The sequence below is a fragment of the Bacillus sp. EKM202B genome (assembly GCF_011066025.1).
Taxonomy (GTDB): domain Bacteria; phylum Bacillota; class Bacilli; order Bacillales; family Bacillaceae_G; genus Bacillus_A; species Bacillus_A toyonensis.
The window spans coordinates 1-57009 of sequence record NZ_JAAMNK010000005.1; the positions used below are offsets into that span (position 1 = coordinate 1).

Here is a 57009-nt window from a genome sequence, read left to right on the forward strand (position 1 = left end):
GGATCAAACTCTCCAATAAAGTTAGTTTGTCTAGCATCTAAAAATAAAAATTGACGTTTCACGTTGTTTGTTTCGTTCAGTTTTCAAAGAACTACTTGGTCGCTCATTTGCGACTTCCTTATGTTAACATCTTCGTTTTTCGATGTCAACTAAGTTTTTAAATTTCTTTTTTGTCGTTTTCTGCGTTTCCGCATCAGCGACGGTTATTAATATATCATGGTGAAAATTGAAATGCAACACCTTTTATAAACTTTTTTTAAAACCACCCACATTTCTTTTTTAATATCATATACTTAAACGAAATATCTCTTTCATGTATAAGCAATTCCTACATATATTCTATATAAAGTTACTCTATCAAAAACCGTTTCTTTCTATAATAAACGTTTTATTCCTATAAAATATCATACAAGGAGGAATACATATGGACTATACCGATTTATTACTCAAACTAGGTCTCTCGGCTATTTTAGGATTCGCCATCGGTTTAGAACGTGAATTAAAACGTAAACCACTTGGTTTAAAGACTTGTTTAGTTATCTCTATTATTAGTTGCCTCCTCACTATTGTTTCTATTAAAGCAGCTTACAATTTACCACATACCGACCATATGAATATGGACCCCCTTCGACTTGCTGCTCAAATTGTATCAGGAATTGGTTTTTTAGGTGCAGGTGTTATTTTACGAAGAGGAAACGATAGTATTGCTGGGCTAACGACCGCCGCCATGATTTGGGGTGCTTCTGGTATTGGCATTGCCGTTGGAGCTGGTTTCTATATTGAAGCGATTTTCGGAATGTGCTTCCTTATGATTAGTGTAGAACTTATACCATTAACGATGAAATTTATAGGACCTAGGTCATTTCGTCAACGTGATATCGCAGTGAAACTTGTTGTACGAAATATGGACAATATCCCGATCGTAATTGAAGAAATAAAAGAAATGGATATAAAAGTTAAGAACATGAAGCTCAAAACATTGGAAAATGGTTCGCACTATTTACATTTAAAATTGTCTATCGATCAAAAAAGACATACTGCTGATGTTTATTATGCTCTTCAACACCTTGAAAGTGTTCAACAAACTGAAGTTGAAAGTATGTAATAGAAAACAAACTCTCTTTTAAATTAGAGAGTTTTTCTTTTTTCTATAATGGTAACAATGAATGTAGTCCTGCAAAGCAAGGAGGAATTGGCAATTGAAATCCCGTCCAAATTTAGTAGATACATTTCGTGATTCCATTATTTTTCGTTTAATTTGCTTTATTGTTGTACTTACTGCTTTTTCCGGCTTTCTTATACATAGATTAGAACCATCGCACTTCACCACATGGTTTGATGGAATTTGGTGGTCAATCGTTACAATTTTCACTGTTGGCTATGGTGACTTTGCCCCACATACACTAATAGGCAAACTCATCGGTATGAGTATTATTTTATTTGGAACCGGTTTTTGTTCTTATTATATGGTTCTATTCGCCACTGATATGATTAATAAACAATATATGAAAGTTAAAGGAGAAGAAGCTGCGACTGCTAGCGGTCATATGATTATTGTCGGCTGGAACGAACGGGCAAAACATGTTGTAAAACAAATGCACATCTTACAACCAAACCTTGATATCGTTTTAATTGATGAAACACTTTCTTTACTTCCAAAACCATTTCATCATTTAGAGTTTATAAAAGGTTGTCCACATCACGATCAAACGTTATTAAAAGCTAACATTACAACGGCACACACCATATTAATAACGGCTGATAAAGAAAAAAATGAAAGCTTAGCTGATACACAGTCCATCTTAAATATTTTAACTGCAAAAGGACTTAATCCAAACATTCATTGCATCGCTGAACTTCTTACTTCGGATCAAATTCAAAATGCAACGAGAGCTGGTGTATCAGAAATTATAGAAGGAAATAAATTAACGAGCTATGTATTTACCGCTTCTCTTTTATTTCCTTCTATTTCAGGTGTACTATTCTCACTTTACGATGAAATCTCTGATAACAAATTACAACTGATGGAGCTTTCTCCGCCTTGCACCGGACAAACTTTTGCAAATTGTAGCTATACTCTTTTAAAACAAAACATTCTCTTACTAGGTATAAAGCGTGACGACCAATATATGATTAACCCAGTCCATACCTTCATTCTTATCGAAAGCGACATACTCATTGTTATTCACCATTAAAAAAGTGACGCTCTAGTTCCTGTACTAATACTTTCCCAATATTAATATACTTACTTTTCACATCTCCATCTGGATCTTTCGGCTCAGCAAATTGATCAAATCCGCTCGTTCCAGCTGTTAACGCATTCACATTATCATCTAGTTCGTCTTGATACACATGCGAAAGAATATACGGCGTTTCAAGACGGACTATTACACCAGGCACATCTAATTCCCCATCCACAGCTGTAAATGGCACTCGTAAAAATTGATAGCCATCTTCTTCATCGATTTTGTAATCAAAGCACCCTTTATCGTAATCCCAATTGCCACCAATACTATATCCAAGTGGTTTCATAACCTCTTCTAACTTATATAACGCATATGTATGTCCTTTTAACTTTGATTGAATCGGAATCAAGCCCATCCCTCCAAGACTTTTCCTTTAGCATACCCATTCTAGTTTGAATATACCGATGGACATTTCAGTAAAATAATAAAAAGCGACCGGATCTTCGGTCGCTTTTTATTATTTTAAACGCTCTTCTAATTCTGCTTTTAATTCTTCAAATCCTGGTTTACCAAGTAAAGCAAACATGTTTTTCTTGTATGCTTCTACTCCTGGTTGGTCAAATGGATTTACGCCTAATAAGTAGCCGCTCATCGCACATGCTTTTTCGAAGAAGTATACAAGGTAACCGAATGTGTACTCATTTAATTCAGGAATATTTACGATTAAGTTTGGTACTCCACCATCGCTATGTGCAAGTAATGTACCTTCGTATGCTTTTGTGTTTACGAAGTCTACAGTTTCACCAGCAAGGTAGTTTAATCCATCTAAATCGTTTTCTTCTGATTCGATTGTCAGTTCATGTGTAGATTTACCCACTTTAAGAACTGTTTCAAATAAGTCACGACGACCTTCTTGAACGTATTGACCTAATGAGTGTAAGTCAGTTGAGAAATTTGCTGAAGATGGGAAAATACCTTTTTGATCTTTTCCTTCACTTTCACCAAATAACTGTTTCCACCACTCAGCGAAGTATTGAAGTGCTGGCTCATAGTTAACAAGCATTTCAATTGTTTTTCCTTTATTGTATAAAGCGTTACGAACTACTGCGTATTGATAAGCTGGGTTTTCTTCTAGTTCTGATGCCCCGAAGTCGTCATGGCCAGCAGCTGCACCTTTCATCATCTCTTCAATATTTAAGCCACTTACTGCGATTGGTAATAAACCAACTGGCGTTAATACAGAGAAACGTCCTCCAACATCATCTGGAATTACGAATGTTTCGTAACCTTCGTTATCAGCTAATGTTTTTAATGCACCACGCGCTTTATCTGTAGTTGCATAAATACGTTTGCGAGCTTCTTCTTTTCCATACTTCTCTTCTAATAACTTACGGAAAATACGGAATGCAAGTGCAGGCTCTGTTGTTGTACCTGATTTGGAAATAACGTTAATAGAGAAGTCTTTACCTTCTAATACATCCATTAAATCTTTCATGTAAGTGGAGCTAATGTTTTGTCCAACAAATAGCACTTGTGGAGTTTTACGTTGTTCTTTAGAAAGCGTATTGTAGAATGAATGGTTTAACATTTCAATTGCTGCACGTGCTCCTAGGTAAGAACCACCGATACCTACAACAAGTAAAATGTCAGAGTCATTTTTAATTTTTTCTGCGCATTTTTGAATGCGAGCAAATTCTTCTTTGTCATATTGAAGCGGAAGCTCTACCCACCCAAGGAAATCGTTCCCAGCTCCAGTTTTTTCGTGGATTGCATGATGTGTTACTTTCACTGCATCACGTAAATAAGTGATTTCATGTTCACCGATGAAGGATAACGCTTTAGAATAGTCGAACGTTACATGTGTACTCATCTTTTTCCCTCCAATTATGGATATGTATTTCTGTATTCACTTTAGCGAAACTGAAGTTGTAAATCAAGCGATTCAACCAGTGTAAACGTAACCAATATATATTTTTTAGAAAAAGTTCATTTTTTGCATAAAAATTCGCATTTTTCGGTATAGATGTATATACATCTTTTTTTCACACATTTTTTATGTATAAAAACAACATAACTGCACCATTCTATAAAAGAGTTGATTAACTCAGCGCTTGCTCATGCTTCACAATTAAGGGGGGCTTTTTCATGAGTACATTGCAACGTATCGCATTAGTCTTTACTGTAATTGGTGCAGTAAACTGGGGACTAATCGGGTTCTTCCAGTTTGACTTAGTAGCAGCCATTTTCGGCGGACAAAACTCAGCTCTTGCACGTATTATTTACGGCATCGTTGGTATATCTGGGCTTATCAATCTTGGTTTACTGTTTAAACCATCTGAAAATCTTGGTACACACCCAGAAACAAACGAAATTCGATAATCAGTATGTCCTTTCACCTCCGACATACGAATATGATTGCATGCAATCATATTTGCAAATATATATCATAAGATAAAGTAAAAGAGGAACGCTCATATGCGCTCCTCTTTTACTTTGTTAACTCGGACTCTTCAATCCATTCTGTCAGCTTTTCTCGCAACGTATTAAATCCGTCCTTAGATGGATTCGGTATAAGAATCCTTCCTTGTTTTCTTTTCGCAGCTTTTAACGATAAACTCATTTTTCTGTGCTCTTCATCAATTGAAAGTACTTTTACTTCTACTGTATCGCCGACTTTCAAAAAGTCATGAATATCCTTTACATATCCATTTGTAATTTCAGATATATGCACAAGTCCTTGTGTTTCTGCATCTAACGCTACAAATGCACCGTAATCTTGAATTCCAGTCACTTTCCCTGTTACAACCACTCCTGTTGTATATTGTTCTGACATATGAAACACTCCCATACGTTTACCATTTTCTCTACAAATGTAGATTGCAAAACAGATGTACTTATTTTAAATATCCGATTAATTAGTACGCCTGTTACGTATCGCTACCTAACAGGCGCATACCTTATATTAGTAAATTATACCACTATGACAGAACTCATTCAAAATTCACGAAAAAATTTCCTGTAGCACGTATAATTCTCCAATATTGGGATAGAATACTAACACATGGCTTTCTAGTATTCCCCCCCTTTTATGGACAAAACGTATTATGTTTTGTCCTTTTTTTATTCTCGACGAACCGTTCCATTCTCTTCATTGCTTCCATAAGTTGTTCAAGCGATGTTGCATACGAACAACGAATAAATCCTTCACCACTTTCTCCAAATACACTTCCAGGTACAACAGCCACTTTTTCTTCTAGTAATAACTGTTCTGCAAATTCCACTGAAGTTAGTCCAGTTGAGGCAACAGAAGGAAAGACATAAAACGCTCCGCCCGGCACATGACACGTTAATCCCATCTCATTGAAAGATGTCGCCATAAAATTACGGCGTTTCTTATAGCTATCTCTCATTCGAATGACTTCATCATTCCCTCCGCGTAATGCTTCAAGAGCTGCGAACTGGGACATCGTCGGTGCACACATCATAGAATATTGATGAATTTTAAGCATCAACTCTGAAAATTGAACGGGAGCTGCGATCATACCGAGACGCCATCCTGTCATCGCAAATCCTTTTGAAAATCCCGAAATTAAAATCGTATGTTCGCGCATGTTTTGAATGCTCGCGAAACTCGTATACACTTCGTCATATACAAGCTCTGCATAAATTTCATCAGATAATACGATTAAATTGTACTTCTCAACCATTACTGCTAACTTTTCTAGTTCGGATTTGTTTAACATTGCACCTGTTGGATTATTTGGGGAACAAAGTAAAATTGCCTTTGTTTTCGCTGTAATAGCTGCTTCAATTTGTTCGGGTTGTAATTTAAACTCTTTTTCTAAAGTAGTCGCTATAGGAACTGGAACTCCTCCAGCTAATGTTACAAGCGGTGCATAAGAAACGAAGCTCGGTTCAATAATGAGTACTTCATCATCAGGATTTATAATGGCACGCATCGCTACATCTAACGCTTGGCTCGCTCCAACTGTAACAATGATTTCATCGTTTGGATCATAAGATACTGCAAATTGTTTTTTTAGATACTTTGCTATTTCTTGACGGAGCTCCAATAATCCTGCATTTGCTGTATACGCTGTATATCCTTGCTCTAAAGAACGGATACATGCTTGCCTTACATTCCAAGGTGTAACAAAGTCAGGCTCTCCCACTCCAAGTGAAATAACACCTTTCATACTTGCGGCTAAATCGAAAAACTTTCGAATACCAGACGGTTGTAAAGATTCTGCTACTCTAGACAGTTCAAACTGCTTCATGGTGTCACCACAATTCGCTTATCATCATCGTTTTTTTCATAAATAATTCCCTCATGTTTATACTTCTTCAAAATGAAATGAGTTGTTGTAGAAACGACAGATTCAATCGTTGCTAATTTCTCAGAAACAAACATCGCTACTTCTCCCATCGTCTTTCCTTCTAATGTAATAGAAAGATCATATGTCCCTGACATTAAATACACGGATTTCACTTCTGAATAGCGATAAATTTGTTCAGCAACTGCATCAAACCCAACACCGTGCTTCGGCGTAACTTTCACATCAATCATCGCTGTTAAACCCGTATGTTCTTTTACTTTTGTCCAATCAATATGTGTTACATAATCCACAATAATCTTTTCACTTTCTAATTTCGCAACCATCTTCTTCACTTCTTCTACTTCTATATTTAATAGCTTCGCCAATGTATCTACAGACAAACGACTACTTTTTTCAAGACAAGCCAATAATTCTAATTCCTTTTCAGTCACCATATAAATCATCCTTCCTTTTCGTTTCTGTCTAAATTATACAAATACCCTTTCCAGTTTGAAAAGAAGATTTTTTTAGAGAATTATGTCAAAATAAAGTGAAACTTTAATCAGTGGAAAGGTTCATCCCGCTGATTATTAGCCCACACCAATCGGGCTTTTACGGACAGTTGCTTTCCAACTTATATTCTTTACCTTAGCTGTTCTTCAAGGTGGAAAGCTTACTGTCCGTTAATGCGGGGTAAAGTGAAACTTTAATCAGCGAAAAGGTTCATCACGCTGATTATTAGCCCACACCAATCGGGCTTTTACGGGCAGTTAGTCTCCCCCTATCTTCTTTGCTTCAGGCATTTTTAGGGGCAGGAGGCTTATTGTCCGTTAACAAGGGAGAAAAGTGAGAGGGGATGGAACCGTGCAACCAAAAGTATATATCGCTGAACCAGTTCCAACATTTGTAGAAAACTATTTATCAGAACACTGTGATTATGAAAAATGGAATCAAAATGAGAAAGTACCTCGTGATGTTCTATTAGAGAAGATACAAGATAAAGATGGGTTATTAAATTTCGGATCTGCCATAAATGAAGAATTGTTAAATGTAGCACCGAAATTAAAAGTAGTGAGTAACATTTCTGTTGGCTATGATAATTTTGATTTACTAGCGATGGAAAAGCGAAATGTCATCGGAACGAATACACCATACGTATTGGATGATACAGTAGCTGACCTCGTTTTCGCTCTTATGTTATCTGCTGGTCGTCGTGTTTGCGAACTCGATTCCTATGTAAAAAATGGTGAGTGGAACGCTGAAATCGGAAAAGAACATTTCGGACTAGATGTGCACCATAGTACAATCGGTATTATCGGAATGGGACGAATTGGAGAAGCTGTTGCAAAGCGAGCGAAATTCGGATTTGATATGAACGTCCTGTATTATAACCGTCGTCGTAAAGAAGAAGCAGAACAAAAATTTGATGCTACATATTGTGATTTACAGACAGTAATAAAACAGTCTGACTTTATCGTCCTTCTTACTCCTTTAACAGATGAAACATATCATCTTATCGGAGAAAAGGAATTTTCATTAATGAAAGAAACAGCAATCTTTATTAATGCATCTCGCGGGAAAACAGTAGATGAAGCAGCATTAATTCATGCATTAAAAGAAAAGAAAATCTTTGCAGCAGGCATTGATACTTTTACACAAGAGCCGATTCAAAAAGATAATCCGCTCTTATCATTACAAAATGTTGTGACTTTACCACACATCGGATCTGCGACATTAAAAACTCGGCAGCAAATGGCCATGACAGCCGCTGAAAATTTAGTTGCAGGGTTACAAGGAAAAACACCGCCTAATATTGTTCGCGGGTAATGATGAATAAGCGAAAGGCAAGATGACATCGTCATCTTGCCTTTTTTTGTTAACATATTTTTTTCTACCTTGGAGATGATATGAACAAAAATCAATGGAGTGACAAAAAATGAATCATGAATATACTTGTCCTTATTTCACTTTTTCCACTCGCGGCACTACTATTCATTACGAATTGTATGAACATAAAAATAAAACAAAACGTCCTACTTTCGTACTCGTTCACGGCTTTTTATCTTCCTCATTCAGTTACCGCCGTCTCATTCCTTTACTATCGAAAGCAGGAACAGTACTGGCTCTTGATTTGCCACCATTCGGAAAAAGTGATAAGTCTCATCTCTTTAAGTATTCTTATCACAATTTAGCAACCATTATTATCGATTTAATTGAACATTTATCTCTCTCAAATATTGTGTTAATTGGGCATTCTATGGGCGGGCAAATTTCTCTCTATGTAAACCGGATACGTCCTGAACTAATCTCAAAGACGATTTTACTATGTAGCTCTAGCTATTTAGCACGCGCAACCTTACCTTTACTGTATTCTTCTTATTTACCGTTCTTTCATTTATACGTAAAGAACTGGATTATACGGCGCGGAATTGTTCATAACTTAATGAATGTCGTTCATGATCACTCATTAATTGATGATGAAATGAAGGAAGGTTACTCCGCTCCTTTTTATGACAACCGTATATTCCCCGCCCTAACTCGCATGATACGAGACCGTGAAGGTGACTTATCTTCAACTGAATTACAAAAAATCGAAACGCCTATACTACTCATTTGGGGTGAAAAAGATCGTGTCGTCCCTGTACATGTAGGACACCGTCTCCATAAAGATTTACCGAATTCAACATTCATCTCTTACGAAAATACAGGGCATTTACTACCTGAGGAAAAGCCTGAACATGTTTATGAAGAAATTATCGCTTTTTCCGCGCAATAAAGTGAAACTTTAATCAGCGGAATGTTTCACCCCGCTGATTATTAGCCCGCACCAATTGGGCTTTTACGAGCAGTGGATCTCCCACCTCACTTCTTTGCCTCAACCGTCTTTTTAGGTGGGGGTCTTACTGCCCGGCAAATAGCGGGATAATATTAAAAAGGCTGTCGGAAATTCCGACAGCCTATAATGAGCAACTTCCGCCTTCTTTTAATACAAGTAACTCTTCAGCTAATTTCTCACATTTTTCAAGCGCAGGTACTTCCTCAAAAGACATAAAGTATATATGTTGAATCTTCTTTGCAATATATTTCGAATCGTCAAACACAGTTACGACGTTCACTACATCACTCGCTTCTGTTTCATAAAACTCCGGTCCCATTCGAAACGGATCCCAATTCTTCACAACCTCTATCATCTTTTCATATGTACCCATCTACTTCCCGCCTTTTCACTTTTTAATACTTTTCTTTATCCTATCACATCAGCTATTCTATAAGAAGAGAGAGAACTTTCATAACTTAGCAGTTTCACAGAAGAAAGGGGCAAACATATGCAGCTATTTCATAAAACGGTAAATCGGCGCGGAACACATAGTACAAAATGGGATACTTATAAAAACAAAGAACTCATTCATGCCTGGATTGCCGATATGGATTTTGAAGTACCAAAACCAATTCAAACTGCATTACAAAAACGTATCGAACACCCTATTTTTGGCTATACACTTCCACCTGAACATATTGGAGACATTATTTGTAACTGGACAAAAAAACAGTACGACTGGGATATTCAAAAAGAATGGATCGTATTTAGTGCGGGGATTGTTCCAGCTCTTAGTACGAGCGTACAAGCTTTCACAAAGGAAAACGAATCCGTTCTTGTACAACCACCTATTTATCCCCCATTTTTCGAAATGGTTACAACAAACAACAGACAATTATGCGTGAGCCCATTATATAAACAAGATGGCACATATATGATAGACTTCGATCATTTAGAAAAACAATTTCAACAAGGGATTAAACTAATGCTTCTTTGTAGTCCTCACAATCCTATTGGACGCGTTTGGACGAAAGACGAGCTAATGAAGCTCGGAGCGTTATGTACAAAATATAATGTAATTGTTGTCTCAGATGAAATTCATGCCGATATTATTTACGGAGATCGTACTCATACACCATGCGCTTCTTTATCTGAAGAATTAGCAGCACGTACCATTACTTGTATGGCTCCAAGTAAAACATTTAATATAGCTGGATTACAAGCATCTATCATTATTATTCCAAATGAAAAACTACGTAATACCTTTACGTCTATTCAATATAGACAAGGGTTCCATGGGCTAAATACATTTGCTTATACCGCGATGCAAAGCGCCTATACAGAATGTAATGATTGGCTAAGTGAAATCCGTTTATATATAGAAGATAACGCTCAATTCGCTTGTGAATATATCAAAACTCACATACCTACTCTTTCCGTAACGAAGCCAGAAGGTAGCTTTTTATTATGGATTGATTGTTCTCACCTAAAACTTTCTCAAAACGAGCGCACCACGTTACTTGAGGAAAAAGGAAAACTTATCGTCGAACCTGGTGAAAAGTACGGATTAGGCGGCGAAGAACATATTCGAATTAACATTGGCTGCCCACGATCTGTTTTAGAAGAAATTTTAAACAGACTGCGCCATACGTTTTCATAATAAGAAAGGAGCCTGCCCACGAATCAATTTTGGGCAGGCTTCTTTCTCAATTTTTGTCGGTAAATCAATATATTTTAAAAATCGCTGATATATTTTGAGTTACGGTCGATATATTTCAATAATCGCCGATATATTTTGAGTTGCGGTCAATATATTCCAATAATCGCTGATATATTTCCAATTACGTTTCACAAAGAAAGCTACCATCCACGGTAGCTTTTACTTTTTCTTCATATCCGACGCTTTTTTTACAATCACACCGCAAGCAATTCGATCACCAGATTTACCCGTTGGTTGTGTCATGCCATCATCAGGGTTTTCAGTAATAATAATAGACGCTCCATCTTTTCTATGAATCGTCGTTTTCCCTTCTTCAAGCGTTATGTGCGGTGCATCGATATCCGCTTTAATCTTTCCAGAACCATCTGCAATTACATTCGGTAAATCACCATTTTCCGCACCCTTCGGATTGAGTAAGCCATGCTTTTTATTATCTGGATTAAAATGATTACCAGACGATTCAAAACGAGGCGCTTTACACTCTCCAATTTCATGTACATGTATGCCGTGCGGACCAGGCGCGAAACCTTCCCCTTTAATCGTAATTTTCACTCCACTTGTTTGCTGAACTACTTTCGCAGTCCCTACTTCATCTCCTGAAGCATTATGTAATTTCACTTCAATTTCTTTCGGCTTTCCTTGGTCACAACCTGCCATCAGAAATAATAAACAACAACTGAAAAAAAGCCGTTTTTTCATTCTATTCCCTCCAAAATACATTCTGCCCTTAGATTGTCCGAGCATAGAGGGAAACATACAAAAATGAATTACCGTTTCTTTTCAGCTAAAAGCTTTTCTTCTACTTTCTGTAATCGCTCTGCTTCTCGTTTGGATACACGAATGAACATACGCCACGTAGCAACGGCACCAATGATAAATAGAACGCAAACAATCCCTGGAATAATATATTCTGTTTTATCTTCCGGAAAATATAAAGGCATCATATGAAACACTCCTTATTGTAGGATTCAAAAACCATCAGAATTTTCTGTTATATTATTTTAAATTATAGTTGAACCAATTCATATTCTCAAGGGGGCGTTCCGAAAGCGAATGATTTCTTTGACTCCTTCTCCTACTTTCCTTACTATAAACTTGAGGTGAAAAATATGAGAGAAACATTTGAAATTGGTGAAATCGTTACTGGTATTTATAAAACGGGAAAATACATCGGCGAAGTTACAAATAGCCGCCCGGGCAGTTACGTCGTAAAAGTATTAGCTGTTTTAAAACATCCGGTGCAAGGTGACTTACATAACGTAAAACAAGCTGACGTACCATTTTTCCATGAAAGACGTGCTTTAGCTTTCCGTGAACAGACGAACATTCCACAACAAATGGTGAAGAAATATGAAGGAGAGATTCTAGATTATACAGATTCACTCAAATTAGCATTAGAAACTCAAATGAATTCATTTTCTGAAGATGATTCACCTTTTGCGGTTCGTAGTCTAGAAACATTAGAGCAGTTAAAAAAAGACTACAAACTTTAAAAAAACAAAACGACCAAATTACATACTGTGCAATTTGGTCGTTACTGTGTACTCACTTTCTTTAACACTTTTGAAAAGTCCACGAGTTCCCCTAATGTTGGAGGTGCTGGTTTCACTAAATACTCTTTATCTTTTTCTACTAATTTAAAAATATTGTACGTCGTCATCGCATCATCTAGCGCACAATGATGCTTACCCGTTCCTACTTTTCCATACGCCTCAATCGCTTTCCATAATCCTGTTTGATTTCTTTCTCCAAAAAACTTCTTATACTCAAGCGATAAATCACGACACTGTCCGAAAAACGGAAAAGCTACTCCCGACATTTCACAATTATGCTTCAGCACTTTCATATCCATATTTCCCCACGTTACAATGGTCGGTTTACATCTTTTTTCGTATTCTGCAAGTTTATCAATGAGTTCAGGAAATGAAATTCCTTTATCCACGATTTCTTGTTTAATTCCTAAAAATTTCTTGCATCGATCCGTTAAAGAAGGAAATGTTTTCGGCCTGACATGTGATGAATACGTATCTTCTACCTTACAACCTACAACCGAGACGAGTCCTACCTCAATAATTTCCGGGAAAAACCCTTTTGGTTTCTTTCGATGCTGGGGCATCGTAAACTCAAAATCTAAAAATAAAAATCGTTGTTCATCCATACGATCCCTTCCTTATCATCTTTGTCATTCCTTTCTATTTGACACTCCTACACGAACAAGCTCGAATGCTAATTCCATTTTAAATATTCAGATTGGATGTATCTTATATATATGTCAAATGCCCACAAATATTTTTAAAAATGAGAAAAAATGACCTATGCAGAAAATATGACAAAATCCCTCCTTTCATTTACATCCGCAGTTTTTCTACTTTATAATGACGTTATGTGTGTTTCATCTAGTTAATATTTGACACACTAAGAAAAATGAATGAAAGGAGATGAGATTTTTGCACGAAACAACGCAAGAACTCGCTAACTGGCAGTATTATTTTGCTATCGCAGTCTTTTTAATTACATATGCCATTATTATTTCTGAAAAAATTAATCGCGCTGTCATCGCACTTCTTGGTGCAGCACTCATGGTAATTGTGGGGGTCGTCGATTTACATAACGCCTTTACGAAACATATTGAATGGGGAACGATTACGCTACTCATCGGTATGATGATTTTGGTGAACATTACGAGTAAATCAGGTGTTTTCCAATACGTTGCCATTAAAGCAGCAAAAGGGGCACAAGGAAATCCAATTAAAATTTTAATTTCCCTTTCCCTACTTACCGCGCTTGGCTCCGCATTTTTAGATAACGTTACAACTGTACTTCTTGTTGTTCCAGTTACTTTATCTATTACGCGCATCTTGCAAGTAAATCCTGTTCCTTATTTACTTTCTGAAATTATTTTTTCAAACATTGGGGGAACAGCAACATTAATTGGTGATCCGCCAAATATTATGATTGGTTCTGCAAATAAGCACCTAGACTTCAATGCTTTCTTACTGAATCTAGCACCAATCGTAATTATTATTATTGCAGTTACAGCAACAATACTTTACTTCATGTACCGTAAACAATTAATTGCTGATCCTGTACAAGTTAAAAAATTAATGAGCTTAGATGAAAAACAATACATTAAAGATCCAGTATTAATGAAAAAATCTTTAACAGTACTTGGACTTACAATTGTAGGTTTCATGACTCATTCCATTTTCCATGTTGATGCAGCTATTATCGCCTTGACTGGTGCTACTGTACTTATGCTAATCGGTGTGAAAGAACATGAAATTGAAGAAGTATTCGCAAGCGTAGAATGGGTGACGATTTTCTTCTTCGCGGGACTATTCGTACTCGTTGGAGGACTTATCGATATCGGTCTTATCAAAATGTTAGCTCAAAAGGTAGTCGGAATAACAGGCGGAGATATTTCTCATGCATCTATCCTTATTCTATGGGTATCTGGTATCGCCTCTGCAACAATCGATAACATTCCATTCGTTGCAACAATGATTCCACTTATTAACGATATGGCAGTTGGGCTAGGTTTATCACCTTCTGACGCACAAATCGACGTATTATGGTGGGCATTAGCATTAGGTGCTTGCCTAGGTGGAAACGGAACTTTAATCGGGGCTTCTGCTAACGTAATCGTAGCCGGAATCGCAAGTCGTGAAGGACATAAATTTAGCTACATGGAATTCCTTAAAGTCGGCTTCCCAATTATGATTGTTTCATTAATCATTTCTCATATTTACATTTATTTACGCTATCTTATGTAGTAGAAAAAGGGCTGTCCTATGTGGCAGCCCTTTTTTCTTAGTCAACGAAATATCAATTAACCAACAAAGAGCTGTTCCAAAATAGCTTCGAAACAGCTCCCCGCATATATCTACTCGTTATATCTTACCGGCTCATTTCGGATAATGAATAAATGAATCGGCAAGAAAACCGAAAATGTGATTACATGAATAATCGTAAATAGTATAGAGTTCGTTCCGTATCTGTCTAAAATAGCGTAGATGAGATAAATGGACAGCACAATCGATACGGCTGTTGCTAGTAAACTTATAATTGGTACGAAGTTAAAGATGAAACATGCGACATATATACCGAATATTTTCCACCCTGCCTCTTCTTTCAAGAAATCTGGTAATTTATCCTTCGCCAAGTCACCCCACGTCTTACTATTCAAAAATGGAATAAACGCAAGAACCCCATCAGTTGCACCATCATTTTTTGCCATCGTATAAAGTGCAAAAGCCGTTAACAAATACGAAATAATTGCCCAAATTATTATAACAAGAATAAACGCAAAACTAAGAGCAAAGAAACCTGCTAGTACGCTCTGATCTTCCATCTTATCCTCTCCCCTCTCTTTTCAACATATTTCATTACATTGCAAGTTATGTTTTAAAATTTAACCAAACTCTTTGTATAATGAGAGAAGAAAGGTAATAAGAGAGGAGAAACACTTATGCATCCATTTGTACAAGCATTACAAGAGCATTTTACAGCTCATCAAAATCCTGAAAAAGCAGAACCAATGGCTCGTTATATGAAAAATCACTTCCCATTTCTAGGTATTCAAACACCGGAAAGACGCCAATTATTAAAAGACGTCATTCAAATACATACTCTCCCAGATAAAAAAGACTTCCAAATTATCGTACGTGAACTTTGGAACTTACCAGAACGTGAATATCAAGCTGCCGCACTTGATATTATGCAAAAATATAAAAAGCATATAAACGAAACTCATATCCCATTTTTAGAAGAACTTATTGTTACGAAATCTTGGTGGGATTCTGTTGATAGCATCGTCCCTACATTTTTAGGTACTATCTTTTTACAACATCCCGAATTAATTTCTGCATATATTCCAAAATGGATTGCATCAGATAACATATGGTTACAACGTGCCGCTATTTTATTCCAACTAAAATATAAACAAAAGATGGATGAAGAACTTCTTTTCTGGATTATTGGACAACTACATTCTTCAAAAGAATTTTTCATTCAAAAAGCGATCGGCTGGGTTCTTCGCGAGTATGCAAAAACAAAGCCTGATATCGTTTGGGAATACGTGCAAAATAACGAGCTTGCCCCGCTCAGTAAACGTGAAGCAATTAAGCATATTAAACAAAATTACGGAATAAATAACGAAAAAATAGGCGAGACTCTATCATAGATAGACGCGTTCCTCTATTGAGATTTAAAAAAGAACGTGTTAGAATATGTTCATTATTATTAATATAAGTAGCGATGACGGACTTATAAGTACTTGCACAAAAAGCGATTCAGGGATAGTGAAAGCCTGAAGACGCAAGGAAACGGCAGTCTCGAGCATTACATGATAAAGTGGATGCACCTTTTGTGTATCAACTAGGGTGGAACCGCGGGCAAACGCTCGTCCCTAGGCAAATATGCCTTGGGATGAGCGTTTTTTTATGTTTTTCAAAGCATATACTGCTCATTTCACAAGTACCAGAGCACGTCATCGCCAATACGTTAACTTTCAAAAGGAGGATTTTATTATGTATTCAATGGAACAAGTTGTAAACTTAGCGAAACATCGCGGTTTTGTTTTCCCTGGTTCTGAAATTTACGGTGGTCTTGCAAACACTTGGGATTACGGTCCACTTGGAATCGAATTAAAAAATAACGTTAAAAAAGCTTGGTGGAAAAAATTCATTCAAGAATCTCCACACAACGTTGGTTTAGATGCAGCTATTTTAATGAACCCAAAAACTTGGATCGCTTCTGGTCACGTTGGTAACTTCAACGATCCAATGATCGACTGTAAAAAATGTAAAGCGCGTCACCGTGCTGACAAATTAATTGAAGATGCATTAGATGCAAAAGGCATTGAAATGGTTGTTGACGGTCTTACTTTCGACCAAATGGCTGACTTAATGAAAGAACATGAAGTAAAATGTCCTGATTGTAGTAGTGAAGAGTTCACTGAAATTCGTCAGTTCAACTTAATGTTCAAAACATTCCAAGGTGTTACAGAGTCTAGCACAAACGAAATCTTCCTTCGTCCTGAAACAGCACAAGGTATTTTCGTAAACTTCAAAAACGTACAACGCTCTATGCGTAAAAAACTTCCATTTGGTATTGGCCAAATTGGTAAGAGTTTCCGTAACGAAATCACGCCTGGTAACTTCACATTCCGTACACGTGAATTCGAACAAATGGAACTTGAATTCTTCTGTAAGCCTGGTGAAGATTTAGAGTGGTTCGCATTCTGGCGTGAAACTTGTAAAAACTGGTTACTTTCACTTGGTATGCATGAAGAGAGCATGCGTCTTCGTGACCACGGTGAGGAAGAGCTATCTCACTACAGTAACGCAACAACTGACATTGAATTCAAATTCCCATTCGGTTGGGGCGAACTATGGGGCGTTGCATCTCGTACAGACTTCGATTTAAAACGTCACATGGAACACTCTAACGAAGACTTTAACTATATCGATCCACAAACGAACGAGCGTTACGTACCATACTGCATCGAGCCATCTTTAGGCGCAGACCGTGTAACATTAGCGTTCTTATGTGATGCATATGAAGAAGAGCAATTAGAAAACGATTCTCGTACAGTTCTTCGTTTCCACCCTGCTTTAGCACCATACAAAGCAGCAATCTTACCATTATCTAAAAAGCTATCTGAAGGTGCTACTGAAGTATTCGCAGAACTAGCTAAAGACTTCATGGTAGACTTTGATGAAACTGGTTCTATCGGTAAACGTTACCGTCGTCAAGACGAAATCGGTACACCATTCTGTATCACATACGACTTCGACTCTGTTGAAGACAAAGCTGTTACAGTACGTGACCGTGACACAATGGAACAAGTTCGTATGCCAATTAGCGAACTAAAAGGTTTCTTAGAAAAGAAAATCCAGTTCTAATTATAAAAAAAGAGGCTGCTCATGAGAGCTGCCTCTTTTTTATTTTTCACGTTTTTCTTTAATTGCTACTGTACATCTTGAAATACATATTAAATCATCATTTTCATCAATGATACGAATATCCCAAACCATCGTTGAATGTCCTCTATGTATCGGTGTCCCGATTGCTGTTACGATTCCATCTTTCTTTGAGCGAATATGATTTGCATTAATTTCTAGACCGAAACAAATACATTTCTCTTGATCAATTAAATTATATGATCCAACACTTGCTACTGTTTCCGCTAACGCTATAGAAGCACCACCATGTAAAAATCCAAACGGCTGATGCGTACGCTCGTCAACAGGCATCGTAGCAACTACTTTATCTTCTGTCATTTCTAACAACTCAATTCCAAGTGAGTCCATTAAAGTTTTTGCCATATCGTTTTCGCCTTCTCTCTTTAATTAAATGTATAATTTTACCTATTTATTTTCAAACTACCTATAACACTTATATAAGGAGGTTTCACCACAATGAAACAGAAACTTTGTATACTATTGCTCATGTTCTCCTTGCTGACTATTGTACCAAATTGTGCAATGGCAGCCAAAGCATCTAACCTGACAATCGATGTTCAGACTATAACGCAAAAAGGTAAGAAACCTTATATAGAATATCAAATTAGTAGGCCTTCTTTTCACAATTTTTCCGATTCTAAATTTCAAAATAAGCTCAATTTCTATTACAAAAAATCTACTGACAAATTTAAAAACAAATTAGAAAAAGAAGCAAAAAAATATTATAAAGAAACAGAAGGGTCTAGTACACCCTTCCATCCGTACGTGGCGAATGTTGATTATAAAATCTCCTTAAATAAACCACCTTTTCTCAGCCTATATGTGAATTACTATCAATATACGGGCGGGGCACACGGCCTTTATACGTGGAAAGCAAACACATTTGATTTAAATGAAAAAAAATTACTACGCTTAGACGATTTATTTCAACAAGAAGATAAATATAAAGAAGTAATCCGTGCAGAAATTGTAAGGCAAATTAAACAAAATGAAAGTATTTATTTTCCTGATGCAACGGAAAAAGTAATGAGTGCTAAAAAGTTTCACTTCTTTTTAGAACCAAACAATCTCGTTATTTATTTCCCTTTATATGAGATCGCTCCTTATTCAAGCGGCATTCCACAATTTCGTATTCCGTATACGTTGCTAAGAGACTATTTGAAGCCTTCTTATCAAAATAATTTGATTGACAACAAGTAAATATTTTCGCTACGATAATGTTAACCTAAAAACAACAGGAGGTTAACATTATGAGAAGATTTCATGTTTTAGATTTAGCATTAGCTGCCATGTTTGTTGCTCTTATGGCCATTGGTGCAAATATTGTATCTTGGGCGCCATTCCTGCAAATAGCGGGCGTTCCGTTATCTATGCAACCATTTTTCGCAATTTTAGCAGGCCTTCTTCTTGGAAGTAGACTTGGTGCATTATCAATGACTGTGTATATGCTAGTTGGCGTAGCCGGCGCACCAATCTTCGCTAACTTCAAAGCTGGATTCGGAGCACTTTTAGATCCTACTGGTGGTTTTATTATCGCATTTATTATCGTTGCTTACGTATCAGGAAAAATAGTAGAACAAAAAGAAAGACCAACATTCAGTACATTTGCTATCGCTTCTTTCACAGGAATCATTTTAACTTATATTATCGGTACTACTTACATGTACGGGGCGGTCAATCTCTTCATGGGCGGTAATATGAGTTATAAAGCTGCCTGGATGATTATGATGTGGTTTGCAGTAAAAGATATTGCATTTACAATTATCGGTGCTATTATCGCACCTCGCATATACTATGCTGTACGCCGTTCTGCTTATCAACGTTCTCATTCGACGATTTCTTAATAAAAAAGAGTTATTTCAGTACACTGAAATAACTCTTTTTTTATATTAAGACTCTTGTTTCGTTTGTTCTTCTAAAATTCTCTTCATCATTGTAACCATGTCACCACGTAATTCTGGGTGTTGCAGGGCCATTTCAATTGTCGTTTGAACGAATCCTAACTTTTCACCAACATCGTAGCGTTTTCCTTCGAAGTCGTAAGCAAATACTCGTTGAATTTCATTTAAGTTTTGAATTGCATCTGTTAACTGAATTTCACCGCCAGCACCGACATTTTGCTGTTCTAAGAACATGAAAATTTCAGGCGTTAAGACGTAACGTCCCATAATTGCTAAGTTTGATGGTGCTGTACCTGCTGCTGGTTTCTCAACGAAATTACGAACTTGGTAACGACGTCCTTCCTGCTCTAATGGGTCGATAATTCCATAGCGATGTGTTTCATCTTCTGGAACCGTTTGTACACCAATAACAGAAGAAAGTGTTTTATCATATTCGTCCATTAACTGACGTAAACATGGTTTTTCAGCTTGAACGATATCATCACCTAATAAAACAGCAAATGGCTCATCACCGATGAATTTACGTGCACACCAAACTGCGTGTCCTAATCCTCTTGGTTCTTTTTGACGGATATAATGAATGTCTACCATTTTTGAAGAAGCCTGTACTTTTTCAAGTAACTCATACTTTTTCTTTTCTAATAAATTTTGCTCTAATTCAAATGCATTATCAAAATGATCTTCAATAGATCGCTTTGTTTTACCAGTAACGATAATAATATCTTCGATTCCTGATTGTATTGCTTCTTCGACAATATATTGAATAGTTGGTTTATCTACTATCGGTAACATTTCTTTTGGCATTGCTTTTGTAGCTGGTAAAAAACGTGTTCCTAATCCAGCTGCTGGGATTATCGCTTTTCTTACTTTTTTCATAACAAAATACCCTCTCTTCTGTCAGGATCAATAACGATTATTTCCTTACATAGAACAAAAGGGAAGTTTTGCTTCCCTTTTGTTCTGACTACCTAAAATTAATTTATATTATAAACGATTCATAATATCTTCTTTAATAGTAAGTAACTTTTGTTCACTATTTTGTAAAGAATTATCTTTTACACCAAAGTAAAACTTGATTTTCGGCTCTGTTCCAGATGGACGTAAGCAGAACCAAGAACCATCTTCTAACTGATATTTTAACACATTTGATTTCGGTAAGTGAATCTCTTCTTTATGTCCATCTTGTAAAGATGTAACGATGCTTGCTTTATAGTCTTCAACCGCTACGACTGTTAAGCCCGCTACTTCTTTCGGAGGATTTTCACGGAATGTCGCCATCATCTCTTGAATTTGTTCCGCTCCATCTTTCCCTTTTAACGTTAATGACACAAGATCTTCACGGAAGAAACCGTACTTCTCAAATACTTCTAATAAACCATCATATAACGTTTTACCTTGTGATTTGTAGTATGCAGCTACTTCACATGCAAATAAAACAGACTGTACCGCATCTTTATCACGGCAGAATGGACGGATTAAATAACCATAGCTTTCCTCATAACCGAATTGGAATTCATATTGTCCGCTTTCTTCATACTGTTTAATTTTCTCACCAATAAATTTAAATCCAGTTAACGTATCAACTGTATCTAAACCGTATGCTTTTGCAATTGTACGACCAATTTCAGACGTTACGATTGTTTTTAATACAACACCGTTCTCTGGAAGCGTTCCGTTTTCTTTCTTTTGAGATAGTAAGTAATCAAGCATTAATGCACCTGTTTGGTTACCAGTTAATACTTGGAACTCACCATCATGATTACGAACTGCTACACCTAGACGGTCTGCATCAGGGTCTGTTGCGATTAGCACATCTGCACCAATTTTTTCACCGTCACGAATTGCATATTCAAACGCTGCATGCTCTTCTGGGTTCGGTGATTTTACTGTAGAGAAGTTTGGATCTGGTAACTCTTGCTCTTTTACAACCGTTACATCTGTAAATCCAACTTCCTCTAAACCACGGCGTACAGAAAGATTTGATGTTCCGTGTAATGGTGTAAAGACGATTTTTAAGTCTTTCCCTACCTTTTGTACCATTTCTTTATTAATAATGACATCGTTCAATTCTGCAGCATATGCATCATCTACTTCTTGTCCAATAATATGTAATAAACCGTCAGCTTTTAATTGCTCTACATCAGCTACTTCAACTGTTAATTCATCTTCTACTGCATTTACGTAACTAATTAACTCATCAGCTTCTTTTGGAGGCAACTGTCCACCATCGTCACCATATACTTTATAACCATTATATTCAGGCGGATTATGGCTTGCCGTAAGAACGATTCCACTTACTGTATGTAAATGACGAACTGCGAAAGAAAGCACCGGCGTTGGGCGTAAGCTTTCAAATACATATGTTTTAATACCATGTGCACCAAGTGTTGCAGCTACTTCCATTGCAAATTCAGGTGATTTATGACGAGAATCATATGCTACAACAACACCACGTTCCTTTGCTTCTTCACCTAATTTTTCAATAAATTTCGCTAATCCTTGTGTCGCTTTACGAACTGTATATACATTTAATCGGTTCGTACCAGCACCAAGTTCACCACGCATACCACCTGTACCGAACTCTAAATTTTTATAAAAGCTATCCTCAATTTTCTTCTCATCTTGCTTCATGTTTTCTAGCTGTTCTTTTAATTCTACGTCTAATTCTGCATATGAAAGCCAGCGACTAAATTCTTGTTTCCAATTCATATCTCTATCTCCTCCCGCTTGTCATACCTTTATTATATGAAAAAAACAACCTGTATCTCAATATTTTATAAAATATAGCAGGATTTTACTAGGAATATTTGTATACACTATGGTTAAATACTCCACCAAAGGGAATGAGGATTATGCAAGAATGGGGCTTGTCCGAAGAGCTCAAAATACAAACAAAGCAAATGATTGAAAGCGCTGAAAAAGAATTATCTATTATGAGGCAAGCGATTGATAAAGAAGATGAATGTATTTTATGTAAAATGGAAGAGATTCATCATATGTTGGCAAATGTACAAACATTGGCAGCTACATACTATATTCAGGCGTATTTATCACCTTATACAGAAAGCTCACATTTTATCACAACTGCTGTCCAACATTTAAGTGCCCGCAAACACGGTGCTCTTATCGTTGTGGAACGAAACGAGACGCTTGAATCTTGTATTCAAACTGGCACAACATTAAACGCTCATTTAACTGCACCGTTACTCGAATCAATTTTTTATCCAGGTAATCCTCTTCATGACGGAGCCGTTCTCGTTAAAAATAATCATATTGTTTCAGCAGCTAATATTCTTCCGTTAACGAAAAGTATGGAAGTTGATCCTGAACTAGGAACACGTCACAGAGCTGCAATTGGCTTATCAGAAAAAAGTGACGCACTTATTTTAGTTGTCTCTGAAGAAACAGGACGTACTTCCTTTGCTTTAAGCGGGACGTTATATACGATTTCTTTATAAGACGAGCCTTTCACTATGCCACACGTTTTTAAACAGCATAATAGTAAATGAAGTTGTATCGACTTACCGACCAAAACTGATCACACTCGTACCATATCAATAAGAAAAGACTGCCTCAAATGTTTGAGACAGTCTTTTCTTCAAAAATTATTCTTCCCCGAAACGCTCAACAAGTGTTGCAAGTGTACGTACCATTGCACCTGTTGCCCCGGCCGGCCCTAAATCATTTGCTCCTGATGTTTCAGATGTTCCAGCGATATCTAAGTGTACCCACGGTGTATCTTCAGCAAATTCACCTAGGAATGTACCTGCCATAACCGCATGCCCTTCACGGCCTGGTGAGTTATTTAAATCAGCAAACTTACTGTTTCGAACGCGTTCTTTATCACGATCAAAAATCGGTAATTGCCAAATTGATTCATCCGTTTCCATAGAAGCTTCTAGTACTTGCTCAAACAACTCTTCATTGTTTGTCATTGCGCCTGTCGTATGATTTCCAAGTGCAACAATTACACCGCCTGTTAATGTCGCAACATCAATAAGGTAGTTTGCACCTAGTTTTTTCGCATACGTAATACCGTCCGCTAACGCAAGGCGACCTTCTGCATCTGTATTTAATACTTCAATTGTTTTTCCGCTCATAGATGTAATTACATCGTCTGGCTTAAATGCTGTACCACTTACAACGTTATCAGTTGATGGAATAACAGCGATCACATTTTGCTCTGGGCGAAGTTCACCGATAATTTCCATCGCACCTAATACAGCAGCAGCACCGCCCATATCACCTTTCATACCGACCATGCCTTCACGTGGTTTTAAAGAATAACCACCTGTATCGTATGTGATTCCTTTTCCAACAAATCCAATGACATCTGTCCACTCTTCTTTTCCTTTATAAATAAGAGCAATCATTTTTGGCGGCTCTGTACTACCTTGGTTTACTGCAAGTAACGCACCCATACCAAGATCTTCCATCTCTTCTTTCTCAAGAACTTTATAATCCATATCATACTTTTCCGCTAACTCAACAGCATACTCAGCAAGCTTCGTCGCTGTTAATACGTTTGGCGGCATATTTACAAGTGTACGAGCCGAATTTGTTGCGCGTCCATGCACGTAGCCAACTGTTAATGCAGCTTCAATTTCCTGTGCATCTTCCGCTGTAATAGCCGTGAACTTCTCTAACTCTACACGATCCTTTTTATCTGATTTATACGTTTGTAATTCATATGTACCAAGACCTTGTACTTCTGCCGCTATATGAGCTACATCAATCACATCTAATTTCTCTGTTACGAAAGAATCAAGTAAGATTGCTGCATCTTGTACTTTTGCTGCCTGTAACGTTTTAAACGCCTTACCAAGAGCCGCACGTAACGTTTCTGTCGTATAAGATTCTTTCTTTCCTAAACCGACGAAGTAATAGCGTTTTACATTTGTTTTTCCTAAACTATGTACTTTTGAAATAGCTTTCTTCTTAGTAGAAAGTTCTTTCTCTTCTAATAAAACTTGTAATTGCCCTTCAAACGCTTTGTCCAGTTCTTGTACAAAACTACTCGTTTTCTCTTCTTCAAATAAGGCAACAATTACCGCTTCATGACCTGCTAATTCTTTTTGTACTTGAAACATGTTCAGACCCCCTAAATTTCTCTACTCTGCCTTTATTATAACTTTATTTTCGATAAAATGCGACAATTCTAACTTCTGTTACATCCTATATAAAGTGAACCTTTAATCAGTGGTGTTTTTCTTCATCCCCCACTGATCATTAGCCTTCACCAATCGGGCTTTTATGGGCAGCCCGCCCCCCGCCTAATTTCTTTGCTTTCGCTGAATTTTGAGGTGGGGGTTTTACTGCCCACAAATAGCGGGGTGATCCATCTTTCTTCTATTATCAAATAAAAAAGTCTAGCGTAATTACCACTAGACTATCTTTGTTTTAAATATTGGCCACGAAACACTTGCATCGTTTCGTCTTCATTTAACATCGTTAACTCTTCTTCTGTAAACTTACCATTTCCTACCTTAACTACATATACATTTACTTTTTTCTTACCCCATTGGCTATAAACATCTTTCACCGTATCATAATATAAATCGAGACGGTTTCCTTTTATAGCACCGCCCTTATCAGCGACAACCCCATATCCGTAATCTGGCACGAATAAAATCGTTCCAATCGGGAATACACGTAAATCCGCAGCGATTGTAGAATATAAATCCCTTTTCGCTTTAACACCTGAATATGTAATACCATACTCTGGATGTCCTGGACTCTTACCAGTTGACTCCACTCCTGACGTATAACCAGTTGCAGTCATTTCAATTGAACGATATTTAGACCAGTCGTTTGCCTGCTCTAAAGCATTTATCACTTCTTTACTCGGAGCAACATTTCTCTTAACTTCTGCTGCATGTACTTCTTTTGCACTCGTTCCCTCATATTTCTTTACAATCTCTAATAAAGAAACTCCTGTGAAAGCCTTCCATGTTACGCATAATGCGGATACAAGTAAACAAGTCATCATAATGCGAATACAATATCGTTTTAACATTTTTATATTCCACACTCCTTCATCGTTAATCATTCCCTATACGATGAAGGAATATGCAAAAAAATAATCTCCAAATTGATTGGAGATTAAAACATTTGATATCCACTCTTTCGAAGTTTCTTAATTACGATTCCTGCCAAAGCAGCACCTACTAATCCAGTAGATAAAATAAACATATCGGCTTGTCCTAAATGCGATACACTTGTCCCAAATGAAGAAAATGTTTCTTTCGGCTTTGAAAAATAATCCCACACACTCGCTTTATTAATAATAAGCATACAAACAATCGGATACACAATAACCATTACCCATGTAGCTCGCAAAATCATGTTGAGTAAAAATCCAATTCCAAAAAACAAAATAAAGAATAACATCATTGAAATAAGTAGTACCGGTATACTCACTCTTTCTCCCTCTCCTTCGCATGCGCCGTAAATACGTGATAGGCTGTATAACCAAATTGCTCTCCTGGATTTAATGTTTTGTCCATTTCAAGATGTAGTTCTGATCTTCTTTCTAGCAAATATTTAATAAGTATAGACGTATTGGGATCGTCAGCAATCGTCTCTGGATGTAAAAATGCTACTTCAGACAATTCCTTCTCCTGTACAATAATATTTTCCCCTTCAGGCTCCAAAAGGAAAATAATCATATTATCACTAATTTCATTACGAATAACGCCCGACCGAATACCTATAATCCCCTTCACATGAGCGACAATACCTGTCTCTTCTAATACTTCACGTTTCACAGCTTCATCAACCGTCTCACCTTCATTTACAAAACCAGCTGGCAAAGACCATTTCCCCTTTAATCCACTGTATTTTTTCTTAACAAATAGCCACCTGCCATCTTTTGTAGCTACTAAACCACTAACAGCTAACCACACTTTCCCTCGTTTCTCCATGATGTAATAACCTCCTCCACCGGAACGGACAGAATATTCTTTCTTTTTTATATATTATACTATATTTTTAATATGAAAAAAGCAGAAACAGCTCTTAGCCGTTTCTGCTTTTTCTATTATATATTAAAAGAACTTTAATTTACCTTTTTTAAGAACTAATAAAGGTCCACCTAATAAGAATAGGTAACGGTTATCAATTACTTTCTTCATGAAGGAAGCTTTCCAACCTGTTAACTTTTTACCCATAACAACGCCCATTGCATCGTCATGCCCTAAAGAACATACAGATCCTTTATTGTTGAATGCGAATTTTTTCATTTCGCCCTTACCACGAACTAACACAGTTAAGTTATGTGCAATGTTGTAACCTTGTTGTATTGCAATTTGTGCTGTTGGTGGATATGGACGGTTAATTTCTTCGTTAATGATTAACGCTGCATCACCAACCATGAATACATCTTCGTATCCTGGAGCGTGCATGTGCTCATCGACTTTTACACGTCCGCGCATTGCTTCAAAGCCAGACTCTTCCACAATACCGTTACCACGAACACCTGCAGCCCAAACTACTGTTTCAGACTTAATTAATTCAGTGTCATCGCCATTCGCAACGATAATACCTTCTTCAGTTGCTTCTTTAATTGCTGTACCGATGCGGAATTCTACACCTTTTTTCTCAAGTTGTTTTACAGCGTATTCTACTAACGCTGGATCGAAACCTGGAAGTGCTGTTGGAGCAGCTTCTACACAGATGATACGTGCTTTTTCACGTGGTACATTGTACTCTTTGCAAAGTTCAGGAACACGGTTTGCAAGCTCACCTACGTACTCGATACCAGTAAATCCAGCACCACCAACAACGATTGTTACTAACTCATCGCGTTGTTCAGTTGCATATTTAGCGAAACTAGCTTCCATATGCTCACGAATTTCACGAGTTGCATTAATGTTAGCGATTGAGAATGCATGCTCTTTTAATCCTGTAATTCCGAATGTTTCTGATTCGAAACCAAGACCAATTACTAAGTAGTCATACTCTAACTCGCCGTCTTTTAAGATAATGCGTTTTTCAGCAGCTTTAATTTCTACTACTGTATCTTGTACAAAGTTCACTTTATTTGTATCGATAACGTCTTGAATATCTAGACAGATTTTTTCATCTTGTAATGTACCAGCTGCACTCTCATGTAACCAAGTCGCTTGGTAGTGATAGCTGTTGTTGTTTACTAACGTAATTTCAGCTTCATTTACAGATAATGCTTTTTGCAGACGAACAGTCGTAATCATCCCGCCATAACCTGCACCTAAAACTACGATTTTTGGAGTCTTCACCAAATCACAACCCTTTTCTTTATATAATAGTAATGAAAAATAATACCAAGTACTAAAAACTCTATTTGTCAAGAATGTGGAATTTATCACATTCTATATCGTAACAAAACGCAGTCAAAAAATCGTACGAATTTTGTCATAGAAATTTAACATAATACTTCCCTATATTAGTCGGTTTTATTCCATAATTCAAGCACCTAGCGAATTATCAATATTTTAAAATAACATAGCGTTTACAAGGGTTTTTCAGCCTTTTTTTCATGTATTTTCCTTTCTGTATATTTTATACAATGTAAAAAACATCTATGCGGAAACTTACTTATAATTCAGTCGTTTTCAGAAGTATTATGAACTGAAATATGCTATCATTTATTTGAAAGTATCATCATTTGCAGGATTTTCATGTACATATGAACAATATATGAAATCAATATCAAAATTCCATCTATAGGGGGAATGAAAGTGGCAGAAAATCAAAAAGTTTACGACATAACAATTATTGGTGGTGGTCCAACTGGACTTTTCACAGCATTTTATGGCGGTATGAGACAAGCAAGTGTAAAAATCATTGAAAGCTTACCTCAACTTGGAGGACAATTATCCGCACTCTACCCTGAAAAATACATTTATGATGTAGCTGGATTCCCAAAAGTGCGTGCACAAGAGTTAGTTGATAACTTAAAAGAGCAAATGAAGAAATTTGATCCAACAGTTTGCTTAGAAGAAGCTGTTGATACGCTTGAGAAACAAGCTGACGGTATATTTAAACTTGTTACGAATAAACAAACTCACTATTCTAAATCAGTCATTATTACTGCTGGTAATGGTGCTTTCCAGCCACGCCGCTTAGAATTAGAGGGGACCGCAAAATACGAAAAGAAAAACTTACATTATTTCGTTGATGATATGAATAAATTTGCTGGCAAGCGTGTTGTTGTATTTGGCGGCGGCGACTCAGCCGTAGACTGGACGATGATGTTAGAACCGATTGCTGACAAAGTTACAATCGTTCATCGCCGTGATAAATTCCGTGCACATGAGCATAGCGTCGAAAGCTTAATGAATTCTCGTGCAGAAGTAAGCACACCGTACGTTCCAGTTGAACTTATTGGTGATGATAAAATTGAACAAGTCGTTCTTCAACACGTAAAAACAGAAGAAAAACTTATCATCGATGTTGATGACGTAATTGTAAACTACGGCTTCGTTTCTTCTCTTGGCCCAATTAAAAACTGGGGCTTAGATATACAAAAAAATAGCATTCTTGTGAATTCAAAAATGGAAACAAATATTCCTGGCATTTACGCTGCTGGTGACATTTGTACATATGAAGGAAAAGTAAAACTTATCGCTTGTGGATTTGGTGAAGCACCGACAGCAGTAAACAATGCAAAAGCTTACTTCGATCCAAACGCAAAACTTCAACCAATGCATAGCTCCAGTATGTTTTAATATAGAACTACGAAGAACCCTTTTCACATATGAAAGGGTTTCTTTTATATCTCCTCAAAAAAGTAACACTTTCTAAAAAGCTCTACTTTTCCCCAAAAACATGTTACAATAAAACAGAACAAACGTTCTTATTTAAAAGGAGGAATTTTCATGATTAACGAACCCATTATCGTAAAAAAAGAAGCTTTCCAAGCAATCGGTGTTTCTCTTACAACGACAAATGAAAAAGAGGCGTCTACTGAAGGAAAAATCCCAGGGCTTTGGAACAAATACTTCCAAGAACAAATGATGCATCACATCCCAAATCAACAAACAAAGGAAACGTTCGCTTTCTATTCAAACTACGAATCAGATGAAACTGGTACATATAAATTTACAATCGCTATGCCCGTTTCTTCATTAAAAGACGTTCCTGAAAATATGACAACTTTAACAATACCTGCCGCTACATATGCGGTATTTACATCGAGAAAAGGCCCAGTTTCTGAAGTCGTGTGCGAAGCTTGGGAATACATTTGGCAATGGTCGAAAGAAAACAAACGTGCTTTTACAACAGATTTCGAACTGTATGATGAAAAAGCGGTAGACCCAAATAATGTGCAAGTAGATATTTATATCGCATTAGCTTAAAGAAGATACTCTTTGGTATCTTCTTTTTTTGTCGTTAAATAGCTACTGGGCAAATTCATTATTATTGTCTACAATGAGAAAGTGCAGTATAGAAATATTAGAAACTGTATAAAGTGAAACTATACTCAGTGGGGGTTTTGTTCATCCCCCACTGAGTATTAGCCTTCACCAATCGGACGTTTACGGGCAGTTGGTCTCCCACCTAACTTCTTTGCTCGAACCGAATTTTGAGGTGGGATTTTTACTGCCCGTTAACGCAGGATAAAACGATTGTTAATAGGTTTTTTAGTTTAAATTTGTCACATAGAAAGGAAGCAATATGGAGGAACTACAACAAAATAAAACTGCTTTAGAAGGAAGCGGAAAACCGTTATTAAAAAATACGAATTTCCTTTTTCTTTGGGCAGCTACTCTTTTTTCAAGCTTTGCTTTAGCCTTTTTTACTTTTTCACAAACGTGGTACATAGCAAAAACATTAAACCTTGAGGCTTCACTCGGTGTTGTTTTCGTAGCTCTTAGTGTTCCAAGGCTTATTTTTATGATTATCGGCGGCGCTGTAGCTGATAAATTCCCGAAAAAAAATATTATGTTTTACTCCAATATTATTCGAGCGATTCTTGTCGCAACCATTCTCACATGGTTCATCGTCGGTGATGTAACACTATATACATTTGCTTTATTCGCTTTATTCTTTGGACTTGCTGATGCTTTTTTCTGGTCCGCAGATGGATCTATTCTGCCCGAACTTGTAGAAAAAAGCCGCTTAACGCAGGCAAATTCACTTACACAAATGACGAATCAAGCGTCGGTCATCTTGGGCCCTGTACTTGGTGGAATTCTCATCAAATTTACGAACTATGAAACAATCTTTTCGATTACGATTTTACTACTGATCGTTGCGGCCATACTCGTCCAAAAAATACAATTTACGATGTCAGAGCAAAAAGATACCGACAAAGGCATGTTTACTTCTATTAAAGAAGGAATCTTATATGTAAAGGAATCACCATTCCTTTCAACTTTCCTTATTTGTAGCGCCTTTCTAAACTTATTTTTAATCGGTCCGATGCAAGTCGGTTTCCCGCTCTTCGTTAAAAATGTCCTGCACGGTGATTCACTTCAGTTCAGTTACTTAGAAGCTGCTGTTGGTGGTGGAATGGCGATAGGCGCTGTCATTGTTGGTTTAAAGAATATTAATCGTAGACGCGGCCTATTTTGCATTATCATGATGCTACTGTCTGGTATATTCTTCTTATCCATTAACTTTAGTACGGTACTTTGGCAGGCATTATTAGCTGGCATGTTTTACGGTATTACAATCGCAATGGCGATCGTTCCACTTATGGCAATGATTCAAGCAACTGTAAAAGAAGAGATGATGGGGCGTGTAATGAGTTTACTTATGCTATCATCAATGGGCTTTATCCCGCTCTCTTATGCATTCACATCCATTGCACTTGCAATAGGAATTCCAATCGTAACCGTTATGAAAAGCGGTGCAATCGCCGTTATCGTCTTCGTACTATTTGTAGCGATTCGTGTTCCAGTTGTAAGGAAATTCGATTAACAAGCAAGAGTCATGTATTATAAGCATGGCTCTTTTTTAAACGGATCAAATAGATGTAGTCCCTTTCTCCTCCTTAATACTGCTCCCCACTCTAATCCAACCTCAAAAAATAAATCTCGCACTGTACTGTAAAAAAGTGCCCCAATATCTTTACGAATTTCCCCATATTTATGTGCCCTCACAACACTTTTCACGCGCCAAATGAAATTTCCGTTCACTTCTTCATCAGCTAATATTTGCTCTAATAAAACACCTTGCTCTAGTAAGCCACTCTTTTTATACGCAAGTTCCACCTTACTCCAAAATATATTAATCTTCTTCGGATTACTTGTCATCGGCACCAGTGCGTATATAAAAGACTTCGGTATATCGTGACGGCAATACGTTTCATCAAGCTCATACGTTATTTTTCTTTTCTCTTTTATTTGTGGAATGTTTTTAAAAAGAATTGTTTCCCCCTCATATTTTTGCTCATTTTTACTACAGCCAGCTGCATAATCCTCACTTTCACATGCGGACATTTTCATACGGTCATCCATGCGGTCAATTGCAGATATAAGAAAAATATATAAGTTCGCACTATACCCGCCGCGCTTATGTCTTTCTTTTGTCGCAACACGCTTTATAATTCCTAGTCCCTCTAACTTTGCAATGGAGCGGCGTACTGTACGAATACTCTTTCCAACATTCGTCGCAATCGTCTCCATTAACGGACAAGCAACTCCTACTGTTTTCTGTTTCTCATTCACCGCATACTTTCCTAAAAAATGAATAATGGTAGCATCCGTTTTATTTAATTGAAATCGATAATATTTCAAAACTTGTTTTTGATATATATTAAACTCCTCTTTACTTTGAAATTCACTATATGGTTTCATTAAATTATATAAGCTTCCCATTCTTATCACCTCATTTATAAGTAAGAAGCAGGAAGAGAAATTGGCGTGATAGTTAATATTTCTTTATTGGAGATGAAAATATGATTGTAATTAGCGCTTGTTTAGGTGGTATCGCTTGTCGTTATGATGGGAATGACAATCTCGTTTCAAAAATAGAGGAACTTTTGCACAAAGAAGATACAGTCCTCATTTGTCCTGAAGTATTAGGAGGACTACCGACGCCTCGTCCTTCCGCTGAAATTATTGGTGGGAATGGCGATGACGTTTTGGACGGAAAAGCGAAAGTGATGACAAAAGATGGAGAAGATGTCACAGAAGCTTTCGTAAATGGTGCTTATAAAGCATTAGAACAACTTAAAGACTTACACCCAGAATATATTATTTTAAAAGAACGTAGTCCATCTTGTGGTAGTTCTACAATTTACACTGGAGAATTTAACGGGAATAAACAAACCGGTTACGGGGTAACAACTGCTTTATTCAAAAGACATGGATTTACAGTCATTTCAGAAGAGGATTTTGAGAATATAAAAAGGAATTGACCCTGTTCGTCAATTCCATTTTTCTTTCTTATTTTGCACCTAATTTTTCTTTAACTTTCGCTGGAAGCTCGTCTTTTTTCACTTCTTCCCAAGCTGTTACACCTTTTTTATCTGAATTGTATACGCGTAAGAATGCTTCTTTGCGAAGATTTTTTGGAGCTGTGAATTCCAATTCTTTTTCTTCTCCACCTTTATCGAATCCTTTTAATTTATACTCGAAATATTTATGTGGCTCTCCGTTATCAAACTTCTCATTTTTTTCAATTCCATCAGCTGTAACTTGAACATAATACTCATCTTTTCCTAAACGATTAATATCACAACCAACTAACAGACTTGCAAATACAACTAAAATACTAAAAAGTGCAATGTATCTTTTCATTTCCTTCACCTCAAATGTTTTTTCTTATATTCTTATCTTAAAGCTCAGGCTTTAAAGAAGAAATTCAAAAACATGACATGAACATTACACTTTTGTAAGATAATAATTATTTCTTCACTTTAGAAATAGTCATTCCAACACCAATTGGAACGAGGACAGATTCTACCTTCGAATCAGTTGCTACTACTTCATCAAACTTCTTCATACACATCAGCCAACTTCTATTATGCAAAAGACAAAAATCGTAAGAAAATAGATAAAAAATAATAATTCCTTACTCAACCAGCTAGCGATTTCGTTTTCAATATGTGAAAAGGGATTTGTAAACGATGAATTGAATATATATTTATTATTTTCTAACTTTTGGCTGAAAGTTTTTTTATTACATAAATTTCATTATTTCCTAATTTAAAGTTTTCGAGGGGAGAAATAATATGAATCCTATTTTATTAGATGTTCCGTTACAAATAGAAACAGACAAACTCATTCTTCGAGCACCACTGCAAGCAGGTGAAGGGAATGTAGTACATAAAGCTATTAAAGATTCAATTCATGAATTAAAGCAATGGTTGTCTTTATTCCAGTCCATTCCTACTGTTGAAGAAACGGAAATTCTCCTTAGAAATGCACATATAAATTTTTTGAAAAGAGAAAGCTTTCGCTATCTTATCTATCATAAGGAGACGAATAATTTTATCGGAACTGCTAGCCTTCACGCGATTGATTGGAAGGTTTCTAAATGTGAAATTGGATACTGGATTAACACCCAATTTAGTGGCAATGGATATATGACAGAAACAGTAAGTGCGTTAATAAACCTTGGATTTCAGTTATTCAAATTTAGAAGGATTGAAATAAGATGTGAACGTAATAACACAAAAAGTCGTGCGATTCCTGAAAAACTAGGCTTTGAGCTTGAAGGGATATTACGTAATGAAGATGTTTCAGCTGACGGCAAACAACTAACTGATACCTGCATCTATGCAAAGATAAATTAGATTAAGACTTTAAAACTCGTTGCACAACATATCTTGAGGCTGATTTCTAAATTTAGAAGGTGGCTTTTTGATTTTTCACGACAAAAGAAAAGACCTCCTTAACGATTGTATTCCATCGCTAAAAAGGTCTTTCTCTATTTCTGCCAAAAACTTAGCACTCTTCTGGCTTACCAGCATTCGTCGCTGTACGGAAAGATGATCCACATCCGCATGATGCGATTGCGTTTGGATTATCAATTGTGAATCCGCCGCCAAGCATCGATTGTTTATAATCAACTTTTACTCCTTTAACAATTGGAGCACTTTCTTTATCGATAACAAATTCAACACCGAAAAATTCAAGAACTGTGTCGTCTTCTTTTGGTTCTACTTCAAATCCTAAGCCGTAAGAAAGACCACTACATCCGCCGCCATGTACAGCAAGGCGCACGTACTTCTCTCCATCTTCAGCATCTTTTAACATATCTTTAATTTGAAAAGCTGCTTGTTCTGTTACTTCAATCATGAAATACACCATCCTTTCTGTTCTCATTCTATTATACATCTTTACGCTTCTATCTTGTACTCATACACTCCGCGGCAAATTACTTCCGCAGGTCCTTTCATTAACACATTTCCTTCTTCTGTCCATGCAATCATTAAATCGCCGCCAGCTAAATGAACTGTAATCTCTTTACCACGTTCCATCTTTCCATTTAAAATAGCAGCTACAACTGCAGCACATGCTCCTGTCCCGCAAGCTTGTGTTACACCAGATCCACGTTCCCAAACACGGAAGTTCATCTCGTCATCATTCAAAATTTCGATAAATTCAACATTTACTCGCTCTGGGAACATTTCATGTGTCTCAAGGACTGGCCCAAGTGTTGTAAGTGGCGCTTTTTCTACATCATCAACAAAAATAACCGCATGCGGATTCCCCATTGAAACAGCTGTAAATGCATACCGATGATTATTGTATAAGAAGTTTTCACGAACAAACGGTGTTTCACTTTCACCAAGCATCGGGATTTCTCCACGTGTTAAACGCGGTGCTCCCATATCGATTTTTGCTAATGTTACTACACCATCTTCTACCGTTACTTCAGCCGTTACAATTCCGGCTAACGTTTCAATTGCGAAAACTGTTTCTTCTACTAGTTTATGCTGATACGCATATTTCGCTACGCAGCGTAAACCGTTGCCGCAGCTCTTCCCTTCTGAACCATCGTTATTAAACATGCGCATTTTCACCGGAGCTACGTCAGAAGGACAAATTAAAATCATTCCATCTGCCCCAATACCAGTATTAATATTTGAAACTTTTTCCGCCACAAGAGCTAAATCTTCTTCAAGAATTTGTTCCTCAAACATATTTACATATATATAACTATTGCCAAGACCATGCATTTTTGTAAAAGAAAATTGGCTCATTTGTATTCACTCCAAAAATAATTTGTTATTTTAAGTATAGAATGCATGCTTTTAGAACACAATATGAATGTCCCCCGTTTCTCATATTTGACAACATTTGGCGATGAGCCATTCTTGCACAAATTGTGTAGGAAAAAAGCCCTTCTAAAAGGGCCTTTTTTTATTTATATTCCGTATTATCCTACCCTGCGAAATAATATTTTATCTAATGGAAAAAGGTGTTGCCCATTCACAACACCTTAAAACATTGGATTTTCATCCAAATACTCATATACATTATTAACAAGCTCTTCTACTGTCGATCCTTGTACTACTTCACCATTCACAAGGGCAAATGGACCTTCAAAACAAATACCACAATATCCTAAACATCCATACTCCATTACATCTAAATTCGGATCTTTTTCTAATTTCTCTAAAGCTGCTTGTGAACCACTCGCGAGGTTACCTACACAAAATTCAATTAACGGTTTAATCAAAATTCTCCCCCCTGTACTACAAAACAAATTACCTTCTGACTTCATGTATAAGAAGAAAACTAAGCTGTTTCTTGTTGTTGTCATTATACTTACTAAACTATTCAATTCCTTCACTGTTTCACTTCAAAGCAAATATTCTTTTCTATATAAATATATTCACAACACTGCTTTTCGGCCTTCATAATGAAATAGTAACTAGAAAAGGAAAACAGTTTACTTTACTTTTCTTCTTATTGTACAACAGAGTATTCATTCATGCATTGTTATTTGTTCACAAATTCGATATAATTTGATTGAGTAAAGTCGAAATATTTTATTAATATAAAATTTTAGGATTAGGGGACATTTCAACAGAAAAGGGGTAATCCATCATGAAACACCTCGTAATACTAGGTGGTGGCTACGGTGGAATGAGAATTCTGCAACGGCTACTTCCAAGCAACCAACTTCCAGATGATGTACAGGTGACATTAATCGACAAAGTACCATACCATTGTTTCAAAACTGAATATTATGCATTAGTAGCGGGTACAATTTCAGAAACGCATATTCGCATACCGTTTCCTGAGCACCCACGCCTCAATATTCAATACGGCACAATAACAAATATTGATCTCGAAGAAAAAGCTGTTCATCTTGATGGCGGTGAAGCAATCCAATATGATGATTTAATTATCGGACTTGGCTGTGAAGATAAATATCATAACGTTCCTGGGGCAAAGGAATATACACACAGTCTACAATCAATTGAACAAACACGTAAGACATATGAACAATTAAATGGCCTAGAACCGAATGCTACAGTTGCTGTCGTTGGTGCTGGCTTAAGTGGCGTTGAAGTAGCAAGTGAACTTCGTGAGAGCCGTTCTGATTTAAAAATCTATTTATTTGATAGAAAAGATAGAATTTTATTCCCATATCCAGAGAAATTAAGTAGATATGTAGAAGAATGGTTTATAAAACATAACGTTACCATTATACGAAACTCTAACATTACCAAAGTCGAACCAAATATTGTGTACAACCACGATGAACCTCTTGCATGTGATGCAATCGTCTGGACAGCTGGTATTCAAGCAAATGAAGTTGTTCGAAACCTTCCGGTTGAACAAGATGGTAGCGGACGGGTTGTTTTAACAAAATATCACAATATTCCAAATGACGAGCACGTTTACGTTGTAGGAGATTGTGCAGCACTTCCACACGCACCATCTGCTCAACTTGCTGAAGGTCAAGGAGAACAAATTGTCCAAATATTATTAAAACGTTGGAATAATGAACCACTTCCTGATGAACTACCTGTTATTAAATTAAAAGGTGTTCTCGGTTCCCTCGGCAAAAAACACGGATTTGGTTTACTAGCAAACCAACCATTAATGGGACGTGTACCGAGATTATTAAAATCCGGTCTTCTTTGGATGTATAAATATCATAACGGTTAATACTTTACGAGCTGTCTACTATGTAGGCAGCCTCTTTTCATCAGTTGAAAAAATTTTTTTCATAAACAGAAATTATCAGAAATATTTTTCTCAATATTTATTCACAAAATTTTCTATTTTTATATTAAAAACTATTGATGAAAAGTGTATGCTATTTGTAAGTTGTTTTTATTATTTCCTTTAAGACCGAATTCATTCGGTCTTATTTTTTATGTGATAAATACTTTTATAGGAGGCATTACATTTCACTTATGAACTTGACGAAACTACACGATCGAATAGAAGCGAAGAAGAAAGAATTGATCTATCTCGTTGAAATGTACGGATTCACTCATGATAAAGTAATTTCTTTCAGTCAAGAATTAGATTGTTTACTTAACTTATTAATAAAACTCAAGACGAAGAAAAAACGTTGCTCTTTATAACCTTATTTTTCTATTTCTCTCTCTTTTTTGATACGATATAACTAGAATCAGAAAGGAGCAATTTATGTTTATATTAAAAAACGTTACATATAAAGATATACTACACATTCCTTATTTACAGATTCAAAAAGAGACAATCACTTGTATTATCGGTGAAAGTGGGAGCGGAAAGAGTACATTACTTCGCATGTTAAATGATTTACAATCTCCAACATCCGGTACAATCGAATATAACGGAAAACCAATTTCTGATTATCCCCCTATTCAATTACGCCGTGACGTAGTTATGCTCGGACAAACTCCACCTATTTTTGACGGAACAGTTAAAGACAATCTATTAATGGGACTTCGTCTTTCTGAAAAACCATCTCCAAGTGATGATACTTTGCAAAATGCATTAACGACTGTTAGCTTAAATAAAAATTTAGAAGACAACGCCGCTTCATTATCAGGCGGAGAAAAACAACGGCTTGCTTTTGCTCGCATCATACTTATGGATCCGCCTGTCTATTTATTGGATGAACCAACTTCGGCATTAGATAGTGATACAGAACACCGCGTTATGAAGCAATTCACTATACTCGCAAGAGAAAAGAAAAAAACCGTTATCTTCATCACGCACTCGCAACAACTTCCAGAAGAAATTGCAGACGATATTATTGAAATTAGTAAAACAAACGGTGCAACTAGAAAGGGAGTGCTCTCAGTTGAAGGGCGTTATTGAACTCCAAATTTGGCAACTTGCTGCTGCCTATATTTTCATTCTTATTTTAATCGGACTTGTAAGATTAAAAGGGATACCTCGCGAGAAACAAATTGCGATCGCAACATTCCGTATGACCATTCAGCTCGTACTTGTTGCATATGTCCTTACATACATATTTGAAAACAGTAATCCATTTTATACAATTGCTCTCATTACTTCTATTACTACATTTGCTATTTTTAATATTTATAAACGAGTTAATATTCCGATGTCCAAAGAATTAAAACGTGTAGCCGCTCTTTCCATGGTTGCGGGATCAATCGGACCATTACTACTATTTATCTTTGTTATTATCGGGCATAATCCGTGGTATGCACCGCAATATATCGTTCCTATTGCCGGCATGTTAATCGGTAATGCTATGACCGGTATTTGCCTCGGGGCAAACACCTTTTTAAACAATATGAAATCTCAAAGAGATCATATTGAAGGTGCCCTTATGCTCGGCGCAACACCGAAAGAAGCAACTGCTCCCCTCATAAGGGACGCTTTTGATTCTGCTATTTTACCAACAATCAATTCCATGGTCGGTATGGGAATTATAAGCTTACCCGGTATGATGACCGGTCAAATATTATCCGGTGTATCACCGTTTACAGCAATTCAATATCAAATTGCTATCATACTCGGTATTTCAGGGAGTACTGCTTTCGCTGTCATTATCTTCTTACAGCTTGGATATAAAACATTCTTTAATAAGCGCTGTCAGTTGAAAGAAATTGACTATGATGCGAGGTAAATCGTGCGTAGTTCACGGCGAATGAAATTATATTAACGATTTTTTCAATATATCTATCATAACTTACAATATATCAACGATTTTTCAAATATATCTATCATAACTCACAATATATCAACGATTTTGTACGAAATATCGATTTACCGACAAAAAGTGACATAATAAAAAGAGGAGGCGAATAGCCTCCTCTTTTTATTTGTCTTACGCCTTCTTAACGAACTGTGATTTTAACTTCATAGCTCCGAAACCGTCGATTTTACAATCAATATCATGATCTCCATCAACTAGACGAATACTCTTTACTTTCGTACCAATCTTCACAACTGAAGAAGTACCCTTTACTTTTAAATCTTTAATTACAGTAACAGCATCACCATCTTGAAGAACGTTTCCGTTTGCATCTTTTACAACTTTTGCACCATCATTATTTTCAGCTTCTGCTTCTTTGCCCCACTCATGAGCACATTCTGGACATACGAAAAGAACGCCATCCTCATACGTATATTCTGAGTTACATTTTGGACAATTTGGTAAAGTAGCCATAAATTCATTTCCTCCGTTCATTATTTATACGTAAAAATCAAATTTGATGTTTACATGTCGATAAATAAAATTTGTATAGCATTTCTTTATAGTGCCATAGTCTTACGTTATTGACAAGCCTACCTCAAATTCTCATTTTTTATTGTATTTTACAAAATTTCAATTCGTATGGTGTTTACAATAAAAAAGAAGAACCTTCACAAGATTCTTCTTTTCAAAATGAATGAGTTCTCACTAGAACCCCCAACCATTCTCTTCAATATAAAATTGATACTCTTCTAACTCTTCTTCACTTAACTTCTTATTATTCTCATATACTTCTTGCCATTCAAAGTAACCTTCACTGAAATAAACAGCGAATTTAATTTTTACGTTTTTCTTCTCTGTATAGTCATAACCAGTAAACTCTACTACGTCATACTCTTTTTCTTTCTTCACGAACTTCCAAGTTGGATTATCAGTCATAACCTCTAAAGTAAATCCTTCATCACTTGAACGAACAACATTTTTAATATTCGGCTCAGTTGGTAAAAGAGAAAGTCCGAACATAGCTCCACCAAACACTATCCCCACTATAACTTGTAAACCAATCATACCAGCAGCACTAGCGCCGCCCTTTGATTGTAAGTAATACGCCTTCTTGTGATCCGGCATATCTTCTTCCTTATGTAAAACTCGAATAGCATGCTTATAATATAAACGGTTTCCTTGCCATCCAGTAAATATCATCACTCCTAATTGAAGAACTAAACTAACTGTTAAATAAATCCCATCTGAAATATCTATAAAAGGAGTTACAACGATACTAGGTACCGCCAATAACGTAAGTATAATAAACAACTTATACATTTTACGATAAGCTAACCAAAAAGTTGGGAAGAAAAAGGCTACCCAATTCCACGTATTCCCTTGTGCTGGATTTTCTACTTTTCCCCATTTAAAGTCATAATACGCCGTATTCTTTTGAACAATCTTATGTAACTCTTGTGGAGAAATTGTTTCTTGTAAAACAGTGTCTTTCACGTACATCATCCTTTTCTTATTTCTATATACAGGTATTGTATATGTACAAAAAGAAGGAATCTAACAAAAAGTACATATATTTCATAAAAACGAGCGGAAATCGAATATATTCCGACAATTATCCGTTTATTATTTAATTTTACTTTAAAATATATTAAAATACTTATGAATTATACGTTTAATACACCAAGTTAAATGTTTTGTATGTTCACAAAAAAAGATGCCCCAAAATCATTTGGACACATCCTACTCCTATTATATAAATTACTATTATGGTATGGTCTAACCTAAAATCTCGACTTAAAAGACTTCACAAATTAACTTTCTACTATTTAAAACATACTTCCACTTACACAACTAATAAATAATCTATCATTAATTTCCTCAATTGATACAATAAAATCTACTTCAACTATATTTTTAGGCAGTTTCATTATTCTTAAATTCCACCTTTTTTTCATATTCATCTAAGAAAATTGTAGCATCATCATATTTAAAAAACTCGACCCAAGCGTCAAAAAACTGACAAATCGGGTCTATTATGTCTGTTTTTTCTTGAAACAAAATACGCTCATCTATACTAAGTATTATTTCTCCAGTATTTTCTATCGGCAGTTTATGTAGTTCCATTTGAAAATTTTTCATGATTCCTCCCCTTCTTGATTATATTGAAATACTATTTTTATTTATTCCACACTACCCTTCACTTTCTCAATAACATCTTCTATACGTTCCGCTATACATTCTATCTCCCAATCACCCTCACCGTGCAAAGCTGTATAAACCGGGCATTTTTCATCATTACTATCTACAAAGATTGGATCACCGAGATACGAATCTATTCCAATTACAATCCATCCCTCTTTCCAATCTCCTTCTTCATTCCCGGTTAAGCTTTGCCCTTCTTCATCAAAGCTATAACCAAGTTGTCCTTCTTCTATTTCTTCACTATTAAACAATTCTATCGTCATAGGTTCAGATTCATACTCTAGCTCAATTTCATTATCCTCAGCACGATCTACATATTCTAAAAGTTGTTTAATTTTATTATGGTTATTCATGATATCTTCTCCATTCTCTCTTAAAATAATCTAGCTTTAGGCATACTATAATATATAAAATAAAGTTCATAAAACTACTATTTCAGGTGATTAAATATGAAGTGCATAGTTTGGACAGAAGATGTTTTTTCACAAAACTTCACTACGTTCCATATTGCATAATGTTTCACATGAAACTATCCACATTCCGGATCACCTTTCTACCATTTCCGACTGGTTTCAAACGTGGGCTTCTTATGAAAACTTAACAAAAATAAATATACATTCCATTACTCCGTTACTAGCCGTCGTTCCAATATTATAAGAAAAAGCGTTTCTGCTTCTTACCTGTTTTTCTTTCTACAAATTAAAACAGTACGAACAAGCTAATCACTATTTACAGCAATATTCACATTGCTCTGTGCATCTTAATAACGAGAAAAAAGAAAAAGTATTCTTTCATGAAGTTGATATGTATATGAAAAAACTAGTAGAAAGCACAATGTAAATGTACATTGTGCTTTCTACTAGTCCTTTATCACACTTTTTATATTTCCTCCTACAACTACCAAGTAATATTCATTTCTTCAAATGACGCTTTACTCACTTCTAACCTTTCACTACCCTCCGTCCCAATCATTGCTACTTCCTCTTTAGACAACTTAATTTTCTCGTTTGGATTTTGGATTTTTCTCTCATACACGAATTGTAAAAGTTCTATTTGTTCCGCTGTCAGTTCATACTCTTCTTCCAGTCTTTCAATTGCTGATTCCGTATCAAGTAATGGAATTTCTAATAAAAATCCACCGTGCTCTTCCATCTCTTCAAATGGATCAATTGAATACGCACCACTATCCTCAATCCAAAATGCAGTTGTAATAAAAGGAACTGTTTCGCCTTCTACTTCTTCTAATACGTATTGAAGTGCTTCCTCTTTCGCAATGTCTATTACTTCCAAAGGTGCCCCTTCAAAATAATTTGCCGCATCAATCCACTCTTCAATTCTCTCGCTATTCACATCTTGCAGACATACGATCGTATAATCCGGATGAAACGTAATTGTCCCTCTTCCGCCTTGACTATCTTGCATATTATAGTTAAACCCATCCCATGAACTTTCATGCGAGAAATCAGGAGCATGTGCTACAAAAATTGCATCTGCAATTGACTTTAAGATACAACCTTTCCATAGTTGTTCTTTATTTATATGTAATTTATATTTACTCATCTGCTTTCCTCGTCTACATATTTTTTATATTATCTTTCGAATTCTCATTCCGTGTAAAGTACTTTTTCATTATATAACAATAGTAAAGGCATCCTTCATACAAAGGATGCTTTTACTATTTTCTCTACCATTTCCCCCTACACTCCTCAATTAAACTAAGCAAATATCTCTTCATCATATCAGCCCTTCTCCAAATAGAAAGTTTCTTCTTCTCCTTTGGATCCTACCTCATTCGCTCTACTTCTTTTAATAAAGGCTCCCATTCTTTCGCTGAGCGTTCTAACAAGTATTGCAATCCTCTATCTTTTGAAACAATTGTTTTATGATCTAACGTATATAAAATACGCCCCATCGTAACGACAGCTGATTCTACCCATTCTTCTATGAAAAACAAATAAGGACGCTTCGCTTTTTCACTCCAGTAATGTTCTACGTTATATTTCATTGTATTTACTACATCATCCCACTTTATTTGAAATGGAAGGTCTTCTACTTCTTTCCCGATAACTGTAATGCCTTGATTTTTTAATGTCCACCATGTGACCGCATTAATATCCCAATGACCTATATTCGCCTTACCATCTGCACAATACACGTACTCATTTATTTCATGATTGTATTTCCCTAAGTCAGCAAGCGGAATATACATACCGTCCATTCTTTTACCTAGCGTACTTTCACTCATTTTCTTATGCAGTTCTACAATTTGTTGTTTTTCAGCTTCATTCACGGAATCATTTAGTACTGCAACAAAATCAACATCGCTCGTTTCTATATGAAATGCACCTAGCGCAATAGAGCCGTAAACATATACTCCGACTATTTTTCCATCTAAAAAAATTTCTTTTAACCCTACTATGTACTGCTCCATTAACTGCTTTACTTCTGCTGGTAAAGCTTGTTTTATTCCATTCTCCACATCTATCCCTCCATTAAAAAAAGCCTTCGCAAATTCGCAAAGGCTTCCTGCTTTATAAATATTTCTCGATTTCCTCGTAAACATCCTTCAAACGAGGATTTCCTTCTCCAACAATCTCTCCATTCACAAGAACGACTGGATAAAATAAATCTTCTTCTACTACGCGCTCTGCGAATGCTTTTTTATCTTCATCTTCTTGTTCTTGTTGAAAATCAATATACTCGAAATTAAATTTATTTTCTTGTCCTTCATATTTACGACCAATCGCCGCTTGTAACCACTCAAACGTTTCTGTTGAAGATGGCATTCCGACGCAGCTCGCACAAATTACTTTCGTCCCATACACTTGCACATTAACCATTTCTTCTCCCCCACTTCTTGTTCTAACAGTATATTCAGATGTCTTAGTACATAAGCACATCATTTTACAAACTTATTCCATACCCCTATACTGAAAAAACACGTTGTACACATGATAAAATATTTCGACAATAAAACAAGAACAGAAAAAATAGATTTTCCCCTCTATCTTGATTATAATAAAACTGATGAAAGGAGTCGATAAAAATGGAAAACCCACATATGCAAGAACAAGTACTAGAAGTACTAGATAAATTACGTCCGTTCTTACTTCGCGATGGCGGAGACGTTGAATTAGTAGACATTGAAGAAGGTATCGTAAAATTACGCCTTATGGGTGCATGCGGAAGCTGCCCAAGTTCTACAATCACACTAAAAGCTGGTATCGAGCGCGCGTTACTTGAAGAAGTACCAGGCGTTATTGAAGTAGAGCAAGTATTTTAATTAAAAGCGGAAACGGCTCGTTCAAAATATGCCTCGGCGGAAGAAGCGAAGCCACCGAACATTTTAGCCGCTGGAGCTAGATATTAATTAAAAGCAGAAGCGGCTCGTTCAGAATCGCTTCCTAGAAAGAGACCCCAATGGGTCTCTTTTTTTATTCAAATAACACTTCTACTTTAACATCATAAAACAAAATTGGAAATCATTCTCAAAAAATGCGATAATTAATACTATATAGTGAATCGTTCACACATATAAAGTGAAACTATAATCAGTGGGTGTTTACGGGCATCCCGATTCCCACAAATAGCGGGATGAAGTAAAAAACATAGGGGGACGACACATGCCAAAAATGGGGAACACTTTTTTAACAATTCAAGAACTAGAAGAGAAAAAAGAATATTTATTAGGCCTTTCGTCCGTTATACCAACATGGAATACAAGCTATCAATTTTTATTTAAAGAAATCCAGCAAGAATTATTGAGTAAAGTAAATGAAAAAATCGAAAGAAATCAATTCATTTTAAATATATGTGCAGATCAACAGGTAGGAGCATAATGTATTACATACAATTGCGGTATAAAAAAGAGACCTCAATCGGTCTCTTTTTTATACTTTTAAGATAGCCAATCTAATTTTCTAATCCCTAACTTATCAATTGGCAAACGAAGTGATCCATAAAAATTCCTCATAAATTGCTCAGAGCGGTTCACATCATGTAAAATAGCTTCTAAGCGATCTCTATATATACTTTTTTGTTCTTCGTTCCCAGTTTGATAATATCGTTCGACCGTTTCAAAATAGTGGAGCGGGAACAGGAGCCTTGCAAATAATAAGCGCCAACCAAATGAGGATAGCGAATAATTGCGTTCATAATCTGTAACAAATTGAACGATTGTTTGCTCCCAGTCTTTCTTCTTTTCAATCATCATATAGCGAATCAATTCTGCTATATCTCGAGTGGGATGATCATACACCCACTCAAAAGGAAGTTTTAGACGCTTCGTTTGATGCCATAATAAAGGTGTAAATCGCTCCTGGCAAATTGTTGCCGCATCGGTCATTTGTGGCGTATCATCCATCTCTGTATCGACAACATACTGAATTGCATTTTCCGCAACTCCTAAATAATACGGGAAGGATTCGATAAACAATTGATCGAATACGTCTGTAGGGTGGTTCATCACTTGTGATTGCCAAAATTTCTCTAATTGATCGAGCCTTTTTTCCCATAACGCTTTCCATTCACCAATGCGGCTTAATTGCTCAATTTCTTCTGGAAAGAATGCACCTCGTTTATGGAATATAGAAAGCTCACTTCCTAATGACATAGCATGTCGTTCTAACGTGCGCATACCTTTTAATAAGCAGTAATTTTGTTCTTCTATCTCACTTACATAGTAGCCGTGTATAGTCGGAACGAAAGTCGCTACAGTCATATCCCCTTGCTGGTTCATATAGTCACTGAGCTTTTTCATCTCTACAAGTACTTCTTCCTCCATTTCTCCAATTGGAACAAGTACATAAATTTTGTTGCGAATCCAAAAGCTTTTATAGGGGCCAAGGGGGATTAATTCTTTAACATGCATGTGATAATGCTCATAAATATGCTGAATCATCGCAGTCGCCACCTATGGTTTTTCTTTATATATATGAGCTTGTGCTCGCCTTTCATTCCTATGCACATGATAAAGCAACGAAACGTATACAAATACTAAAAAGAAAAAAAGGTGATAAACATGAAAGAATCAAATCAACTACAAGAAAGAGCATTACAACTATTACAAGAACGCGGTGTAACAATTGACGATATTGCTGAACTTGTTCATTTTCTTCAAAAAAAATATCATCCAAATTTAGAGATGTCAGAATGCCGTTATAACGTTGAGCGTGTATTATCAAAACGTGAAGTACAAAACGCACTAATTACTGGTATCGAACTCGATGTCCTTGCTGAAAAAGGAATGTTAAGTGCGCCGTTACAAGATATCGTAAAACGTGATGAAGGCTTATACGGAATTGATGAAGTTATCGCACTTTCTATCGTTAACGTGTACGGCTCTATCGGTTTCACGAACTTTGGATATATCGATAAATTAAAACCTGGTATTTTAGAATACTTAAATGATAAATCAACTGGCAAAGTGCATACATTCCTTGATGATATCGTTGGCGGAATCGCTGCCGCTGCTTCAAGCCGTTTAGCGCACCGAGCTGATCACTCGGAATAATAATAATGCTTTCTAGACCGTCAGTTTTATGCTGACGGTCTTTCATATTCCATGAGCATAAATTCTCTTCCGCGGCTCAAAAAGATAGGTCCTTGCTGAAAACCTATATTTTTATATAGCGTAATTGCTCTTGTATTAAATGTTGCTACACTTAATCGAAACATTTTTGCATTAAACTCTTTCGTGGCAAACGCTATTCCAGCTTTGAAAAATTCTTTCCCCATTCCTTTCCCTGTTAACGCCGGCTTCATACCAAGTCCGATATCAATCAGATTTTCTCCACCATATAAATTAGCATCTCTTCCCCCTGGTACTTGTGCATTTTCCCCAAAACAAAAATAGCCGATGAACTCTCCTTGATCGTCACAACAGCCATAATACGTTCCATCTAATAGCTCTTCTATCACTTCTTTCTCGCCTGAAAAACTATATAAATTATATGGTTCCTCGTACGTCCACGTATTTATCTCATTTGCTTCTTCTACCGTTAACTTATGTATATCCATCCTTCTCTCTCCTTATCAATTGTTCTATATACTCATTCATTCTCCGCACCTTATTTCCCTCTAATTGAAATATGCAGAATTGCATGCACACAAACATTACACAAATGGTACAATTTATTTGAATCGCTGTTGCTACACTTCTTGATTAAAGAAAAGGCGTTAAAACGGAAATTAGCGTCTTATCGAACTCAAGCAATTGACACATTTTGTCATCATAAAAGACACTCGAAAGAGTGTCTTTTTTCTATATTTCATAAGGACTTACTCATTCCCCAAAATAAACGCATAAAATAATGTAACTCTTTACACGCATGAATCCCTTTCTAAAAGTTGTGAAGTACGTTACGGGAGATTCAAAATAAAAAGCACTCTGACTAGAGTGCTTTTCACTTTAAAACAAGGAGGTTACATATATGGATAGTACTCTCGTATTTAACTTCGGTATTGGTATTGTCATCATTTTATTTGTCTTCTTTGTTCTTTGTATGAGCGGGGTATAGCAATCTTTTATGCCGATAATTCCTTTAAAGTATCACTTAATTTGAACTTTCTTAATTGTAATGAAGCAATCATCGCTGCCCCTGCTCCAAGCACCACACTAGCAAAAGCTAATATGCAAACTTGATTATACGGAATAATAATAACCGTTAACTCTAAGCTTGATAACACGATATAGCTAAACAAAATCCCACCAAAAATGCCGATACAACCAGCTATCGCTCCAAGTAAAGTTCCCTCTAATAAAACGATCCGTCTCATTTGCTTCGGAATAGCTCCTACCGCACGAATCATACTAATTTCAGCACGTCTTTCATGTAAACTTGAGACAATCGCATTCATTAACCCTATACCAGAAATAATGAAAACAATTACAACTAACAAGCGAATTAACATCATCATTTGCGATAATAACTGCTCTTGTTCTTTCAATAAATCATAACTGTTTATAACTTCTACATTCTCTTTATTCTTTGTAATTTCTTTTACTTGCTTCTTAATCGCTTCAAATGATTGATTAGAATTAGTCATAATTTGAATTGCTTCATATCCTTGTACGTGAAACTTATCGCGAGCCCATTGTTCATTTACGAAAACATCTGATCCTCTTAACCTTAATCCTTGCTCAATAATCGAAACGACTTTAATCGTTTGTTTTTCTTTTCCCTTTCCTTGTACTTCAAACGTATCATGCAACTGAAGCCCTAATTTTTTAGCCGTTTCCTTCGTAATGACTCCCTCACCATCTTGTAATGGCTTATTTAAATCTTTTCCTTCAATCACCTTCGCTCTCGTTACTTTTTGATACGCGACAATATCATTTCCCACAACTTCCATCAAATCAGGTTCAAAATCATTTTTCCTCGCATGTTCATACCACTCTTGATTCGCTTTTTTAAAGTCATAATTCACAAGCTTTGCTGTAAAGTCTGTAGCATTCCCAACACTCGCCTCTACACCGTCAATTTTTCTAACCTTCTCCATCCAACTAAACGGTAATGTTTCTATTCCTTGCGACTCTACCGGAATTCTTACTACTAAGTCCGCTGGTAAATGTTTTTGTAATCCTTTTTTCATACCTTCATACATAGAATTTACATACATCGTTCCAACAAGTGCTAACATAAAACCAAATGCTAATATAGCAACGGACACAGCCGCCTTATTTCGATAACGAATGACATTTCGGCTACTAATCGTCGTTTCAATTCGTAATATCATTTGAAGTGGTTTTGCAATCACTGGTGCTATCATCCGAATAAATAACGGAATCGCAAATAACAAACCGACCGCAAATAACAGCGCACCTATCGCACTTGGATTAAAACCGATATACCGCTCTAATACGTTACCCGTTAGTCCAATAACAGTACCAATAATTAAAATGCTACCACTAAAAGCACTCCACCTTTTTTCTTTTTTCTCATTACTAGGAAGACCTGGCCTAAGCGCTTGAACTGGTGGAATCTTTCTAACCATGAAGGCTGGTATAATAGCCCCTATAATAGACATAACAATTCCTAGTAAAAACGTAATGAGTAAAATCTCGCCTGAAATCGAGAATGATTCTTTCCCTGCCCCCTCAATATTCACCCATTTATTAATAAATGATGCAGCGATTGTTTGCGTACCTGCTCCAAGAATAACTCCTGCTAGCGATCCGATTGCCCCAATACATAAAGCCTCTAATAAGACGACTAATATAATTTGATTTGGATTACTACCGAGTGCACGTAATAATGCCCATTGCTTAAATCGACTTCTGACAGATAAGAAGAAACTTCCCATTATTAAAAGAGCTACAACAAATAAGGCAATACCACCTAAACTAAAAATTAATGGCTTCATTACATTTAGTCGTTCAAATGCCTTATCTACATAAGTACGTTGGTCCACCTTTATATTTTCTATCTTCTTATTTACATCAAGAGCAATCGCTCTCTTCACATTTACATCGGCTGTTTTCACTTGAACGAGATTAAACTGATTTAGTAGATTTAATTCTTTTTGAAGCCAATGGATGGGAAAATAAGCCCCATGCCCCATTGCCGCCATTAACGGTGGATTTAAAATACCGACGACTTTCACAGTCTTTTCTCCATGCTGTGGGAATGGCAGTTTAATTGTATCTCCCACCCGTATATTTTCACGGTCTGTATACCCTTTTGTTAGTGCTACTTCAGCCCCTTCTTTCGGATATCGACCTTCAAATATTTTATAAGAATGTATTTCTGGAGAATCTTGCTCAACACCCCAATAGGACGGTTTTCCCGATAACTCTTTATAGTGTGGGAAAGGATATGGTATAAGTACTTTTGATATTTTTTCAGCATTTTCTAAGCCATCTATTCCTTTTAAACTTTCATTATTTAAATACATATCATTTTTTATATAGCCAAATTGTAAATTATAATCTCCATACCGACTTACTACTTGTTCCTTCACACTTTGCTCTACTGATTGATTGCCTAGCAATAACATCGTCGCTAACATAACACCTAAAGCTGCACCGAGGGCAATCAACATATTTCGCAACCAATTTTGTTTCATCGATTTTACCGCATACTTAATTACCCATCGCATCACCTTTACCTCCTACTTTAAAGTGACGATTCATAATCTCTTGAATGTGGATAACTTGTTGCGGGATATTTCGAAATTTCCATCCTTTACTTTCAGCATGCTCATGAATCACCTCACCATCTAATAAGAAAACGACTTTATCAGCATGGGCCGCTACGAACGGATCGTGCGTTACAATGACAGCTGTTTGCCCTAATTCATCACATGCATTGCGAAGTGCCGCAATAATATTTTTGCTGTTTTCTGAATCTAACGCCCCTGTTGGCTCATCAGCTAATATAATAGCTGGCTCATTTGCAAAGGCTCTTGCTATCGCAACCCTTTGCTGTTGCCCACCTGATAACTGTGCTGGTAAATGCTTTTCTTTTCCTTTCAATCCAACGAGTTCTAATAAACGATTTGCTGTCACCGTTGCCTTTTTTTGCGAAACATTATCTAATAATAAAGGCAACCCTACATTTTCCTCCGCATTAAACACTGGAATTAAATTAAACTGTTGAAAAATAAAACCGATTTTATGCCTTCTAAATAAAGCGAGCTCTTTTTCTTTTAATGTTGAAATCTCCGTACCATCAACTCGAATACTACCTACTGATGGAATATCTAATCCACCTAACAGCTGAAGTAAGGTCGTTTTCCCCGATCCACTTGCCCCCATAATACAAACAAAATCTCCTTTTTGAATTTGAAGATTAATATCTTTTAAGATCTTTACTTTACTATCTCCAATATCAAACGATTTTTCTAACCCTTCAATTTCAATAATATTCATCCCGATATCCCCTTCTCTCTCTATTTACCAATCTATATATTCTATTCAAAAATGCAAAATCCCTACTATTTTGTATTTTTTTGTCACATACTAACATTTATATTAACCGGCATTAAGTGCCCGATTAGTGTAAGCAAATAATCAGTGCGGGATGGATAGCCCCCACCGATTAAAATTTCACTCTATTTCTCACGTCAGAAAAGTTGACTCTCGCAACGAAAGTAACCATAATAGTTACACGAATATATAAAAACTATTCACATATCCACAAGTAGGAGGAAGAACAATGAAACATGTAATCGTTTATGCACACCCGAATACAGAAAGCTTTAACCATGCAATTTTAGAAACTGTAAAAAGTGAATTAGAAGGAAAAGGTCATGAAGTACACGTTCGTGATTTATATGAATTAAACTTCAATCCAGTATTAGGTGCTTCCGATTTCATCTCATTTTCCCAAGGAAACACACCAGAAGATATTAAAGAAGAACAAAAGCATATCACTTGGGCTGATAGTATTACATTCATTTACCCAGTTTGGTGGGCAGGTCTTCCTGCTATTTTAAAAGGATACGTTGACCGTGTATTTAGCCACGGCTTCGCTTATGCTTACGGTGAGAATGGTATTGAAAAATTATTAAGCAGTAAAAAAGGATTGTTATTATCTACGATGGGAAATTCGGAAGAAGTATACACAGCAGGCGGTATGTTTGATGCAATGAAAAAAACAGCAGATGTTGGTATTTTTGAATTTACAGGCATTGAAACACTTGAGCATACATTCTATACAAGTGTTCCTTCTGTGGATGACAGTGTGCGTAAACAATATCTTGAAGAGGTTAAAGATGTTGTGAATCGTGCATTTTAATAAAAAAACTCCGGCTTTAACAACCGGAGTTTTTCATTTCATCATTAATTTCGGAATATACCTTTGAAGAATGCTTTCTAATTCATTCATATCTTCCTGTCTAATAAGTAAATTCACATTGTCATTCATTTTTTCTCGCCCGCGATATAAAAATATATTTTCTTTTGGATTTTCCCATGTTGATGTTTTATAGCCTTTCAATTCTTCGTATGAATAAAAGTTTAATCCGTCTACTACACCTTTTTCATATATTTTTACACTTTTAATAAGATGGATGGCTATTAAAGTCATAAAACAACTTGCTACAGCATAACTACCTGACTGAATGAGAAACTGTTCAAGTGTGCCAATATCACCACTTACATATTGAGCATATATATACATACATTGTCCAATGAAATATGCTGGTCCAAGTAATGCAACCCAACGTCTTTTCACCCGAGGATACATTGCAATGAGTTTTCCTGCGCTTTTTTTCATTTCATTTATTTTATATATCTTCCATAGAATAAAAAACAAAACACATAATGTAAAAACAAACATAATACATGACATCCAGTACATTCTTATTCTCTCCCCCTTACATCATTACATTTAAATTTTACATTTTATATACTTATAGTACATATGCAATTGTGCATAAAAAAACAGGTAACCTCTTCCGGTTACCTGCATTTCATTACATCTTCTCAATCCACTCCGTCAAGTTATGCACAACTTGCGTCGGTTGAACTTCGTATTCTGTTAATTTCTCCACAGTTGTGACTCCAGTGTGGACAAGAAGGGTATGCATACCAGCATTTACTCCCGCTAAAATGTCCGTATCGTAGTTATCCCCAACCATTAATGCCTCATCTTTTCCTATGCCAAGCACTTTTAATGCTTGTTCCATAATGATTGATTCTGGTTTTCCAATAAAGATTGGCTCCACACCTGTTGATACTGTAACAACTGATGTTAATGAACCGTTACCTGGTAATAATCCACGCTCAGTTGGAATAGCAATATCTCCATTTGTAGAAATAAACGTTGCACCGTTACGTACAGCAAGACATGCTTTTGCTAATTTTTCATATGTGATGTCGCGATCTAAACCAACAACAACGAAATCAGGGTTTTCATCCACAAGTTCAAATCCTTTTTCCACAAGAGCATCATGTAAGCCTTCTTCACCAATCATGTATACAGTTGCATCTTGTTTACGTTCATAAATGAAATTCGCTGTCGCCATACTCGTTGTGAATACTTGCTCTGCTTTCGCTGGAATATCGAAACGAACAAGTTTTTCTGCAACTTGTTCTGGTTTACGAGTTGAGTTATTCGTAACGAATAAATACGGAATGCCGCGCTCTCCTAATGCTTTCACGAAGTCGCTTGCTTCTTCAATTTGTTCTTCACCACGATACATCGTACCGTCTAAGTCAATTAAATAACCTTTATACATCTATTATGTCTCTCCTTCTATGCTAGAGTTCTCATCTATCATACCACTCTTATATTACCCCCTTTTCCAAAAGAAAAAAACGCTTTACCTTAAAGCGCCCCAGAACGTTCATTTTTTCTCTTTTACTTGGTAAGAACAACTACAATCACCCTCGCACATGTTTGCTAGCGTATTTACATCTGCATTCGCAAATAAACGCTTATACATCTCTTTTTCATCTGCACATACTTGCGGGAATCTCTCTGCAATTTCCTTTAACGGACAGTTTTGCTTTTCAATTACGAAAGAGTTCTCTCCATCTCTCTTTATTTGAACCATATAACCATTTTTCTCTTGCATTGCTGCTACCTCTTGTACTTTATATGCTAAGTTCTTTTGATTACTGATTCTCTTTTGCAATTTTTCTTCCATTCGCTTCGTTCTTTCTTTCAAAACGTAACGAAGTATTTTTTCATCGCCCATTCGAGCTAAATCTTCTAGCATATCAATCGCAAATTGCTTATATTCTTTCGGGAATGTATCTTCTCCCTTTTCACTTAACCCATACAAATAAGTTGGTCTTCCGACATGTTGCCTGACCATCTTAGAATAAATGAACCCATCTTTCTCAAGATTACTTAAATGTCTTCGGATCGCCATTTCTGTAATCTCTAAAACGTCAGCTAATTCTGCTACCGTATGCTCTCCCTTTACTTTCAACAATTGGACAATCTCGTCTTTCGTAGTACGTGCTTCCCCCATGCTTTACCCTTCTCCCTTCTCCCTTTTCCCTTTTCTTTCTCACATACAATATAAGATCCCCAAAAGGTATTCCCGGGGATCTCATAAGCATAATTATTCTGGTACAAATGCAGATACAGGCCCTAATTCCTTCTCTAAATAACTGCGAATATTTGCCGGGTAGTTCTCTACCACCGCAATATGTTTTTGAATCGTCTTATATAATTCATCATGATTCATTTGAATATAATCTTGCGTAAGCATTCTTCGAAGAAGGATAATTTCTTTCATTCCTTGTCCTTCTTCTGCACTTATCACTCGCTCATCCATTAAAATATCGATAATATCTTCATAGCTTCCTGGATCGCGCATAATAAATCCATCAATCATCGCATTCCCTACATCTAATATAGTATCAATCATAAGATGGGCTATGCGCTCTAATGCATAAAATTCAAACTCGGTTTCATATATCTTCTTCTCTTGAAATGTATTTGTTGCTCGTTCTAAACATACTAGCATTTGTTCTATTTTTTTTCTGTCTACGAAGTACATTCATGTCACCTACCTGGAAATTAAAGCATTTACATTTTAATTGTAACGCTTTCTTCTGAAAAAATCGACAATTTTTCGAATTCACCTTTTCTCCGTTATTTGTTATAGTTATATTTGTATGATTTTTGAAATTGGAGGAATGAAATCTTGGAACGTGAACTCGCACTAGAAATTGTCCGTGTAACAGAAGCAGCAGCATTAGCATCCGCACAGTGGATGGGCCGCGGAAAGAAAAATGAAGCAGATGATGCAGCAACTACAGCTATGCGTGATATGTTCGACTCAGTAAACATGGCAGGTACAGTTGTAATTGGTGAAGGAGAACTTGATGAAGCACCGATGTTATATATTGGTGAAGAACTAGGAACAGGTAACGGTCCAGAAGTAGATATAGCCGTTGATCCATTAGAAGGTACAAACATCGTTGCAAAAGGTCTTGCAAACGCAATGGCAGTTATCGCAATCGCAGATAAAGGAAACCTTCTTCACGCTCCTGATATGTACATGGAAAAAATCGCGGTTGGTCCAAAAGCAGCTGGTAAAATTAGCTTAGATGATCCAATTGAAAAAACAATTGAAATTGTAGCAGAAGCTAACAATAAAAAGATTCGTGATCTAACAGTTATCATTCAAGAACGTGAACGTCATCAAGATATTATTGACCGTGTTCGTGCAAAAGGTGCACGCGTGAAATTATTTGGTGATGGCGATGTTGGTGCATCAATCGCAACAGCACTACCTGGAACAGGTATCGACTTATTCGTAGGTGTTGGCGGAGCTCCAGAAGGCGTTATTTCTGCAGCAGCATTAAAATGCCTTGAAGGTGAAATGCAAGCTCGCTTAGTTCCAATGAACGAAGAAGAAGAAGCTCGTTGTCGTGAAATGGGATTAGAAGATCCTCGTCAACTTCTTATGTTAGATGACTTAGTATCTGGTGATGATGCAATCTTCTCAGCAACAGGTGTTTCTGCTGGTGAGTTATTAGACGGCGTGAAATTCCTTGGCGGAGATTTAGCTGAAACATATTCTATCGTTATGCGTTACAAAACAAGAACAGTACGTTTCATTAAAACGCATCACCATTTAGATCATAAACCACACTTAAACTTAGATATTTAATAAAGGAGCCATGTGTATGGAAGAACGTTTCTTTCTGTACGACGATACTGTCGCTACAAAAACTCGTTTCGTTAGCTTTATGGGAGAAAATGAGCGTCATGATTTAGCGCTTTTATACTCCGATCGTCATTACGGTAAAACAATTGTCCTTGATATGCAGAGCAATAAATTTGCAATCATCGGTCCTGACGATTTAAACGAACCAGGCTACTTAGAGCACGCATTTTCTATGACTGAAGAAATTGCAGAAGAATTACGCTCAT

General features: G+C 36.4%; 65 protein-coding genes and 3 pseudogenes (1 of these 68 only partly in view). 29 read left to right on the forward strand and 39 right to left on the reverse strand.

Annotation, left to right across the window (positions count from 1 at the left end):
* Positions 1–424: 424 nt before the first annotated feature.
* Entirely contained in the window at positions 425–1105 is a 681-nt protein-coding gene (locus G9F74_RS08215) for an MgtC/SapB family protein (RefSeq protein ID WP_000386692.1), read from the forward strand.
* A 94-nt stretch (positions 1106–1199) separates the two neighbouring features.
* A complete protein-coding gene (locus tag G9F74_RS08220; RefSeq protein ID WP_000842336.1) occupies positions 1200–2195 on the forward strand; it encodes a potassium channel family protein in 996 nt (331 codons plus the stop codon).
* Here G9F74_RS08220 and G9F74_RS08225 read toward each other — a convergent pair.
* Both G9F74_RS08225 and G9F74_RS08230 read right to left on the reverse strand, forming a co-directional pair.
* Entirely contained in the window at positions 2182–2595 is a 414-nt protein-coding gene (locus G9F74_RS08225) for a YugN-like family protein (protein ID WP_000612324.1), read from the reverse strand. The genes G9F74_RS08220 and G9F74_RS08225 overlap by 14 nt on opposite strands.
* A gap of 108 nt (positions 2596–2703) precedes the next feature.
* Positions 2704–4056 carry a glucose-6-phosphate isomerase gene (locus tag G9F74_RS08230; RefSeq protein ID WP_000103665.1) on the reverse strand — a complete coding sequence of 451 codons (1353 nt, stop codon included), beginning with the start codon at positions 4054–4056 and terminating at the stop codon, positions 2704–2706.
* A gap of 275 nt (positions 4057–4331) precedes the next feature.
* Between G9F74_RS08230 and G9F74_RS08235 the strand changes: the two genes are divergently transcribed.
* Positions 4332–4565 (forward strand): DUF378 domain-containing protein, encoded by a 234-nt coding sequence (locus tag G9F74_RS08235; protein WP_000105788.1) that lies wholly within the window; start codon positions 4332–4334, stop codon positions 4563–4565.
* A 109-nt stretch (positions 4566–4674) separates the two neighbouring features.
* On the opposite strand, the gene yugI is transcribed toward G9F74_RS08235, so the two are convergent.
* The 3 genes from yugI to G9F74_RS08250 form a co-directional block, all read right to left on the reverse strand.
* Entirely contained in the window at positions 4675–5019 is a 345-nt protein-coding gene (yugI, locus tag G9F74_RS08240) for a S1 domain-containing post-transcriptional regulator GSP13 (protein ID WP_000003767.1), read from the reverse strand.
* Between the two features lie 253 nt (positions 5020–5272).
* A complete protein-coding gene (locus tag G9F74_RS08245; RefSeq protein ID WP_016107192.1) occupies positions 5273–6463 on the reverse strand; it encodes an aminotransferase in 1191 nt (396 codons plus the stop codon).
* A complete protein-coding gene (locus G9F74_RS08250; RefSeq protein WP_000255691.1) occupies positions 6460–6957 on the reverse strand; it encodes an Lrp/AsnC family transcriptional regulator in 498 nt (165 codons plus the stop codon). The genes G9F74_RS08245 and G9F74_RS08250 overlap by 4 nt, the downstream gene beginning before the upstream one ends.
* Positions 6958–7348: 391 nt before the next feature.
* On the opposite strand from G9F74_RS08250, the gene G9F74_RS08255 reads away from it, so the two are divergent.
* Positions 7349–8329 carry a 2-hydroxyacid dehydrogenase gene (locus tag G9F74_RS08255; protein WP_131202506.1) on the forward strand — a complete coding sequence of 327 codons (981 nt, stop codon included), beginning with the start codon at positions 7349–7351 and terminating at the stop codon, positions 8327–8329.
* 109 nt (positions 8330–8438) lie between these two features.
* Positions 8439–9278, forward strand: coding sequence for an alpha/beta fold hydrolase (locus G9F74_RS08260; RefSeq protein ID WP_001015213.1), 840 nt, complete (start codon positions 8439–8441; stop codon positions 9276–9278).
* Between the two features lie 181 nt (positions 9279–9459).
* Here the strand turns inward: G9F74_RS08260 and G9F74_RS08265 are convergent, their stop codons facing one another.
* On the reverse strand, positions 9460–9711 hold the full coding sequence (locus tag G9F74_RS08265; RefSeq protein ID WP_000537646.1) for a YugE family protein: 252 nt from the start codon (positions 9709–9711) through the stop codon (positions 9460–9462).
* Between the two features lie 117 nt (positions 9712–9828).
* Here G9F74_RS08265 and G9F74_RS08270 point away from each other — a divergent pair, with 117 nt between their 5' ends.
* Positions 9829–10980: a MalY/PatB family protein gene (locus G9F74_RS08270; protein ID WP_016107194.1), complete on the forward strand. Its 1152-nt coding sequence runs from the start codon at positions 9829–9831 to the stop codon at positions 10978–10980.
* 219 nt (positions 10981–11199) lie between these two features.
* On the opposite strand, the gene sodC is transcribed toward G9F74_RS08270, so the two are convergent.
* Positions 11200–11739, reverse strand: a complete 540-nt coding sequence (gene sodC / locus G9F74_RS08275; RefSeq protein WP_000746516.1) for a superoxide dismutase [Cu-Zn] — start codon at positions 11737–11739, stop codon at positions 11200–11202.
* Between the two features lie 68 nt (positions 11740–11807).
* On the reverse strand, positions 11808–11984 hold the full coding sequence (locus G9F74_RS08280; RefSeq protein ID WP_000982764.1) for a hypothetical protein: 177 nt from the start codon (positions 11982–11984) through the stop codon (positions 11808–11810).
* A gap of 165 nt (positions 11985–12149) precedes the next feature.
* Between G9F74_RS08280 and kapB the strand changes: the two genes are divergently transcribed.
* A complete protein-coding gene (gene kapB, locus G9F74_RS08285) occupies positions 12150–12533 on the forward strand; it encodes a kinase-associated lipoprotein KapB (protein WP_001209349.1) in 384 nt (127 codons plus the stop codon).
* Positions 12534–12574: 41 nt separating this feature from the next.
* On the opposite strand, the gene kapD is transcribed toward kapB, so the two are convergent.
* A complete protein-coding gene (gene kapD / locus G9F74_RS08290; protein ID WP_000344367.1) occupies positions 12575–13198 on the reverse strand; it encodes a 3'-5' exonuclease KapD in 624 nt (207 codons plus the stop codon).
* 289 nt (positions 13199–13487) lie between these two features.
* Here kapD and G9F74_RS08295 point away from each other — a divergent pair, with 289 nt between their 5' ends.
* Positions 13488–14813 (forward strand): ArsB/NhaD family transporter, encoded by a 1326-nt coding sequence (locus G9F74_RS08295; RefSeq protein WP_000545233.1) that lies wholly within the window; start codon positions 13488–13490, stop codon positions 14811–14813.
* 110 nt (positions 14814–14923) lie between these two features.
* Here G9F74_RS08295 and G9F74_RS08300 read toward each other — a convergent pair whose 3' ends face one another.
* Entirely contained in the window at positions 14924–15391 is a 468-nt protein-coding gene (locus G9F74_RS08300; RefSeq protein WP_016107195.1) for a hypothetical protein, read from the reverse strand.
* A 117-nt stretch (positions 15392–15508) separates the two neighbouring features.
* On the opposite strand from G9F74_RS08300, the gene G9F74_RS08305 reads away from it, so the two are divergent.
* Together G9F74_RS08305 and G9F74_RS08310 are read left to right on the forward strand one after the other, a co-directional pair.
* Positions 15509–16222 carry a DNA alkylation repair protein gene (locus G9F74_RS08305; RefSeq protein WP_000553335.1) on the forward strand — a complete coding sequence of 238 codons (714 nt, stop codon included), beginning with the start codon at positions 15509–15511 and terminating at the stop codon, positions 16220–16222.
* A gap of 346 nt (positions 16223–16568) precedes the next feature.
* Positions 16569–17945, forward strand: coding sequence for a glycine--tRNA ligase (locus G9F74_RS08310; RefSeq protein ID WP_016107196.1), 1377 nt, complete (start codon positions 16569–16571; stop codon positions 17943–17945).
* Between the two features lie 39 nt (positions 17946–17984).
* Here G9F74_RS08310 and G9F74_RS08315 read toward each other — a convergent pair whose 3' ends face one another.
* Positions 17985–18368, reverse strand: a complete 384-nt coding sequence (locus tag G9F74_RS08315) for a hotdog fold thioesterase (RefSeq protein WP_001140604.1) — start codon at positions 18366–18368, stop codon at positions 17985–17987.
* Between the two features lie 93 nt (positions 18369–18461).
* Between G9F74_RS08315 and G9F74_RS08320 the strand changes: the two genes are divergently transcribed.
* Both G9F74_RS08320 and G9F74_RS08325 read left to right on the forward strand, forming a co-directional pair.
* Positions 18462–19205, forward strand: coding sequence for a DUF3298 and DUF4163 domain-containing protein (locus tag G9F74_RS08320; protein ID WP_000810657.1), 744 nt, complete (start codon positions 18462–18464; stop codon positions 19203–19205).
* Between the two features lie 50 nt (positions 19206–19255).
* A complete protein-coding gene (locus tag G9F74_RS08325; protein ID WP_001252145.1) occupies positions 19256–19849 on the forward strand; it encodes a biotin transporter BioY in 594 nt (197 codons plus the stop codon).
* Positions 19850–19894: 45 nt separating this feature from the next.
* Here the strand turns inward: G9F74_RS08325 and galU are convergent, their stop codons facing one another.
* Both galU and G9F74_RS08335 read right to left on the reverse strand, forming a co-directional pair.
* On the reverse strand, positions 19895–20782 hold the full coding sequence (gene galU / locus G9F74_RS08330) for a UTP--glucose-1-phosphate uridylyltransferase GalU (protein WP_000757817.1): 888 nt from the start codon (positions 20780–20782) through the stop codon (positions 19895–19897).
* Between the two features lie 108 nt (positions 20783–20890).
* Positions 20891–22615, reverse strand: coding sequence for a phospho-sugar mutase (locus G9F74_RS08335; RefSeq protein WP_001104199.1), 1725 nt, complete (start codon positions 22613–22615; stop codon positions 20891–20893).
* 143 nt (positions 22616–22758) lie between these two features.
* Here G9F74_RS08335 and cdaS point away from each other — a divergent pair, with 143 nt between their 5' ends.
* Entirely contained in the window at positions 22759–23364 is a 606-nt protein-coding gene (gene cdaS / locus G9F74_RS08340; RefSeq protein WP_001158744.1) for a sporulation-specific diadenylate cyclase CdaS, read from the forward strand.
* Between the two features lie 147 nt (positions 23365–23511).
* Here the strand turns inward: cdaS and pepA are convergent, their stop codons facing one another.
* The 5 genes from pepA to G9F74_RS08365 form a co-directional block, all read right to left on the reverse strand.
* Positions 23512–24996 carry a cytosol aminopeptidase gene (gene pepA / locus G9F74_RS08345; protein ID WP_000487963.1) on the reverse strand — a complete coding sequence of 495 codons (1485 nt, stop codon included), beginning with the start codon at positions 24994–24996 and terminating at the stop codon, positions 23512–23514.
* A 299-nt stretch (positions 24997–25295) separates the two neighbouring features.
* On the reverse strand, positions 25296–25922 hold the full coding sequence (locus G9F74_RS08350) for a 3D domain-containing protein (RefSeq protein ID WP_000920107.1): 627 nt from the start codon (positions 25920–25922) through the stop codon (positions 25296–25298).
* An 86-nt stretch (positions 25923–26008) separates the two neighbouring features.
* Positions 26009–26326: a YuiB family protein gene (locus G9F74_RS08355; RefSeq protein WP_000027018.1), complete on the reverse strand. Its 318-nt coding sequence runs from the start codon at positions 26324–26326 to the stop codon at positions 26009–26011.
* The gene (locus G9F74_RS08360; RefSeq protein ID WP_000415303.1) at positions 26323–26829 is read right to left on the reverse strand and encodes an NUDIX hydrolase; all 507 of its coding nucleotides are present in this window, start codon (positions 26827–26829) and stop codon (positions 26323–26325) included. The genes G9F74_RS08355 and G9F74_RS08360 overlap by 4 nt, the downstream gene beginning before the upstream one ends.
* Before the next feature lie 123 nt (positions 26830–26952).
* Positions 26953–28161: an NAD(P)/FAD-dependent oxidoreductase gene (locus G9F74_RS08365; RefSeq protein ID WP_016107197.1), complete on the reverse strand. Its 1209-nt coding sequence runs from the start codon at positions 28159–28161 to the stop codon at positions 26953–26955.
* Positions 28162–28623: 462 nt separating this feature from the next.
* Between G9F74_RS08365 and G9F74_RS08370 the strand changes: the two genes are divergently transcribed.
* The 3 genes from G9F74_RS08370 to G9F74_RS08385 all read left to right on the forward strand — a co-directional run bounded on the left by G9F74_RS08370 (position 28624) and on the right by G9F74_RS08385 (position 31810).
* A complete protein-coding gene (locus tag G9F74_RS08370) occupies positions 28624–29613 on the forward strand; it encodes an NAD(P)/FAD-dependent oxidoreductase (protein WP_000829781.1) in 990 nt (329 codons plus the stop codon).
* 150 nt (positions 29614–29763) lie between these two features.
* A complete protein-coding gene (locus tag G9F74_RS08375; RefSeq protein WP_000606662.1) occupies positions 29764–30243 on the forward strand; it encodes a GyrI-like domain-containing protein in 480 nt (159 codons plus the stop codon).
* A 319-nt stretch (positions 30244–30562) separates the two neighbouring features.
* Positions 30563–31810 (forward strand): MFS transporter, encoded by a 1248-nt coding sequence (locus G9F74_RS08385; protein WP_000391933.1) that lies wholly within the window; start codon positions 30563–30565, stop codon positions 31808–31810.
* A 17-nt stretch (positions 31811–31827) separates the two neighbouring features.
* On the opposite strand, the gene G9F74_RS08390 is transcribed toward G9F74_RS08385, so the two are convergent.
* A complete protein-coding gene (locus tag G9F74_RS08390; RefSeq protein ID WP_016107198.1) occupies positions 31828–32709 on the reverse strand; it encodes a helix-turn-helix domain-containing protein in 882 nt (293 codons plus the stop codon).
* An 80-nt stretch (positions 32710–32789) separates the two neighbouring features.
* Here G9F74_RS08390 and G9F74_RS08395 point away from each other — a divergent pair, with 80 nt between their 5' ends.
* Positions 32790–33251 (forward strand): 2-thiouracil desulfurase family protein, encoded by a 462-nt coding sequence (locus G9F74_RS08395; RefSeq protein ID WP_000635478.1) that lies wholly within the window; start codon positions 32790–32792, stop codon positions 33249–33251.
* Between the two features lie 28 nt (positions 33252–33279).
* Here G9F74_RS08395 and G9F74_RS08400 read toward each other — a convergent pair whose 3' ends face one another.
* Positions 33280–33633, reverse strand: a complete 354-nt coding sequence (locus G9F74_RS08400; RefSeq protein ID WP_000833123.1) for a YxeA family protein — start codon at positions 33631–33633, stop codon at positions 33280–33282.
* Between the two features lie 106 nt (positions 33634–33739).
* Entirely contained in the window at positions 33740–33838 is a 99-nt protein-coding gene (locus G9F74_RS08405; RefSeq protein WP_225893378.1) for a methyltransferase, read from the reverse strand.
* Between the two features lie 229 nt (positions 33839–34067).
* On the opposite strand from G9F74_RS08405, the gene G9F74_RS08410 reads away from it, so the two are divergent.
* On the forward strand, positions 34068–34631 hold the full coding sequence (locus G9F74_RS08410; protein WP_001068187.1) for a GNAT family N-acetyltransferase: 564 nt from the start codon (positions 34068–34070) through the stop codon (positions 34629–34631).
* 151 nt (positions 34632–34782) lie between these two features.
* On the opposite strand, the gene G9F74_RS08415 is transcribed toward G9F74_RS08410, so the two are convergent.
* The 3 genes from G9F74_RS08415 to G9F74_RS08425 form a co-directional block, all read right to left on the reverse strand.
* Positions 34783–35136, reverse strand: coding sequence for a HesB/IscA family protein (locus G9F74_RS08415; RefSeq protein WP_000573824.1), 354 nt, complete (start codon positions 35134–35136; stop codon positions 34783–34785).
* Between the two features lie 41 nt (positions 35137–35177).
* Positions 35178–36044, reverse strand: a complete 867-nt coding sequence (dapF, locus tag G9F74_RS08420) for a diaminopimelate epimerase (RefSeq protein ID WP_016107199.1) — start codon at positions 36042–36044, stop codon at positions 35178–35180.
* Between the two features lie 239 nt (positions 36045–36283).
* Positions 36284–36523 (reverse strand): YuzB family protein, encoded by a 240-nt coding sequence (locus tag G9F74_RS08425; protein WP_000595027.1) that lies wholly within the window; start codon positions 36521–36523, stop codon positions 36284–36286.
* Positions 36524–36894: 371 nt separating this feature from the next.
* Between G9F74_RS08425 and G9F74_RS08430 the strand changes: the two genes are divergently transcribed.
* From G9F74_RS08430 to G9F74_RS08445, 4 genes are all read left to right on the forward strand, one after another.
* Positions 36895–37965 carry an NAD(P)/FAD-dependent oxidoreductase gene (locus tag G9F74_RS08430; RefSeq protein ID WP_000682063.1) on the forward strand — a complete coding sequence of 357 codons (1071 nt, stop codon included), beginning with the start codon at positions 36895–36897 and terminating at the stop codon, positions 37963–37965.
* A gap of 251 nt (positions 37966–38216) precedes the next feature.
* Positions 38217–38390 carry an aspartyl-phosphate phosphatase Spo0E family protein gene (locus G9F74_RS08435; protein ID WP_001054617.1) on the forward strand — a complete coding sequence of 58 codons (174 nt, stop codon included), beginning with the start codon at positions 38217–38219 and terminating at the stop codon, positions 38388–38390.
* 64 nt (positions 38391–38454) lie between these two features.
* On the forward strand, positions 38455–39114 hold the full coding sequence (locus G9F74_RS08440; protein ID WP_016107201.1) for an ABC transporter ATP-binding protein: 660 nt from the start codon (positions 38455–38457) through the stop codon (positions 39112–39114).
* Complete coding sequence (locus G9F74_RS08445) at positions 39098–39895, forward strand: ABC transporter permease (protein WP_000679276.1); 798 nt, start codon at positions 39098–39100, stop codon at positions 39893–39895. The genes G9F74_RS08440 and G9F74_RS08445 overlap by 17 nt, the downstream gene beginning before the upstream one ends.
* A 201-nt stretch (positions 39896–40096) precedes the next feature.
* Here the strand turns inward: G9F74_RS08445 and phnA are convergent, their stop codons facing one another.
* The 4 genes and pseudogenes from phnA to G9F74_RS08465 form a co-directional block, all read right to left on the reverse strand.
* A complete protein-coding gene (phnA, locus tag G9F74_RS08450; protein WP_000212733.1) occupies positions 40097–40438 on the reverse strand; it encodes an alkylphosphonate utilization operon protein PhnA in 342 nt (113 codons plus the stop codon).
* Between the two features lie 234 nt (positions 40439–40672).
* Entirely contained in the window at positions 40673–41467 is a 795-nt protein-coding gene (locus tag G9F74_RS08455; protein ID WP_033657288.1) for a DUF2628 domain-containing protein, read from the reverse strand.
* Positions 41468–41890: 423 nt separating this feature from the next.
* A pseudogene (locus G9F74_RS08460) lies at positions 41891–42106 on the reverse strand (hypothetical protein); the annotation flags it as partial.
* Between the two features lie 41 nt (positions 42107–42147).
* Complete coding sequence (locus G9F74_RS08465; RefSeq protein ID WP_016107202.1) at positions 42148–42522, reverse strand: hypothetical protein; 375 nt, start codon at positions 42520–42522, stop codon at positions 42148–42150.
* Between the two features lie 151 nt (positions 42523–42673).
* Here G9F74_RS08465 and G9F74_RS30015 point away from each other — a divergent pair.
* Positions 42674–43009: pseudogene (locus G9F74_RS30015) on the forward strand (hypothetical protein); the annotation flags it as partial.
* 57 nt (positions 43010–43066) lie between these two features.
* Here the strand turns inward: G9F74_RS30015 and G9F74_RS08470 are convergent.
* From G9F74_RS08470 to G9F74_RS08480, 3 genes and pseudogenes are all read right to left on the reverse strand, one after another.
* Complete coding sequence (locus G9F74_RS08470) at positions 43067–43729, reverse strand: hypothetical protein (RefSeq protein ID WP_000049711.1); 663 nt, start codon at positions 43727–43729, stop codon at positions 43067–43069.
* Positions 43730–43853: 124 nt separating this feature from the next.
* Positions 43854–44648: pseudogene (locus tag G9F74_RS08475) on the reverse strand (nucleotidyltransferase domain-containing protein).
* Positions 44649–44700: 52 nt separating this feature from the next.
* Positions 44701–45009: a YuzD family protein gene (locus G9F74_RS08480; protein WP_000248598.1), complete on the reverse strand. Its 309-nt coding sequence runs from the start codon at positions 45007–45009 to the stop codon at positions 44701–44703.
* Positions 45010–45215: 206 nt separating this feature from the next.
* Between G9F74_RS08480 and G9F74_RS08485 the strand changes: the two genes are divergently transcribed.
* Both G9F74_RS08485 and G9F74_RS08490 read left to right on the forward strand, forming a co-directional pair.
* Positions 45216–45452, forward strand: a complete 237-nt coding sequence (locus G9F74_RS08485; RefSeq protein ID WP_000431159.1) for a NifU family protein — start codon at positions 45216–45218, stop codon at positions 45450–45452.
* Between the two features lie 340 nt (positions 45453–45792).
* Complete coding sequence (locus G9F74_RS08490; protein ID WP_001125484.1) at positions 45793–46008, forward strand: hypothetical protein; 216 nt, start codon at positions 45793–45795, stop codon at positions 46006–46008.
* Between the two features lie 59 nt (positions 46009–46067).
* On the opposite strand, the gene yutH is transcribed toward G9F74_RS08490, so the two are convergent.
* Positions 46068–47069 (reverse strand): spore coat putative kinase YutH, encoded by a 1002-nt coding sequence (gene yutH, locus G9F74_RS08495; RefSeq protein ID WP_000614220.1) that lies wholly within the window; start codon positions 47067–47069, stop codon positions 46068–46070.
* A gap of 120 nt (positions 47070–47189) precedes the next feature.
* On the opposite strand from yutH, the gene G9F74_RS08500 reads away from it, so the two are divergent.
* Positions 47190–47681: a phosphatidylglycerophosphatase A family protein gene (locus tag G9F74_RS08500; protein ID WP_000665097.1), complete on the forward strand. Its 492-nt coding sequence runs from the start codon at positions 47190–47192 to the stop codon at positions 47679–47681.
* A gap of 26 nt (positions 47682–47707) precedes the next feature.
* On the opposite strand, the gene G9F74_RS08505 is transcribed toward G9F74_RS08500, so the two are convergent.
* From G9F74_RS08505 to G9F74_RS08515, 3 genes are all read right to left on the reverse strand, one after another.
* Positions 47708–48187 (reverse strand): GNAT family N-acetyltransferase, encoded by a 480-nt coding sequence (locus G9F74_RS08505; protein WP_000351182.1) that lies wholly within the window; start codon positions 48185–48187, stop codon positions 47708–47710.
* Positions 48188–48694: 507 nt separating this feature from the next.
* A complete protein-coding gene (locus G9F74_RS08510) occupies positions 48695–51268 on the reverse strand; it encodes an FtsX-like permease family protein (protein WP_001267758.1) in 2574 nt (857 codons plus the stop codon).
* The gene (locus G9F74_RS08515) at positions 51252–52040 is read right to left on the reverse strand and encodes an ABC transporter ATP-binding protein (RefSeq protein ID WP_001021168.1); all 789 of its coding nucleotides are present in this window, start codon (positions 52038–52040) and stop codon (positions 51252–51254) included. The genes G9F74_RS08510 and G9F74_RS08515 overlap by 17 nt, the downstream gene beginning before the upstream one ends.
* A gap of 286 nt (positions 52041–52326) precedes the next feature.
* On the opposite strand from G9F74_RS08515, the gene G9F74_RS08520 reads away from it, so the two are divergent.
* Entirely contained in the window at positions 52327–52908 is a 582-nt protein-coding gene (locus tag G9F74_RS08520) for an NAD(P)H-dependent oxidoreductase (protein WP_016107204.1), read from the forward strand.
* Positions 52909–52941: 33 nt separating this feature from the next.
* On the opposite strand, the gene G9F74_RS08525 is transcribed toward G9F74_RS08520, so the two are convergent.
* From G9F74_RS08525 to G9F74_RS08540, 4 genes are all read right to left on the reverse strand, one after another.
* A complete protein-coding gene (locus tag G9F74_RS08525; protein ID WP_000289892.1) occupies positions 52942–53472 on the reverse strand; it encodes a hypothetical protein in 531 nt (176 codons plus the stop codon).
* 115 nt (positions 53473–53587) lie between these two features.
* The gene (locus G9F74_RS08530) at positions 53588–54352 is read right to left on the reverse strand and encodes a TIGR01457 family HAD-type hydrolase (RefSeq protein WP_000276473.1); all 765 of its coding nucleotides are present in this window, start codon (positions 54350–54352) and stop codon (positions 53588–53590) included.
* A 108-nt stretch (positions 54353–54460) separates the two neighbouring features.
* Positions 54461–55093 carry a helix-turn-helix transcriptional regulator gene (locus G9F74_RS08535; protein ID WP_000503334.1) on the reverse strand — a complete coding sequence of 211 codons (633 nt, stop codon included), beginning with the start codon at positions 55091–55093 and terminating at the stop codon, positions 54461–54463.
* Between the two features lie 93 nt (positions 55094–55186).
* A complete protein-coding gene (locus tag G9F74_RS08540; RefSeq protein ID WP_000273997.1) occupies positions 55187–55627 on the reverse strand; it encodes a DUF86 domain-containing protein in 441 nt (146 codons plus the stop codon).
* A gap of 147 nt (positions 55628–55774) precedes the next feature.
* On the opposite strand from G9F74_RS08540, the gene glpX reads away from it, so the two are divergent.
* Together glpX and G9F74_RS08550 are read left to right on the forward strand one after the other, a co-directional pair.
* Positions 55775–56746, forward strand: coding sequence for a class II fructose-bisphosphatase (glpX, locus tag G9F74_RS08545; RefSeq protein WP_000439085.1), 972 nt, complete (start codon positions 55775–55777; stop codon positions 56744–56746).
* 16 nt (positions 56747–56762) lie between these two features.
* Positions 56763–57009, forward strand: the 5' portion of a protein-coding gene (locus tag G9F74_RS08550; RefSeq protein WP_000392613.1) for a DUF3055 domain-containing protein. 20 nt of this gene lie beyond the right edge of the window; only the first 247 of its 267 coding nucleotides appear in the window; its start codon is at positions 56763–56765; its stop codon lies beyond the right edge, outside the window.

Bases quoted from the DNA above. Each gene is read 5' to 3' on its own strand.
- G9F74_RS08305 (WP_000553335.1), top strand. From the start codon at position 15,509: ATGCATCCATTTGTACAAGCATTACAAGAGCATTTTACAGCTCATCAA.
- G9F74_RS08515 (WP_001021168.1), bottom strand. From the start codon at position 52,040: ATGAATATTATTGAAATTGAAGGGTTAGAAAAATCGTTTGATATTGGA.
- G9F74_RS08505 (WP_000351182.1), bottom strand. From the start codon at position 48,187: ATGGATATACATAAGTTAACGGTAGAAGAAGCAAATGAGATAAATACG.
- G9F74_RS08385 (WP_000391933.1), top strand. From the start codon at position 30,563: ATGGAGGAACTACAACAAAATAAAACTGCTTTAGAAGGAAGCGGAAAA.
- pepA (WP_000487963.1), bottom strand. From the start codon at position 24,996: ATGTTTCAAGTACAAAAAGAATTAGCAGGTCATGAAGCGGTAATTGTT.
- galU (WP_000757817.1), bottom strand. From the start codon at position 20,782: ATGAAAAAAGTAAGAAAAGCGATAATCCCAGCAGCTGGATTAGGAACA.
- G9F74_RS08465 (WP_016107202.1), bottom strand. From the start codon at position 42,522: ATGAATAACCATAATAAAATTAAACAACTTTTAGAATATGTAGATCGT.
- G9F74_RS08500 (WP_000665097.1), top strand. From the start codon at position 47,190: ATGAAAGAATCAAATCAACTACAAGAAAGAGCATTACAACTATTACAA.
- G9F74_RS08520 (WP_016107204.1), top strand. From the start codon at position 52,327: ATGAAACATGTAATCGTTTATGCACACCCGAATACAGAAAGCTTTAAC.
- G9F74_RS08525 (WP_000289892.1), bottom strand. From the start codon at position 53,472: ATGTACTGGATGTCATGTATTATGTTTGTTTTTACATTATGTGTTTTG.
- G9F74_RS08315 (WP_001140604.1), bottom strand. From the start codon at position 18,368: ATGGCAAAAACTTTAATGGACTCACTTGGAATTGAGTTGTTAGAAATG.
- G9F74_RS08435 (WP_001054617.1), top strand. From the start codon at position 38,217: ATGAACTTGACGAAACTACACGATCGAATAGAAGCGAAGAAGAAAGAA.
- G9F74_RS08360 (WP_000415303.1), bottom strand. From the start codon at position 26,829: ATGGAGAAACGAGGGAAAGTGTGGTTAGCTGTTAGTGGTTTAGTAGCT.
- G9F74_RS08245 (WP_016107192.1), bottom strand. From the start codon at position 6,463: ATGAAGCAGTTTGAACTGTCTAGAGTAGCAGAATCTTTACAACCGTCT.
- G9F74_RS08300 (WP_016107195.1), bottom strand. From the start codon at position 15,391: ATGGAAGATCAGAGCGTACTAGCAGGTTTCTTTGCTCTTAGTTTTGCG.
- G9F74_RS08530 (WP_000276473.1), bottom strand. From the start codon at position 54,352: ATGTATAAAGGTTATTTAATTGACTTAGACGGTACGATGTATCGTGGT.
- G9F74_RS08395 (WP_000635478.1), top strand. From the start codon at position 32,790: ATGATTGTAATTAGCGCTTGTTTAGGTGGTATCGCTTGTCGTTATGAT.
- G9F74_RS08400 (WP_000833123.1), bottom strand. From the start codon at position 33,633: ATGAAAAGATACATTGCACTTTTTAGTATTTTAGTTGTATTTGCAAGT.
- sodC (WP_000746516.1), bottom strand. From the start codon at position 11,739: ATGAAAAAACGGCTTTTTTTCAGTTGTTGTTTATTATTTCTGATGGCA.
- G9F74_RS08280 (WP_000982764.1), bottom strand. From the start codon at position 11,984: ATGATGCCTTTATATTTTCCGGAAGATAAAACAGAATATATTATTCCA.
- G9F74_RS08320 (WP_000810657.1), top strand. From the start codon at position 18,462: ATGAAACAGAAACTTTGTATACTATTGCTCATGTTCTCCTTGCTGACT.
- G9F74_RS08375 (WP_000606662.1), top strand. From the start codon at position 29,764: ATGATTAACGAACCCATTATCGTAAAAAAAGAAGCTTTCCAAGCAATC.
- G9F74_RS08540 (WP_000273997.1), bottom strand. From the start codon at position 55,627: ATGTACTTCGTAGACAGAAAAAAAATAGAACAAATGCTAGTATGTTTA.
- G9F74_RS08325 (WP_001252145.1), top strand. From the start codon at position 19,256: ATGAGAAGATTTCATGTTTTAGATTTAGCATTAGCTGCCATGTTTGTT.
- G9F74_RS08270 (WP_016107194.1), top strand. From the start codon at position 9,829: ATGCAGCTATTTCATAAAACGGTAAATCGGCGCGGAACACATAGTACA.
- G9F74_RS08405 (WP_225893378.1), bottom strand. From the start codon at position 33,838: ATGAAGAAGTTTGATGAAGTAGTAGCAACTGATTCGAAGGTAGAATCT.
- G9F74_RS08485 (WP_000431159.1), top strand. From the start codon at position 45,216: ATGGAAAACCCACATATGCAAGAACAAGTACTAGAAGTACTAGATAAA.
- kapD (WP_000344367.1), bottom strand. From the start codon at position 13,198: ATGGATGAACAACGATTTTTATTTTTAGATTTTGAGTTTACGATGCCC.
- cdaS (WP_001158744.1), top strand. From the start codon at position 22,759: ATGCAAGAATGGGGCTTGTCCGAAGAGCTCAAAATACAAACAAAGCAA.
- G9F74_RS08250 (WP_000255691.1), bottom strand. From the start codon at position 6,957: ATGGTGACTGAAAAGGAATTAGAATTATTGGCTTGTCTTGAAAAAAGT.
- G9F74_RS08440 (WP_016107201.1), top strand. From the start codon at position 38,455: ATGTTTATATTAAAAAACGTTACATATAAAGATATACTACACATTCCT.
- yutH (WP_000614220.1), bottom strand. From the start codon at position 47,069: ATGATTCAGCATATTTATGAGCATTATCACATGCATGTTAAAGAATTA.
- G9F74_RS08415 (WP_000573824.1), bottom strand. From the start codon at position 35,136: ATGATTGAAGTAACAGAACAAGCAGCTTTTCAAATTAAAGATATGTTA.
- G9F74_RS08510 (WP_001267758.1), bottom strand. From the start codon at position 51,268: ATGCGATGGGTAATTAAGTATGCGGTAAAATCGATGAAACAAAATTGG.
- G9F74_RS08265 (WP_000537646.1), bottom strand. From the start codon at position 9,711: ATGGGTACATATGAAAAGATGATAGAGGTTGTGAAGAATTGGGATCCG.
- G9F74_RS08215 (WP_000386692.1), top strand. From the start codon at position 425: ATGGACTATACCGATTTATTACTCAAACTAGGTCTCTCGGCTATTTTA.
- G9F74_RS08230 (WP_000103665.1), bottom strand. From the start codon at position 4,056: ATGAGTACACATGTAACGTTCGACTATTCTAAAGCGTTATCCTTCATC.
- G9F74_RS08455 (WP_033657288.1), bottom strand. From the start codon at position 41,467: ATGTACGTGAAAGACACTGTTTTACAAGAAACAATTTCTCCACAAGAG.
- kapB (WP_001209349.1), top strand. From the start codon at position 12,150: ATGAGAGAAACATTTGAAATTGGTGAAATCGTTACTGGTATTTATAAA.
- dapF (WP_016107199.1), bottom strand. From the start codon at position 36,044: ATGAGCCAATTTTCTTTTACAAAAATGCATGGTCTTGGCAATAGTTAT.
- G9F74_RS08480 (WP_000248598.1), bottom strand. From the start codon at position 45,009: ATGGTTAATGTGCAAGTGTATGGGACGAAAGTAATTTGTGCGAGCTGC.
- G9F74_RS08350 (WP_000920107.1), bottom strand. From the start codon at position 25,922: ATGTTAAAACGATATTGTATTCGCATTATGATGACTTGTTTACTTGTA.
- G9F74_RS08410 (WP_001068187.1), top strand. From the start codon at position 34,068: ATGAATCCTATTTTATTAGATGTTCCGTTACAAATAGAAACAGACAAA.
- G9F74_RS08470 (WP_000049711.1), bottom strand. From the start codon at position 43,729: ATGAGTAAATATAAATTACATATAAATAAAGAACAACTATGGAAAGGT.
- G9F74_RS08535 (WP_000503334.1), bottom strand. From the start codon at position 55,093: ATGGGGGAAGCACGTACTACGAAAGACGAGATTGTCCAATTGTTGAAA.
- G9F74_RS08335 (WP_001104199.1), bottom strand. From the start codon at position 22,615: ATGAATTGGAAACAAGAATTTAGTCGCTGGCTTTCATATGCAGAATTA.
- yugI (WP_000003767.1), bottom strand. From the start codon at position 5,019: ATGTCAGAACAATATACAACAGGAGTGGTTGTAACAGGGAAAGTGACT.
- phnA (WP_000212733.1), bottom strand. From the start codon at position 40,438: ATGGCTACTTTACCAAATTGTCCAAAATGTAACTCAGAATATACGTAT.
- G9F74_RS08310 (WP_016107196.1), top strand. From the start codon at position 16,569: ATGTATTCAATGGAACAAGTTGTAAACTTAGCGAAACATCGCGGTTTT.
- G9F74_RS08235 (WP_000105788.1), top strand. From the start codon at position 4,332: ATGAGTACATTGCAACGTATCGCATTAGTCTTTACTGTAATTGGTGCA.
- G9F74_RS08390 (WP_016107198.1), bottom strand. From the start codon at position 32,709: ATGGGAAGCTTATATAATTTAATGAAACCATATAGTGAATTTCAAAGT.
- G9F74_RS08260 (WP_001015213.1), top strand. From the start codon at position 8,439: ATGAATCATGAATATACTTGTCCTTATTTCACTTTTTCCACTCGCGGC.
- G9F74_RS08430 (WP_000682063.1), top strand. From the start codon at position 36,895: ATGAAACACCTCGTAATACTAGGTGGTGGCTACGGTGGAATGAGAATT.
- G9F74_RS08490 (WP_001125484.1), top strand. From the start codon at position 45,793: ATGCCAAAAATGGGGAACACTTTTTTAACAATTCAAGAACTAGAAGAG.